This is a genomic window from Streptomyces sp. NPDC053076 (assembly GCF_044546845.1).
Lineage (GTDB): Bacteria > Actinomycetota > Actinomycetes > Streptomycetales > Streptomycetaceae > Streptomyces.
Window position 1 is genome coordinate 333,322 of the sequence record NZ_JBITZL010000005.1, and the last position, 57,050, is coordinate 390,371.

The following is a 57,050-nucleotide window of genomic DNA, read 5'->3' on the forward strand; positions in this document are numbered from 1 at the left end:
AGCGCCGGGCCCGTCAGTTCGAACGGCACGGGTCCGGCGAGGTCCAGCACGACGGTGTCCGCCTGCTCGTGCGCGGCGGCCTCCAGGGCCTGGTGCAGGGGCACGGCGACCGGACGGGCCGCCGGGTCCCAGCGGGCGAGGGAGTCGGTGGAGGTGAAGGCCGGCAGCGCGGTGCGATGGCCGGCCTTCAGGGTGGGTACGGCCATGTCGCTGGTCTTCTCGCGGCGCAGCCCGTTCTCGTCCTCCTCGACCTCGCCGAGCACGGCGACGACGGGGACCAGCAGGCGGGCGCCCTTCAGCGCCTCCAGCACCGGGCCGAGGGCGCCGCGGTCCTCGGCCCAGGCGGCGAGCGCCGCGCTCAGCCGGGGGTCGGCGGAGCCGTCGTCGTCGGAGAAGCCGGAGTCGGGAATGTTCTTGTTCGCCACGGTCCCGACCCTAATCCAGGGTGCGGGCAGCCGGCCGCGGACCCCCGGGAAGGAACCGGAGAGCTGCTTACACCGGACGCCGCGGCCGGCTACGACAAGCTCCTGGACCTTCCTCGGCCCGCTGGTCGTCGAATCGCTGTCGGGTCTGGAGGCAGTGGGGGGAGTTGCCCTCGCACCGCTGCTTCAAGCATCCGCGTGCCTCAGGAGATGGCCACAGGGTCTGTCACTGAGTGCTGGACAACCCTCGTCGCGAGGCCGCGCCCCGTGAACGCTGAAGCTCCTCGGTGAAGTTGAGTACACGAAGGTCAGCGTCCAGCACGCGGATCAGCTCACCGACCCGTCCGCCGCCCCCCGGCGCCGTCGGGAAGCGTCTGAGCACGTCGACGACGACCGGTGTGGCACGACGCACCGTCCGCCCAAGGTGTTCAGCACCGACGCTCCGGTCGTCGCCGGCGAGGAGTTCGGCCGCTCTGGCCGCGTAGGCGCCGGCTCCGAGAATGTGCTTGACCTGGGTGGCCTTGGCCAGCGGATGCAGGTAGGCGGCGCCTGCCGCGGACATCGCCGCCCACGCTGCCTCGCGCGCCGCCGCGGTATCCGCGCTCCTGGCTGCCTTGAGGGCCGCCGACGCTGTGTCGCGCAGCGATTTCCCGCGCTCACCACCCTGGGCGAACTCCCACGCGGCACCGACAGCGTCTCGAGGACGCGAGTCGTCCGGCTGATCGGCCTCGAAGATCTCCAGCACCGGCTCCGCGCACGCCGCGGCGAACGCGGTGACCGCACGAAGGTCCTGCTCGCTCAGAACGACCTCGCTCGCTTCCCCTGTCATGGTCCCATCTTCGATGACCGCGCTGAACAGAAAGGCGGTAGGGCGGTTCCGGGCCGCCCGTGCCGGCTCGCTCCCCAGCGGACCGGATCGCCGAACTGCCGGACCGGACCGGGCGCGTCGTCGCCGTCGGGCCGGGGCAGGCTCTGCCGACTGCCGAAAGCCCGACCTGACGTGTCAGCCCCTGAGATGTCCATCGGCACCTCGCCGGCCCTGCGCACGGAGGGTCCTCACGGGAATCTCAGCTCTCCCTGACCCGGATCTCATGCCGGCCCAAGGCGGCGCACAGTCCGCGTGCCGAGCATCGCGGGCATGGAGTCCTCCAGAGCCCGCCGTCGTCGCCGCGCGCGCCCGTCCCGGTGTCGCGCGCTCCTGCGCACCGCGCTCGCCGTCGTCGCCGTGGGCGGGGTCACGGCCGGCGGCACGGTCTATGTGACGGCGCGGGCGCACTCCGGGGCGGCGGCCGTATCGTCGGCGGCGGCGTCCTCGGCCACCTCCTCGGCCGGGGCGGGCGAGGAGGCATCGGTGGAACCTGTGACGCAGCCCGCGGTGGACCGGGACGCGCTGCTGAGCGCGGCGATGGCGAAGGTCGCGGTGCCCCCGGGCGCGACGGTGTCGGCGGCGGTCCTGGCGGTGGATTCCGGCGAGAGCGCGGTGTACGGCGACGCGGCCTTCGACACGGCGAGCATCGTCAAGGTCGACATCCTGGCCGCCCTGCTGCTCCAGGCGCAGGACGCGGGCCGGCGGCTGACGGCCGACGAGAGGGCGTACGCCGCGAAGATGATCGAGAACAGTGACAACGCGTCCGCGACGGCGCTGTGGCACACGATCGGGCGGGCGGCCGGGCTGGACGCGGCGAACGAGCGCTTCGGGCTGACCGGGACCTTCGGCGGGGACGGCGAGCTGTGGGGGCTGACCCGGACCACCGCGGCGGACCAACTGGTGCTCCTCCAGCAGGTGTTCGGGGCGGACTCGGAGCTGAGCGCGACCTCGCGGACGTATGTGCAGGGGTTGATGAAGGCGGTGGAGCCCGATCAGCGGTGGGGGGTCTCGGTAGCCGCGGTGGGCGACTCCCCGGCATTGAAGAACGGGTGGCTGCCGCGCAGCACGACGGGGCTGTGGGACGTCAACAGCATCGGCCGGGTGACGGTGGACGGCGCCGACTACCTGGTGGCGGTCCTGTCGAACGGCACGGCGAGCCAGGCGAGGGGCATCTCCCTGGTGGAGGCCGCGGCGCAGGCGGCGGTGTCGGCGTTCGGCGACACATGACATCGACCTGGACGGCGCCCGGTACGGACCGGCGAGGCCCCCCTTCTCGACCTCCGGCCGCGCGGGCACCGGTTGCGGGGAGGCCCAGGCACCGGGCACCTGCTGCGGGGGCGCACAGGCACCGGGCATCTGCTGCGGGTGGCGGTGTCACCAGGAGGTCGGGTGTAGCACCGGGTCGCGGAGCCACTCGGCGATCAGGTGCGGCACCGGGCGGCGGGCACACGACGCTCGGGTGTGGCGCCGGGTCGCGGTGTACGGCGGTCAGGCAGCCGCACCGAGCCGCAGGGCCGCACGGCGATCGGGGGCAGCGCCGGATGGCGGGGGGTCAGGACGGTCTTCTGCGGGTCCGCCAGAGGATCACCCCGGCCACCAGGAGGATGCCGCCCGCGCCACCGGCGAGCGGGGCCGCCCAGTCGGCGGCGCCGCTCGTGGCCTTGGCGGTGTCCGGCCCGGCGCCGAAGTACTTCTCGTCGTACGCCGCGGCACGCAGGCGGCCCTGGGGCTCCAGGCGGTCCGCCGCCTTCAGGGCCGCCGCCGGGTCGATCATGCCGAAGCCCCGGGAGTCGTCCCGGCCGCCCACCGGGGCGTCCCGGGCGGTGTCCTCCAGCAGCTTCTTGATCTGGGCCGGGGTGAGGCCGGGGTGGGCCGACCTGATCAGGGCCGCCGCGCCCGAGACGAAGGCGGAGGCCGCGCTCGTGCCCCACCCCGCGTAGTACTTGTGGTCGGGATCGGCGATGACGACGTCGACGCCGGGCGCGCTGACGGCCGCGTACCAGCGGCGGGTGGAGAAGGCGGCGCGGGTGCCGTACTTGTCCACGGCGGTCGCGGCGATGACGCCCGGGTAGGCGGCCGGATACGACACGTGGTCACCCTTGTCGCCGCCGTTGCCCGCGGAGGCGACGACTGCGACGCCCTTGTCCAGGGCGTACTGCACGGCCTCGTCCTCGCTGGGTTCCGGATGGGCCGAGTCCGAGTCGTCGCCGAGGGAGAGGTTGATGACGTCGGCGCCGTGGTCGGCGGCCCAGCGGATGCCGTCGGCGAGGGCGTTGCCGCGGGTGGTGCGGGCCTTGGCGCGGGCGGGGTCGCCGTCCTCCAGGATCACGCGGACGGGCAGGATCTTCGCCTCGGGGGCCACGCCCAGGACTCCGTCGGTGTCGCCGGGGCCGTGACCGTGCCCGGCGATGATGCCCGCCATGGCGGTGCCGTGCCGGGCCCAGGTGCGGTCGCCGGGACCGGCGCCGAAGCCGATCATGTCCTTGGCGGGCAGGACGTTGCCGGTGAGGTCGGGGTGGTCGGCCTCCACGCCGGTGTCCAGGACGGCGACGGTGATGCCCTGGCCCTTGGTGGTCTGCCACGCCTCCTCCAGGTGGAGGGCGGACAGGCCCCACTGCTGGCCGCGCAGGCCGTCGGCGTGGGCGACGGTGGAGGGCAGCAGGGTGAGGGAGCCGGCGAGCAGCAGGCTCACCGCCGCTACGGGGGCGCCCACGCGACGGTGGCCGCGCCTCGATCGCTTCACGAGGACTCCTTCGCGGCCGTGCCGACGGTTTGGCGCAGGCGTCGTTGGATGCGGTCGGCCAGGCCCTTCGCTTCGTTGCCGAGGCCGGCCTGGGCGGGCGCCGTGGTGGCACCCGAGCGGACGGCGTCGGCGGCGGGCACGGGCGAGTCGACGGTACGGCCGTCGGCCCAGCCGGAGACGGCGTAGGCGACGACGGGAGCGTCGGTGAGGACGGAGATGGTCCAGGAGGCCCGTTGCGCGGCGCCGAAACCGCCGGCGGCCGTGCCGGGGGCGGCGTACGGCCGGGGCAGCAGGTCGGCGCGCCGGTCCAGGTGTTCGTCGCGGAAGCGGGCGGCGAGCGCGGACATGGCGGCGGGGTCGGCCTTGGTGAAGAGCAGGCCGACGGTGGTGACGTAGGTCTGGGTGGCGTCGGTGTAGGTGGCGCGCAGCAGCCGCCGGCAGCCGACCGGGGCGAGGGCCGTGCTCAGCAGCGGGTCGAAGGCGTGGACGCAGCCGCTGTCCGGGGCCACCGCGATCCGGGTCCAGCTGCGGTCGGCGCCACCCGGGCCGGCGCCCGTACCCTCGACGGTGGGCGGGAACAGCTCGTCCACGGGCACGCTGTGCCAGAGCGTTCCGGCGGTGCTGAACGCGTTCCCCGCGCCGCCGTCCTCGCCGTCACCGGTGAGCCAACTCCCCGTCAGAGAACCGCCGATGAGGCCGAGGCCGAGCACGAGACAGGCGGCGGCAGCGGCGGTGCGCGACCCCACCCGGGGGCGCGTGCGCTCGCCGGACAGCTCGGGTTCCGCGAACGACACGACGGGCCGGCCGACCGGGGCGGCACTCCAGGAGTGCGCCGGGTCCGGCGCGACCGGGGCCGCCGGGTGGGCGGGCGCCAACGGGGTCCAGGCACGCGCACCGGGCACCGGGTCCGGCGCGACGGGACCCGCCGGACGGGCGGGCGCCAACGGGGTCCAGGCACGCGCACCGGGCGGCGGCTCGGCCCGCCCGGCCGCGGGCCCGGCGGAACCGGCACGGGGCCGTCCGGCGGCGACGGCCGGCGTACCGCCGGCGCCGGGCGCGGGCGCGACACCGGTACGGGGGTCTCCCGTCGCCCCGCCGGACGCAGGCGCGGCGGACGGGATTCGGGGGTCTCTCACCGCCCCGCCGGACGCAGGCGTGGCGGGCGCGGGGGCAGGGTGCCGGGAATCCGGCGCCGAGTTGCGGGAGCGCGGTGAAGCCGACGGTGAGGTGAACGGCGCTGATGACGACGAGGCGGAGCGGATGGGCCGCAGCCGGGCCGTCGTCTCCGCCGGGGTCTCCGCCGGGACGCCTTGCCTCCCGGGCACCCCACCGGGCCGGAGCCCAGCCGCCGTCCCCACGACCGTCTGCGCGGGAGCCGTCTGCGCGGTCGGACGCCCCCCGTTCGGGAAGCCTGCCGAGGCCGCCGCCCCTGCCGGACCTGCCGAGACCGTCGGACCTGCCGGGCCTGTCGAGGCCGCCGCCCCTCCCCGCCCTGCCGAAGCGGCCGGAGCTGCCTGCGCCGCCGGGCTCGTCCCTGGCGTGAATGCCGTCGGGCCTCCCAGGGCGCCCGGACCTGCGGGGGCGCCCAGACCTGCGGGGGCGCCCGAGCCTGTCGGGGTTCCCGGGCCCGCCTGGGTGCCCGAGCCCGCCGGGGTCGCCGGGTGGCCGGAATGCCCGTCGGGGTACGTCGGCCCGGTGCCTCCGTGGTGGGCCGCGGGTCCGGTGCTCGGGGGTGCGTCGGGGAACCGGGCCGAGGCGGGGGGCGGGGGCGGACTCACGGAGTCGGCGACCTCAGGCACGTCCGACTGTCGGAACGGCGGCACGCGCCGCCCCCGGCCGGCACCACTGGCAGGCCCGGAGCGCTCGGCCCGCGCGACGCCCCCCACACCCTGCGACACACCACCGACTCCCCTGCCCTCCGGTACACCACCGGCTCCCACACCCTGCGGCGCACCGACTCCCGTGCCCGCCGGTACACCACCGGCCCCCGCACCCCGCGGCACACCGGCTCCCGCACCGCGCGGCGCCCCACCTGATCCCCCCCTCTGCGACCCACCGGCCCCCACACTCTGCCGCCCACCGGCAACCGCACCCCGCGGCCCACCGGCAACCGCACCGCGCGCCGCACCGTCGGCTCCCGTGGCCGCGGTGCGGTCGGGGGCGTTCGTCGGTGGGCGGGGGCCGCGGGGGGTGAACACCGACGGCTCGTCGTCGGGATCGGCGGCCGGTGTCCGGTCGGTCGGGCGGGTGGGTGCGGAGCGCGTCGGCGGACGCTGGGGCGGGGGCCCGGGGGCCGTGCCCTGCGGTGCCGGCTCGGCGCCGGTGCCGACGGGCTGCCCGGGCGGAACCGACGGGCGGGGCGGAACGGGGGCGTGCCGCGCTTCCGTGCTCATGCACCCCCCGTTTCCTCGTGCCCGGGCCGTTTTCCTCGCACGTGGGCCGTCCTGCTGCTCAACCGTGCCCGGCCGCGGAAGCGTCCCCGGGCACGCATACCCGTACGGCTGGACGGGCATCCCGGTTCACCTGGCGCGCGGGGTGCGTTCCGCCGTACGTGCGCGTCACTCTACGGCTTGTCGGGGGCCGGGACGGAACCGGTCCACGAGCCCGGGGCATCTGCCCGGAACGTCCCCCTACCCTGCGGTAATCCTGTCTGGCAGGCTTCCGCCATGACTGCGCCTGCCGCCGACCGGGCCCGTTACGACCGGGCCACCGCCCATCTCGACGCCCCTCTGGCGATCGTGGACCTCGACGCGTTCGACGCCAACGCGGCCGACCTGGTGCGCCGTGCCGGCGGCAAGCCGGTCAGGGTCGCCAGCAAGTCGGTGCGCTGCCGGGCCCTGCTGGAACGGGTCCTGGCCCGCGACGGCTTCCAGGGCATCATGTCGTTCACCCTGGCCGAGTCGCTGTGGCTCGCTCGGTCCGGCTTCGACGACGTCCTGCTGGCCTACCCCTCGGCCGACCGCGCCGGGTTCGCGGAGCTGGCCGCCGATGCCAAGCTCGCCGGGGCCGTCACCGTGATGGTGGACGACCCGGCCCAGCTCGATCTGATCGACGCCGCCCGTGACGGGGGGCGTGAAGTGGTGCGGGTCTGCCTGGAGTTGGACACCGCGCTGAAGCTGCTGGGTGGCCGGTTCCGGGTGGGCGCCCGCCGCTCTCCCCTGCATGCCCCCGGCCAACTCGCCGAACTGGCCCGGTCGGTGGCCCGGCGACCGGGATTCCGGCTGGTGGGGATCATGGCGTACGAGGGGCACATCGCCGGGGTCGGGGACGCGGTCGCCGGGCGGCCCCTGCGCTCCCGGGCGATCCGGCTGATGCAGGCCGCCGCCCGGCGGGAGCTGGCCGAGCGGCGGGCCGCGGTCGTCCGGGCGGTGCGGGCCGTCGCCCCGGACCTGGAGTTCGTGAACGGTGGCGGCACCGGCAGCGTGCAGCACACCGCCGCCGAGGACGCGGTGACGGAGATCGCCGCCGGCTCGGGACTGTACGTGCCGCGCCTGTTCGACAACTACACCTCCTTCACCGGCCGCCCGGCCGCCCTCTTCGCCCAGCCGGTGGTCCGGCGGCCGGGGGTGGGTGTCGTCACCGTGCTCGGCGGCGGCTACCCGGCCTCCGGCGTCGCGGGACCCGACCGGCTGCCGGTGCCGTATCTGCCGGAGGGGCTGCGCTACGACCCGCAGGAGGGCCCCGGGGAGGTGCAGACCCCGCTGCTCGGCTCCCCCGCCGACGACCTGCTCATCGGCGACCGGGTGTGGTTCCGGCACGCCAAGGCGGGCGAGCTGTGCGAGCGGTTCGACGCGCTGCACCTGATCGAGGGCGACGCGGTGACGGCGACCGTGCCGACCTACCGGGGTGAGGGGCGGACGTTCCTGTGAGCGCCCCCCGGTAGGCCGCTGTCACGGACGGCCGGGCCCGTGCACCTCGCCGCCTACAGGGGCGTGACGTACGCGCCCGAGATCCCGCCGTCCACCAGGAAGTCGGTGGCGTTGACGAAGGAGGAGTCGTCGCTGGCCAGGAAGGCGACGGCGGCGGCGATCTCCTCGGCCTCGGCGAACCGCCCGACCGGGATGTGCACCAGGCGGCGCGCGGCCCGCTCGGGGTCCTTGGCGAACAGCTCCTGCAGGAGGGGGGTGTTCACCGGGCCGGGGCACAGGGCGTTGACCCGGATGCCCTCGCGGGCGAACTGAACTCCCAGTTCGCGGGACATGGCGAGGACCCCGCCCTTGGAGGCCGTGTAGGAGATCTGGGACGTGGCCGCACCCATCCTCGCCACGAAGGACGCGGTGTTGATGATGGAGCCCTTGCCCTGGCGGCGCATGTAGGGGATGGCGGCCTTGCAGCACAGGTAGACCGAGGTGAGGTTGACCTCCTGGACGCGTTTCCATGCCTCCAGGCCGGTCTCCAGGATGGAGTCGTCGTCGGGCGGGGAGATGCCGGCGTTGTTGAAGGCGATGTCGACGCTTCCGTAGGTGTCGTAGGCCGTCTCGAACAGCGCTTCGACCTGCTCGGGGTCGGTGACGTCGACCTTGACGAAGAGGCCGCCGACCTCGTCGGCGGCGGCCTTGCCGCGGGCCTCGTCGACGTCCGCGCAGACGACGTGGGCGCCCTCGGAGGCGAGCCGGCGGGCGGTGGCCAGTCCGATGCCGCTGCCGGCTCCGGTGACGACGGCGGTACGGCCGACCAGGCGGCGGCATACAGTTTCTTCGGTCACTGTGCGGAGCCCTCCGTGCTGATGAAGACGTTCTTGGTCTGGGTGAAGGCGGTCAGGGCGTCGGGGCCGAGTTCGCGGCCGAGGCCGGACTGCTTGAAGCCGCCGAACGGGGTCCAGTAGCGGACGCTGGAGTGGGAGTTGACGGACAGGTTGCCCGCGCGGACGGTCTGCGAGACGCGCAGGGCGCGGCCCACGTCCCGGGTCCAGATGGAACCGGAGAGGCCGTAGGGGGTGCCATCGGCGAGCCGGACGGCGTCCTGTTCGTCGGTGAAGGGGAGCAGGACGGCGACCGGGCCGAAGATCTCCTCGGTGGCCGCCGGGCTGTCCGGCCGCTCCCCGGTCAGGACGGTCGGCGGGAACCAGAAGCCGGGCCCGTCGGGGGCGCTGCCGCGCAGGGCGGGGGCGTCCTCGGGGACGTAGGCCCGTACGCGGTCCAGCTGCTGCCGGGAGATCAGCGGGCCCATCCGGGTCTTCTCGTCGGCGGGGTCGCCCACGACGACGGCGGCCAGCGCGTCGGCGAGGAAGTCCCGGGCCTCTTCGAACACCGTCTCCTGAACCAGGATGCGGGTGCGGGCGCAGCAGTCCTGGCCGGAGTTGTCGAGGAAGGAGAAGGGGTCGAGGGCGGCTTCGAGGTCGGCGTCGGCGAAGACGATGTTGGGGCTCTTGCCGCCGAGTTCGAGGGTGACCGGCTTGACCAGGCGGGCGCAGCGTTCCATGACCTCGCGGCCGGTGCGGGTGGAGCCGGTGAACACGACCTTGGCGACGTCCGGGTGGTCCACCAGGGCGCGCCCGGCGGTGGCGCCGTAGCCGGGCAGCACCTGGAAGAGGTGCTCGGGCAGGCCCGCCTCCAAGGCGAGTTCGGCGAGGCGCAGCGCGGTGAGCGGGGTGGTCTCGGCGGGCTTGAGGACGACGGCGTTGCCCGCGGCGAGCGCCGGGAAGGAGCCCCAGGCGGCGATCGGCATCGGGAAGTTCCAGGGGGCGATCACCGCGACCACACCGAGGGGCTCCTGGAAGGTGACGTTCCAGCCGCCCGGTGCCGGGATCTGCTTGCCCAGCAGGCGTTCGGCGCCGCCGGCCGCGTAGAGGAGCAGATCGCGGGCGTTGCCGGCCTCCCAGCGGGCGTTGCCGACGGTGTGGCCGGCCTCGCGGACCTCCAGCTGGGCGAGTTCCTCGGTGCGGCCGTCGACCACGTCCGCGAATCGGCGCAGCAGCCGGGCCCGGTCGGCGGGGGCGAGGGCGGCCCACTTCCGCTGGGCCCGTGCGGCCCGTACGACGGCGGCGGCGACGTCCTCCTCGCTCGCGGCGGGGACGGTGGCGACGACTTCTTCCGTGGCGGGGTTGAGTACGCGGAGTTCGTGCGGGTCAGTCAAGGGGCGACCTTTCACGGGCGTCTTCCCGGGCGTCTTCACAGGCGTTCGAAGGAGCGGCGCAGCTCCCAGTCGGTGACCGCGGCGTCGAAGGTCTCCAGCTCGACGCGTGCCATGTTGCGGTAGTGCGCGACGACCTCGTCACCGAAGGCGGCCTTCGCGATCGGGCTGTTCTCCCAGAGGTCGGCGGCCTCCCGCAGGGTGGTCGGGACGTGCGCGAATCCGGCGGTGTAGGCGTTGCCCGGGCAGGGGTCGGGCAGTTCGAGCTTCTGCTCGATGCCGTACAGGCCGGCCGCGACCAGGCCGGCGACGGCGAGGTACGGGTTGACGTCTCCGCCGGGGAGGCGGTTCTCGAAACGCAGGGAGCGGCCGTGGCCGACCACGCGCAGGGCGCAGGTGCGGTTGTCGTGGCCCCAGGCGACGGCGGTGGGCGCGAAGGAGCCCGGCTGGAACCGCTTGTAGGAGTTGATGTTGGGGGCGTAGAGGAGGGAGAAGTCGCGCAGGGCGGCGAGCTGTCCGGCGAGGAAGTGGCACATCACCTCGGACATGCCCCCGTCCAGGTCACCCGCCATGGCGTTGGCGCCGTCGGCGTCGGCGAGCGAGAGGTGGATGTGGCAGGAGTTGCCCTCGCGCTCGTTGTACTTGGCCATGAAGGTGAGCGAGACGCCCTCCTGGGCGGCGATCTCCTTGGCGCCGGTCTTGTAGAGGGCGTGCTGGTCGCAGGTGACGAGGGCCTCGTCGTAGCGGAAGGCGATCTCGTGCTGGCCCGGGTTGCACTCGCCCTTGGCGGACTCGACGGTGAGGCCGGCGCCGGCCATGTCGTTGCGCAGCCGGCGCAGCAGGGGTTCGATGCGGCCGGTGCCGAGGATGGAGTAGTCGATGTTGTACTGGTTGGCGGGGGTCAGCCCGCGGTAGTTCGCGTTCCAGGCTTGCTCGTAGCTGTCCTTGAAGACGATGAACTCCAGCTCGGTGCCGACCTGGGCGGTGTAGCCGAGCGCGGCGAGCCGCTCCAGCTGGCGGCGCAGGATCTGACGGGGGGCGGCGACGACCGGGGAGCCGTCGTTCCAGGCCAGGTCGGCGACGAGCAGGGCGGTGCCGGGGTGCCAGGGGACGCGGCGCAGGGTGGCGAGGTCGGGGCGCATGGCGAAGTCGCCGTAGCCGCGGTCCCAGGAGGACATCGCATAGCCGTCGACCGTGTTCATCTCGGTGTCCACGGCGAGGAGGTAGTTGCAGCCCTCGGTGCCGTGGTGCAGGACCTCGTCGAGGAAGAAGCGGGCGGCGAACCGCTTGCCCTGGAGCCGCCCTTGCATGTCGGGGAAGGCCAGGACGACAGTGTCGATCTCACCGCTCGCGACGAGGGCGTGCAGTTCCTCGACGCTGAGCGGGGGTGTGCGGTCTGCCACGGGAGAGCCTCCTTGGGCGCCATCGCGCTTTTTCGGCCGGGCCGGAAGCCATAAGGTATTGCGGAGAACCATTGCTTGGGAAGGGGGTGCGGCGCATGTCGCAGGACGCGGGTCCGGAAGGGCTCCGCGAGCACCTGGGGACCGACCGGCTCACTCCGGTGCTGCGGCCGGTACGGGCGGGCAACGGTTTCGAGGAGGCGCTGGAGCAGATCCTCCAGGTCGTCCGGCTGGGCCTGGTGCCGGGCGGCGAACGGCTGCCGGCCGAGCGGGAGCTGGCGGAGCGGCTGGGGATCAGCCGGGTGACGCTGCGCGAGGTGCTGAAGGTGTTGCAGGACCAGGGGCTGGTGGAGGCGCGGCGCGGACGGTACGGCGGAACGTTCGTGCTGCCGCGTCCGGACGCGGGCGGCGAGGACGAGTTGCGGCGCCGGATCGCCGAGGTCGACGTCGAGGACGTGCTGCGCTTCCGCGAGGTGCTGGAGGTGGGCGCGGCCGGGCTGTGCGCGGCGCACGGGCTGACCGAGGAGCAGGCGGGGCGGCTGCGGGAGGCGCTGGACCGCACGCACGAGGCCCCGCTGGCGGATTACCGGCGGGCCGACACGCTGTTGCACCTGACGCTGGCCGAGCTGTGCGGCTCGCCGTCGCTGACCGCGCAGTACGCGGCGGTCCGGGCGACGGTCAACGACCTGCTGGACTGCATCCCGCTGCTGGTCCGCAACCTGGAGCACTCCCAGCGGCAGCACACCGCGCTGGTGGAGGCGGTGCTGGACGGGGACGCGGACGGGGCGCGGGAGATGATGCGCGAGCACTGCGCGGGGACGGCGGCCCTGTTGCGGGGCTTCCTGACCTGAGCCGGATCTGCAAAGGTTTGACGGCGAACCTTTACTGGGCCATCGTGAAGCAGGCCCCTGGAGGCCGCCGGGGCACCTTGAAACGGGCCCCTGGAGGCCACCGGGCCACCTTGAAACGGGCCCTTGGAGGCCACCGGGCCATCTTGAAGCAGGCCGTTGGAGGCGCGCACCGTGAAGCGAGCACCTTTGGATGCCAGGGAGGGCAGCATGACCGTACGGCCGCTGATCGGCGTGAGCACATATCTGGAGTCCGGCGCGCGCTGGGGTGTGTGGGAGCTGGAGGCGGTGCTGCTGCCGGCCGGTTATCCACGGCTGGTGCAGCGGGCCGGCGGACTGGCGTTCCTGCTGCCGCCGGACGCCCCGGAGCGGGCCGCCGAAGCGGTGGCCCGGCTCGACGGGCTGGTCATCGCCGGGGGCCCGGACGTCGACCCCGCCCGGTACGGCGCCGAGCGCTCGCCGCGCACGGGGCCGCCCGCGCCGGAGCGGGACGCCTGGGAACTGGCGCTGATCGAGGCGGCGCTGGCGGCGGGTGTGCCCCTGCTCGGCATCTGCCGGGGCATGCAGCTGCTGAACGTCGCCCTCGGCGGCACGCTCGTCCAGCACCTGGACGGACACGCGGAGGTGGTCGGCGTGTTCGGCGGCCACCCGGTGAAGCCGGTGCCGGGGACGCTCTACGGCGACATCGTCCCGGAGGAGCTGACGGTGCCGACCTATCACCATCAGGCGGTGGAGCGGCTCGGTGCGGGGCTCGTCCCGTCGGCCTACGCGGCGGACGGGACCGTGGAGGCCGTGGAGCTGCCGTCGGAGCGCGGCTGGGCCCTGGGCGTGCAGTGGCACCCGGAGATGGCCGAGGATCTACGACTCATGCGGGCCCTGATCACAGCCGCCTCCTGAGCCGGGCCCATGAGAATCCGCGGGCCACGCGGGCCCCTGGTCACAGCCGCCACCCGAGCCGGGCCCACGGGGTCACAGCCGCTTCTTTAACCGGGCCCGGGAAAATCCGCGAGCCACGCGGGCCCCGGTCCCAACCGCCTCCTGAGCCAGGCCAGGGCGGCGTCGCCCTGCGCGCGCTGGAAGGGGCGCAGGGTGGGCAGACCCGGCGGCGCGGGATTCAGTGAGCTGCGCAAGAAGTAACCGGTGAGGGCGGCGAGCGTCGCGGTCACGGCGTCCGGGTCCGCGGCCCGGCCCAGCGGGTGCGCGGTGAACACCTCCTCGGGATCGGGGCCGCCCTGGGCCCGTACGCACGGCAGCAGCACCAGCAGGTCGAACCAGGGCGCGGCGCGCAGGACGTGCGGCCAGTCCACGAAGACGACGCCTCCGTCGGCGGTGAGCAGGACGTTGTCCGCGCGCAGGTCGCCGTGGGCCAGGGTGTCCCCGGACGCGCCCTCCGCCCAGCCGGCCTCCAGCGCGGCGAGTTCGGGCAGGTGGACGGCGGTCCACTCGCCGAGTCGGCCCCGCACGTCACCGGCCTCGCCGTCGTGCAGCCGGCGCCAGCCGGAGAAGGCGTCGGCCAGGTCCTCGGCGACGGGTGGGGCGTCGACCGGGGACGGGGTGCCGGTACGGGCGAGCACGGTGACGGCGTCGAGCACCCGGCGCAGTTCCGCCGGCCGCCAGGGCACGTGCGGCTGGCGTCCGGCCACCTCCTCGAAGACCAGGGCCACCCAGGTGCCGTCGTCGTACGAGCCGAGCAGCCGGGGCGCGGGTACGGCGGCCGGCAGCGCGGCGGTGTTCCGCGCCTCCTTGCGGTGCAGGCCGGGGCTGTGCGGGTTGGCCTCGGCGCTCACCGCCTTGACGAAGCCGGCGCGGCCGGTGGCCGTGCGCACGCGGACGGCCACGCCGGGCGAGAAGCCGCCGTTCTGGGTCACCGCCCGCACGACCGGCGCCCCGAGCACCTCCGCGACGGCGTCGCGGACGACGGCCGGGAGGTCTTCCCAGGGGGCTCGGACGCCGGTGGCGGGCGGAGCGGTGACAGTCATGGAGAGCATGGTGCGGGCTGGTGAGCCGCGGGTCCAAGGCTTTTCGCCCCGGCCGGCCCGGCCACCCGGCGGATCGACCGCGGTTGCCACCCCGACCCGCTCCCGGGCCCGGGCCGTGGTCGGCCGGTCGCGCGGATCCCCACGCGCCTGAGGAGCCGACCTGGGCATGGGGTGGATCGGCCACCGTCGCAGCCACAGACTCACCGCTCCCGGGCGCGGACCTGTGGTCGGCCGGTCGCGCAGTTCCCCGCGCCCCCAGGAAACCGGACCGGCCGCCGACAGGTCAGCACCCCGAGAACAGCGAACCACTGCTGGCCCGGGCCGTGGCCGGCCGGTCGGGCGGAGCTCCGCACCCCGCCCTCAGGGAGTCGGAACGGTCGTCATCCGCGTGTGAGCGACAGCAGCTCTCGTGCGGGGCCCGTCGGGCGGTGGCCGGTGGGCCATACCGCTCGCAGGTCTCGGCGCAGCGAGACGCCGTCGACCGGGATGCTGACCAGGCGCCGCATCGCCAGTTCCTCGCCCACCGCCAGTTCGCTGAGGACAGAGGGGCCCGCGCCACTGACCGCGGACGCCTTCACCGCCGTCGTCGAGGACAGCTCGATCAGCGGCCGGGCCAGGCCACCGAGCGCCGTGTCCAGGACCTGGCGGGTTCCGGAGCCGCGTTCGCGCAGGATGAGCGGGGTCGCCGCGAGTTCCGCCGCCGTCAGGGGGCGCCGGCGGCGGGCCCATGGATGGCCGGGCGCGGTGACGACGATCAGCCGGTCGCGGGCGATCACCGTGGAGTCCAGGCCCGTGGGCACGGTCAGGCCCTCCACGAACCCGAGGTCCGCCTCTCCGGCCAGCAGCAGTTCCGCGACCTTCGCCGAGTTGCCCGCGAGCAGCGAGACGGCCGTGTCGGGGCGCTCGGCGTGCAGCGCGAGCAGCCAGCCGGGCAGCAGGTACTCGGCGATGGTCATGCTCGCCGCGACCCTGAGCCGCGAGTCCCGCCGGTCCCGCAGCGCCCGCGCCCCCGCGTCGAAGGCCGCCGCCGCCTCCACCACCCGCCGGGCCCAGTCCGTGACCAGGGCGCCGGCGTCGGTGAGCCGGGAGCCGCGCGGCGAGCGGTCGACGAGCGCCACGCCCAGCTGCCGCTCCATGGAGCGGAGCCGGCTGCTCGCGGCCGGCTGGGTGATGCCGACCTCGCGTGCCGCCGCGCCGAGACTGCCCAGTCGCGCCACCGCCAGCAGCAGCTCCAGCGCGGCGAGATCCGGCACCCGGTGCGCCAGCGATTCCCTGCTCTCCCGCTGCGCCGCCGCGCCCTGCCGCTGTCCCTCCGCCTCGCTCATAAGACCAGCTTATGTCCCCATAGGCGGGAACCTCCTGGTCAGGAGCGACCGGCGGCGCGACCGTGGAGGCATGGTCACCGCAGCCCAGCCCCTACCCCTGCCTCTGCATCCCTCCGCCCGGCTCCGCCACCTCGGACCGAACTGGTACGCCGCCGTCATGGGCACCGCCATCGTCGCCTCGGCCGGCGTCGCGCTGCCGGGATCGGCGCACGGCCCACGCGGTGTCCTCGCGGCCGTCTGGGCGCTGTCCCTGCTCCTGCTGCTGGTCCTGCTGACCGCGCGGGCCGTGCACTGGGTCCGCCACCGCGACCAGGCCCGCGCCCATGTCCTGGACCCGGCCGTGGCTCCGTTCTACGGCTGCCTCGCGATGGCCCTGCTGGCGGTGGGCGGCGGCGCCCTGACGGCCGGCCTGGATCTGATCGGCACACGTACGGCGGTCGCCCTGGACACCGTCCTGTTCTCCGCCGGTACGGCGATCGGGCTCGGTGCCGCCGTCGCCGTGCCGTACCTGATGGCGGTACGGCATCGTGTCGAGCCCGCCCAGGCCACCCCGGTCTGGCTGCTGCCGCTGGTCGCGCCCATGGTGTCGGCCGCCCTCGGCCCGCTGCTGGTGCCGCATCTGCCGCCGGGCCAGCCCCGGGAGACCCTGCTGCTGGCCTGCTTCGCGATGTTCGGGCTGAGTCTGCTGGCCACGCTGCTGATGCTGCCGCTGATCTTCGCCCGGCTGATCACCGCCGGGCCGCTGCCGCTCGCGCTCACCCCGACCCTGTTCCTGGTCCTCGGTCCGCTCGGGCAGTCCGTCACCGCCGTCGGCAAGATCGCGGACGTCGCGCCCGGGGTCGTACCGGCCCCCTACGACCGTGGCCTCGCCGTCTTCGCCGTGCTGTACGGCGTGCCCGTCATGGGGTTCGCACTGCTCTGGCTGACGCTCGCCGTCGCGCACGTCGTACGGGCCCGGCGGCAGGGCATGGGTTTCTCGCTGACCTGGTGGGCGTTCACCTTCCCGGTGGGCACCTGCGTCACCGGCGCGGCGTCCCTCGCCCGGCACACCGGTCTCGCCGTGTACGACGCGCTCGCCGTCGGTCTGTACGGCGTCCTCGTGGTGGCCTGGCTCGCCGCGGCCCGCGGCACCGTGCGCGGTCTGCTCAGCGGTGAGCTGCTCGCAGGGCCCCGGCCAGCACCCGTGGCGCCTGCGTCAGGGACGGGCCGTACCAGGTCAGGTGCCGTCCGCTGACCAGGGCGCAGGACAGGCCCGGGAAGGCGTCCGGGCCGTCGTCCGCGGTGAAGCGGTAGGGCTCGTCGGGAAGGACGACCAAATCCGGCGCCGCCGCGCGCAGTTCCTCCAACGGGACGCGGGGGTAGCGCTCGGGGTGGCCGGCGTAGAGGTGGTCCACACCGAGGCGGGCCAGGACGTCACCCGCGAAGGTGTCCCGGCCGAGGACCATCCAGGGGCGGCGCCAGACGGGTACGACGGCCGTCGCACGCTCCGCCGGCTCCGGCAGGGACGCCCAGGCCGCCTCCGCCTCGGCCAGCCAGGCGGGCCGTCCCGGCGCGCCGCAGGCGGTGAGCACCCGGTCCAGCTCGGCGAAGGCCCGCGGCACGCTCCGCACCTCGGTGACCAGCACGCGCAGACCTGCCGCACGCAGGGCGTCGAGATCGGCAGCCCGGTTCTCCTCCTCGTTGGCGATGACCAGGTCGGGGGCGAGGGAGACGATCCGCTCCCACCGCGGGTTCTTCGTGCCTCCGATCCGGGTGACGTCCAGGTCCGCCGGATGGGAGCACCAGTCGGTGGCGCCGACGAGAACCCCGGGAAGCGTCACCACGACAGCCTCGGTGAGGGAAGGCACCAGGGAGACGACCCGCACTACGCGACCCCGCCGAACTCAACACCCCGAAGCGACACGAGGACCTGCGCGCCCAGCCCCGACGAACCCGCACACCACCGCCGACCCCACCAGCGAAGCGAAACATCACACCCCCGAAGCATCACACCACCGACCGCCACAGCGCCCCGAAGGGGCGCGGGGAACTGCGCGACCAGCCCCGACGAACCCGCACACCACCGCCAACCCCACCAGGGAAGCGACACAGCCCCCGAAGGGGCGCGGGGAACTGCGCGACCAGCCCGGACGCATCCGCAGGCGACCGTCGGCCCTCCCCCGGGGCTTCTTCGGCCCCTCCCCCCGAGCACCGCCGGCCCCTCCCCCCGGGACATTCAGCGGGACCTGTCGTGGACGGCCTCGATGTGCTCGGCGACCGCCACCACGATGACCCGGGTGTCGGGCACCGTGGCCCGCCAGCGGTGCCGGACCCCGCCGGTCAGATAGAGGGTGTCGCCGCGGCCGAGGCGGTAGGCACGCCCCTCGGCCTCTATCTCCACCGCGCCGTCCGCGACATACATCAGCTCGTCGTTGCGGTGCTGGAACTCCCGGCCGGCGTCGTGGTCGCCGGTGAACTCCGAGGCGTGCAACTGGTGGTGGCCGCGCACCAGGGAGCGGGTACGCGGATCGAAGTCGCCCTCGGCCACGGATTCGGCGCGGACGACGTCCACGCTGGCGGCCGGGTCGGCGGCGGCGAGGAGTTCGACGGCCGTGGTGCGCAGGGCATCGGCCAGCTTCTCCAGGGAGGTACGGCTCGGGCGGGCCCGGTCGTTCTCGACCTGGCTGAGGAAGGGCACGGACAGACCGCTGCGCTCGGCCACGACGGCGAGGGTCAGTTCCAGCGCACGGCGGCGCCGCCGGACGGCCGCGCCCACCCGCACGGGCTGCTGCTCTTTGTGGTCGCCCATCGCTCCGGCTCCCTCCCTCGCTCGTCGTGCCGCTGTCCGGGTGCCCGTCCTGGGGCATCCCTCTTCCGATGACTTCTCTGCACCCTACGCATGTTCGGCAAACCGTTTCACGTGCCTGTCACATCTCCGACATCCCCTTGATCCCTCACCCTCACTGTTCTCGCCAGTGTCCCGGGGCCGGGGACCGGTCCGGGACGGGCTCCCCCGGCAGGATGAATATGCCGACCAGCTGGGCCTGGAGCTTCCACGCCGACCCTCGTCCGTGACTCAGGGTGATTGGCCTGATCTGTTCCGTAGGCGGAAACGCCGCGAGGGGCGGGCAGCGCCGGACGCACGTCGGCGTCCGGCGGCGCCCGCCCCCCGGGAGGCGGTCCGGGCCGGTCAAGTCACCCGGCCGCCTGGCTCCGGGCGTCGTCCTCGGCGACGGGGGCCCACTTGTCGACCAGTCCCGGATGCTGTCGCAGCCAGGTGCGGACGGCGTCCCCCTCCTCGCCCTTGCCGGACTTCTGGATCTGCGCCTCCAGGCTCGTCAGCTGCTCCTCGGTCATCGAGAAGTCCTTCAGCCACCGGGCGACCTGCGGGTTGTCGGCGGCGAAGCCCTTGCGGGCGAGGGTGTGCACGCCGTCGCCCTTGCCCCAGGCACCCTTGGGGTCCTTGAGCTTCTTCAGGCCGTAGTCGCTGTACGCCCAGTGCGGCGACCACAGGGTGACGACGACCGGCTGCTTGCGGCCGTAGGCGCGCTTGAGCTCGGCGAGCATGGCCGGCGTGGAGCCGTCGACCACGTCGTACGTGCCCTCCAGGCCGTACCGCTTGAGCACCTTGTCCTTCAGCAGGCCCATCATGCCGGCGCTCGGCTCGATGCCGATGATCTTCCCGCGGAACTCGGAGGCGTGGTCCTTGAGGTCCTCCAGGGAGTTCACGTCCTTCACGTAGGACGGCACGGTCAGCTCCAGGGAGGTGGGGCCGTACCACGTGCCGAGGTCGTCCAGCTGCTTGCCGAACTTCGCCCAGTACTCCGCGTGCGTGGTGGGCAGCCAGGAGTCGGTCTCGAAGTCGAGCTGGCCGGTGGCGAGGCCGGTGTAGAGGGGACCGGCCGCGTACTGGGTCGTGGTCACCTCGAACCCGCGTTCCTGAAGGAGCTCCTTCCACAGGAACGTGGAGGCGATGCCCTCGTCCCAGGGGATGTAGCCGAGCCTGATCTGCTTGCCCTTGCCGACGTTCGTGCCGGATGCCTCGGAGGTACCGGCGGAGGGGCCGAAGACCCCGATGCCGCCCGCGACGAGCGCGAGGACGACGACACCGGCCAGGGCGACGGCCGGGCGCGGGCGGTACGACCACGCGCGCGTGCGGTCCTGCGCGGCGGCTCTGCGCCCCTGCGGGGAGAGGTGGGTGCCGAGGGCGCCGGTGACGCGGTCCAGGTAGATGGCGAGGACGACGATGCCGACGCCCGCCTCGAAGCCGTAGCCGATGTCGACCTGGCCGATGGCCTGGTTCACGGCGCCGCCCAGGCCGCCGGTGCCGACCATGCCGGCGATGACGACCATGGACAGGCCCAGCATGATCACCTGGTTGACGCCGGCCATGATGGTCGGCAGGGCGAGCGGCAGCTGGACGCGCCACAGGATGTTGCGCGGGGTGGTGCCGAACGCCTCGGCGGCCTCGACCAGTTCCGCGTCGACCTGGCGGATGCCCAGTTCGGTCATGCGGACGCCGGGGGCCAGCGCGAAGATCAGGGTGGCGACGACACCGGGGGCTGTGCCGAGTCCGAAGAACAGCATGGCCGGGATCAGCAGGACCATCGACGGCATGGTCTGGAGCAGGTCCAGGACGGGTCGTACGGCCGCGCTGACCGCCTGGGAGCGGGCTGCCCAGATGCCCAGCGGAATCCCGATCACCAGGGCGATCACGGTCGCCACGAGGACCAGGGCGAGCGTGGACATGGCCTGGTCCCACAGGTCGAGCGAGTCCACGAGGGCGAACCCGGCGAAGGCGAGGACGCCGGCGGGCAGGCCGCGCAGCCACCAGGCGACGACGGCGAGAATGCCCGCCATCAGCAGCGGCTCGGGGGCGGCGAGCACCGAGTCGATGCCGTTGTACATGCCCTCCATGACCGCCTTGATGGCGTCGAAGAGCCAGGACAGGTGGCAGACCAGCCAGTCGACGCCGGAGTCGACCCAGTCGCCGAGATGGATCCTAGGCACGGCCGATCACCTTCTTTCCGCCGCTGCCGTCACATGCCGTCGGCTCGCCCCGCTCGTCACCGAGGAAGGCGACCAGGCGCTGCCGGGGCACGACACCGACGAGGGCGCGGCCCTCGTCGAGGACGGCGACCGGATGGGACAGCCGGGCGCTGATCGCGCACAGCTCGGTGAACGGCGTCCCGGGCGCCGCGGTCTCGCAGCCGCAGTCGGCCTCGTCGCCGCGCAGGTCGGTGTCCATCACGGCGGCTGCGCTCAGCACACGGGAGCGGTCGACGTCCTGGACGAAGGAGGCCACGTAGTCGCCCGCCGGACGCAGCAGGATGTCCTCGGCGGTGCCGGTCTGGACGATGCGTCCGTCGCGCATGACGGCGATGCGGTCGCCGAGGCGCATGGCCTCGTTCAGGTCGTGGGTGATGAAGACGATGGTCTTCTTCAGCGTCTTCTGGAGTTCCAGCAGCTGGTCCTGCATGTCCCGGCGGATCAGCGGGTCCAGGGCACTGAAGGACTCGTCCATGAGCAGCAGGTCCGCGTCGGTGGCGAGCGCGCGGGCGAGGCCGACGCGCTGCTGCATGCCGCCGGACAGCTCGTCGGGCCAGGACTTCTCCCAGCCGGCCAGGCCGCACAGGGCGAGCGCCTCGTCGGCGCGGCGTTCACGCTCGGCGCGGGGCACGCCCTGCACTTCCAGGCCGTAGGCGGCGTTGTCGCGGACACTGCGGTGCGGGAACAGCGCGAAGTGCTGGAAGACCATGCTGATCTTCTTCGAGCGCAGCTCGCGCAGTGCCCGGTCGGTGAGGGTGGTCAGATCCTGGCCGTCGAAGCGCACGCGGCCCGCGGTCGGCTCCAGCAGCCCGTTGAGCATGCGCAGCAGGGTGGACTTGCCGGAGCCCGACAGCCCCATGACGACGAAGATCTCGCCCTCCTCGACGCGGAAGGAGGCGTCGATCACGGCGGCGGTCGTGCCGTCGGCGCGCAGCTCCGCCCGGTCGGTACCCGTCCGCAGCCGTTCCACTGCCTCGTCCGGTCGTCTTCCGAACACCTTGTACAGATGCTCTGCCTCAAGCCTGGGTGCCACGCGTACCTCTCGTCGTCCGGGGACAGGACAGAGGCGGCGCCTCCCCAGGTCGTGCCGGGGCAAACCCGCGAGTGGCGGGACTCACCGCGATGCGCAGCACGCAACGCGTTCCGGGGCGAAAGGCCACTGTCGGTGCCGTACGGCATGATGCGTGCGTGACCGGACGACTCATGCTCCTCGACACCGCCTCGCTGTACTTCCGCGCCTACTTCGGCGTCCCGGACTCCGTGAGGGCGCCGGACGGCACGCCCGTCAACGCGGTTCGCGGGCTGCTGGACTTCATCGACCGGCTGGTGAAGGACCACCGCCCGGACAAGCTGGTGGCCTGCATGGACGCCGACTGGCGCCCGCAGTGGCGGGTGGACCTCATCCCCACCTACAAGGCGCACCGGGTCGCCGAGGAGCACGAGGGCGCGCCGGACGAGGAGGAGGTGCCGGACACCCTCGCGCCGCAGGTGCCGGTCATCGAGGACGTGCTGGACGCCATCGGGATCGCCCGCGTCGGCGTCGCGGGGTACGAGGCGGACGACGTGATCGGCACGTTCACCGCACGGGCCGCCGGACCGGTCGACATCGTCACCGGCGACCGCGACCTGTATCAGCTGGTGGACGACGAGCGCGAGGTCCGTGTGCTGTATCCGCTGAAGGGTGTCGGCACGCTCCAGCTGACCGACGAGGCGGTGCTGCGCGAGAAGTATGGCGTCGACGGGCGGGGGTACGCGGAACTGGCGCTGCTGCGCGGCGACCCGAGCGACGGCCTGCCGGGCGTGGCCGGCATCGGCGAGAAGACGGCCGCGAAGCTGCTCGCCGAGTTCGGTGACCTGGCCGGCATCATGGCGGCGGTCGACGACCCGCGCGCGAAGCTCACACCGTCGCAGCGCAAGCGGCTCACCGAGGCCCGGCCGTATGTGGCGGTCGCGCCGAAGGTGGTGCGGGTGGCCGGCGATGTGCCGCTGCCGGACGTCGAGACCGTCCTGCCGCGCGCCCCGCGCGACCCGGCGGCACTGGAGGAGCTGGCCCGCCGCTGGGGGCTGGGCGGCTCGCTGGAGCGGCTGCTGACCACGTTGACGCGCTGACCCTGGGGGCACCGGCGGAACACCCCGGAAAAGTGCCCTCAGCAAGGTCTCAGGAAAGGGGTGTTGAATCGGAGCGAGGTGCTAACTTAGGTAAACCTAACCAATTGCAGGAGGCCGTGATGGCAGAGCGCCCGGGACGAAAGCCGCGCAAGCCCCATACCGCCCAGGTAGTACGCACCGAACGGCTGACTCCGCATATGCAGCGCGTGGTGCTGGGTGGTGAGGGTCTCGCCGGGTTCGCCGCGGACACCTGCACCGACCACTATGTGAAGCTGCTGTTCGGCGCCACCGGTGTCACCTACCCGGAGCCCTTCGACCTGGAGCGGATCCGCGCCGAGTTCCCGCGCGAACAGTGGCCGGTGACCCGTACGTACACCGTGCGCGGCTGGGACCCCGAGCAGCGCGAGCTCACCCTGGACTTCGTGATCCACGGCGACGAGGGCCTGGCCGGCCCCTGGGCCGTCAGGGCACAACCCGGCGACACCGTCCGCTTCATGGGCCCCGGCGGCGCGTACGCGCCCGACCCGGCGGCCGACTGGCACCTGCTCGCCGGTGACGAGAGCGCGCTGCCCGCCATCGCCCGCGCACTGGAGACGCTGCCCGCCGGCGCCCGCGCGCACGCCTTCGTCGAGGTGTCCGGCCCCGAGGAGGAGCAGAAGATCGACACCGCGGTGCAGGTCGTCTGGCTGCACCGCGGGGACCGGCCGGTCGGCGAGGCGCTGGTGGAGGCCGTGCGCGAGCTTGAGTTCCCGGCGGGCCGGATGCACGCGTTCGTGCACGGCGAGGCGGGCTTCGTCAAGGAGCTGCGCCGGTTGCTGCGGGTGGAGCTCCAGGTCCCGCGCGAGGACCTGTCGATCTCCGGCTACTGGCGTCTCGGCCACAACGAGGACGGCTGGCAGGCGTCCAAGCGGGACTGGAACGCCCGGATCGAGGCCGAGCAGGAGGGCGACCCGGCGGCAGCGGCCGCCTGAGCGCTCCGGAACGGCGACACCCCTCGAAGTGCCGCCCCCCGGCCCCCGCGTTCGGCCGCCCCCCATCGGCCCCTCCGCCGGTGGACCCGTCACGCCGACGAGGATCACCCGCACCCGCGCGTGCGGGTGCATGCCGAGCCGGCCGTCCGGGTGGAGGAGGGCGGCGCTGCGCTCGGTGCCCTCCAGGGCGAAGCCGACCCTGTCCGCGACCCGGCAGGACGCCTCGTCGGCGATGGCGTGCGTGAGCTCCAGCCGGTGGAAGCCCACCTCCCCGAAGGCCCAGCGGACCAGGGCCCTGGTCGCGCGCACGGCGACTTCCCGGCCGCGCGCCCGGGCCACCGCCCAGTGACCGCGCCGCCGTACCCTTGACCCCGATGAGACGCCGCACGCCGCCCCCGCCCGCCCCGCTCCCGCAACGCGACGGGGTGGACCCCGTACGGGTGAGACTGCCCGTGGGCGGGGCGTGGGCGACCGTGCGCGAGCATCTCGTGGAGCGGCTCACGGGGGCCGGTCCCGGGACGATCGAGTCGATGTTCGCCGACGGCCTGGTGGTCGGGGCCGACGGGCTGGCCGTGGCACCGGACGCACCGTACCGGGCGGGGATGTTCGTCTGGTTCCACCGCGAACTGCCGGCCGAGGTGCCGGTGCCGTTCCCGGTGGAGGTGGTGTACCGGGACGAGCACATCGTGGTGGCCGACAAGCCGCACTTCCTGGCCACCACCCCGCGCGGCACGCACGTCGCCCAGACGGCGCTGGCCCGGCTCCGCAGCGAGCTGGGCGTGCCGACGCTGACGGCGGCCCACCGCCTGGACCGGCTCACCGCCGGGCTGGTGCTGTTCACGGTGCGGCCCGAGGAGCGCGGCGCGTACCAGACGCTGTTCCGGGACCGGCGGGTGCGCAAGGAGTACGAGGCGGTCGCGCCGTACGACCCCACGCTCGCCCTGCCCCGGACCCTGCGCAGCAGGATCGTGAAGGAGCGTGGGGTGCCGGCCGCCCGGGAGGTCGCGGGCGAGCCGAACGCCGAGACCCGGGTGGAACTGGCCGAGCACCGGGCCGGTCTGGGCCGGTACCGGCTCGTGCCGACGACCGGGCAGACCCACCAGCTGCGGGTGCACCTGGCCTCGCTGGGCGTGCCCGTCCTCGGCGACCCGCTGTACCCCGAGGTGACCGCCCCGATACCGGCCGGTGACTTCCGGCGCCCGCTGCAACTGCTCGCACGCCGACTGGAGTTCACCGACCCGGTCACCGGCACGGACCACACGTTCCTCAGCGAACGCCGGCTCCGGGCCTGGACGTCGTACACCGACTGGGCCGACCCCGACCGGCCGCACCGGGACTAGTGCTGTGACCGGACCAGCCGGCCTCGCCGGGAGGGGAGGGCCCGGTGCCGATCAGTCGCCCCGCCACCAGCGCAGCAGGCGCCGCCAGAGGCCGCGGGGGCGGGTCGGGACCGCGGCCTCCGGCGGGGCGGTGTCCGCGGCGGAGGCCAGGGGGAAGGCGGCCGGCTGCGGTTCCGCGGCCGGGGCCGGGTCACTGCTCAGCGTGCCGACCTGCCAGGTGGAGCGCTGCGGCGGGACGGGCATGGCCCGCGGCGGCAGCTCGACGTCCTGCTGCGGCTTCGGTTCGAAGCGCACCGGCAGGGCCACCAGGTGCCGGGACGCGATGGACGACCGCCACCTCAGATCCTCCTCGGCGCAGTCCAGTTGGATGTCGGACAGCCGTGTCAGCAGCGCGTCGACGCCGACGTCGGCGATGGCGCGGCCGATGTCCTGGCCGGGGCACTCGTGCGCCCCGCCGCCGAAGGCCAGATGGGAGCGGTTGCCCTGCATGTTCGCGGACAGATCGGGCCGCACCCGTGGGTCCAGGTTGCCCGGGGCGGGCGCGAAGAGCAGTCCGTCGCCCTTGCGGATGCGCCGGCCGCCCAGCTCGGTGTCCTGCTTGGCGAAGTAGCCGAAGACCGTGCTGAACGGCGGCTCGTCCCACAGGGACTGCTCGATCGCCTCCGGCACGGTCATCTGGCCGCCGTTGAGCTGGGCACGGAAGCCCGGCTCGGTGAGGACCATGCGCAACGCGTTGGCGAGGAGGTTCGCGGTGGCCTCGTAGGCCGCGAAGAGGACGAGCCGCAGGTGTTCGCGGACCTCGTCGTCGCTCAGACCCGCCGGGTGGGTGATGAGGTGGCTGGTGAAGTCGTCCTCGGGACGGGCACGGCGGCGAGTGGTGAGCCGGCTCAGCGCGTCCATCACGTAGGTGTGGCTCTGGATGGCGGTCTCGGTGCCCTTGAGGGCGTCCCGCGCGGCCTGCACCATCCGGTCGTTGTACTCCTCGGGCATGCCGAGGATCTCGCACATCACGGCCATCGGGAGGTGCTCGGCGAAGTGGGAGACCAGATCGGCCCGGCCCCGCTCGCAGAAGCCGTTGACCAGGCCCTGGGTGTAGCGGCCGATGTGACGGCGGACGCTGCGGTGGTTGATGGTGGCCATGGCCGCGGTGACCGCCGCGCGCAGCCGCTGATGTTCGTCGCCCTCGGCGTGGGAGCAGATGGGCTGCCAGGCGATGTGCGGCATGAGGGGGTGGTCGGGCTTGACCTGGCCCTCCTTCAGCGGGGTCCAGATCCGGCTGTCCCGGGTGTACTGCGAGGGACTGCGCACCAGCTGGAGGTTCTCGGCGTGCCCGAGCACCACCCACATCGGCACGTCGTCGTGCAGCAGTACGGGGGCCACGGTGCCGTGCTGTTCGCGCAGGCGGTCGTAGAGGCCGCCGAGGTCCTCGGTGTCGGGGCCGTACAGCCGGTGCACCGCCCCGGGGCCGAGGCCGTGCGCGGGGCAGCCCGGCGGCGGGCCGGACGTGGGGTCTGTGCCGGTCAGTGATGAGGATTCAGACGTCACGGTGTCGCTCCGGAACGGGTGGTGTGGGGGTCGGTCGACGGCAGGTCAGGTGAGGGCGCCGGACATGGCGAGCGAGTGCAGGAAGCGCATCAGGGTCATCAGCACGTCCTTGCTGGAGGCCCGGCGGCGCACGTCGCACTCGACGATCGGGATCTCCGGGGCCAGGTCCAGCGCGGTGCGCAGCTCCTCGGTCGGGTAACGAGGCCCGTCCGGGAAGGAGTTGACGGCCACGACGAAAGGCACGCCACGCTCCTCCAGCCGGCCCATGACGTCGAAGCTGACTTCGAGGCGCCGGGTGTCGACCAGGACGACCGCGCCGAGCGCGCCTTCGAACAGGCCGTTCCACAGGAACCAGAAGCGCTCCTGGCCGGGGGTGCCGAAGAGGTAGAGCACCAGTTTGTCGGTGATGCTGATGCGGCCGAAGTCCATGGCCACGGTGGTGGCGGTCTTGGAGTCGGAGCCGTAGTTGTCGTCCACGCCGATGCCGGCCTGGGTCATGGTCTCCTCGGTGGTCAGCGGCCTGATCTCGCTGACGGAGCCGACCATGGTGGTCTTGCCGACACCGAAGCCGCCCACGATCACGATCTTCACCGCGGCCTGGGCCGTGTGCGGCAGATGGTCCTCGGTACGCGGGCCGGGGATCGTGTCAGAGCTTTTGAAGTCCATGCATCACCGCTTCGAGGAGTGAACGGTCGAAAGCCGCCTGGCGGACGATCGGGGCGCGCGCCTGCACCGATTCCGCCGTGATCAGCTTGGTGATCAGCACGGTCATCGCACCGAACGGCAGCTGGAGATAGGCGGAGAGCTCGGCCACGGACAGAGGGGCGACGCAGAGTCTCAGCACCGCCGCCTCCTCCGGTGATGCGGAGGGCGATGCCGCGGAGCGCGCCACGATTAAGGTCACGAGGTCGAGTTCGGCGCGGGCGCCGTCGGCGGATCCCGCGATGGTGTACAGCCGTTCGGGGTTCCCGGGCTTCTCCTGCCCCGGTGCCGGTCCTAGGGTCGGCGGGGGCGGTGGTGCCACCGGCTGCGGCCGGTGCCGTCTGCGTCGTGGAGGTGTCATACGGTCTGCCCGTTGTGCCGGGGCGGACTGGTGAGGTGGGCGCCGATCCGGACGACGAGGTCACGCATCATGCCGCTCATCCGGCCCGGTTCGCAGGTCACGTCGGCGAGTACGGCGAGGTAGGCGTTGGCACCGGCGTTCATGAGGTAGAAGTAGCCGCCCTCGATCTCGATGACGACGACCTTCATCTCGCCGGCACCGGGGATCTCCTGGATGATGGCACCGGCCAGGCTCTGCATGCCCGCGCAGGCGGCGGCCACCCGGTCGGCGGCGTCGGGGTCGCCACCGTAGCGGGCGATGCGCAGGCCGTCGGCGGACAGGACCACGATCATCTCGATGCCCGGCACGCCGTCGTTCAGCTGCTTGAGCATCCAGTCCAGGTTCGCTCGCTGCTGGATCACTTGAGGTCCCCCTCGTCGTCGGCCTCGGTGGCACCCCCGGCGGGGCCGGCCGGATCCTCGATCAGATGCAGGTACTTGGTCGGGTGGAGCGTGAAGTCGGTCAGTTCGGCCGCGGTGGCGTCCTCGGGCATGCCCTTCCTCAGGCCGTCCCAGAAGGCTTCCATCCACATGCCCGGCGGTCTGTCCATGAGCTTCTTGCGCTCGGGGTCGATCTCGGGCTCGGGTTCCGGCTCGGCCCGGGTCTGGGACCAGATGGTGGGCCTGCCCTCGCGCTCGGCGCGTTCGATGGCGGCCTGTTCCGCGATCCGCTGGCTGAGCGGTGTCTTCACCCGGCTGCGGCGCTGCGGCAGACCGCCCGCGGTCCACTCGGTGACCTCCGGGACGTCGTCCTCCATGGAGATCCCGGCGGGAATCTTGGGGCTGGTGGGGCGGCGTTTCTTGGGCGGGCGCTTGGGGCCCTCGACGGCGCCGAGTTCGGGCTTCGGGATGCCCGTGGCACCGATGCCGTGCGCGGCGCCGACGCCGGGCTCGGTGGTCGTCATGACACGCGGCACGATGAGGATCGCGCGGACGCCGCCGTAGGCGGAGGCGCGCAGCGAGACCTCCATGTCGAACTGCTTGCAGAGCCGGCCGACGACGGCGAGGCCGAGGCGCGGGTTCTCCCCGAGGTTCTGCGCGTCGTCACCGTTCTTGGCGTCCTCGATCATCTGCTCGATACGGGCGCGGGACTCCTCGCTGAGGCTGACTCCGGCGTCCTCGATCTCGATGGCGATGCCCGCCTGCACCTCCGCCGCGGTGACGTGCACCTGTGTCGAGGGCGGCGAGTAGCGGGTGGCGTTGTCGAGGAGTTCGGCGGCCGCGTGGATGACCGGTTCGACCGCGGTGCCCTTGATGTTGATGTTGACGATGGAGCTGAGGTCGATGCGGCGGTACTCCAGGATGCGGGACATGGCGCCGCGCAGCACGCTGTAGAGGGAGACCGGCAGGGGCCACTGGCGGCCGGGTCGGCCGCCGCCGAGGACGGAGATGGTGTCGGCGAGGCGGCCGATCAGCGAGGTGCCGTGGTCGATGCGCAGCAGGTCGTCGAAGACCTCCGGGTTGCGCCCGTGGTCCTCCTCCATCTCACGGAGTTCCTTGGCCTGCTGATGGACGATGGCCTGGACGCGGCGGGCGATGCTCACGAAGGAGCGCTCGGAGGCGTCCCGCATGGAGATCTCATGGTCGGCGCCGCGCAGGGCGATGCGCACCAGCTCGCGATAGCCCTCGGGCAGGCCGCGCAGTTCGGGGTCCTCGTCGAAGACGTTGCGCACGGTGTCCCGGAGCGCCTCGCCGCGGCGCAGCCGGAGGAAGCCGATGGGCAGGACGTCGTTGGCGAAGCGCTCCATCAGCTCGTTGTGCGCGGCGATCCGCTGTTCCAGATACGCGGCGTGACGGGCGTGGTCGGTCTGGGCCTCGCGGAGCCGACGGCCGCGCCGGACGGCCTCCCCGGCGGTACCGAGGACCAGCAGCACGGCCAGTGCTCCGCACACGCCGACGGCGAGCCGGGCCGAGGGCGGCACCAGGGCGACGGCGGCCCAGGCCGCGCCGGCCATCACTATGACCGGCGGCAACAGCACTCGCGCATAGGGACGTTCACGGCCGCCGGGAGGCTTCTGAACACTCACCATGGATGCCTTCTGGGATGAATCGGCTGGGTGTCGGGAGAGCTTGCGGGGGAAGGGTTCATAAACTGTCGGGATCTACTTCATATGTGGGAACAGGCGCACGAATTACCTCAACTCGGTGCGCCGCGGGCGAGCTTAGTCCGACCGGATCATCGCCGTGTCATATTCGGCAAGCACCTGAAATCGCCCTCGCGACAGGAGTACTCTCAACTCCTTTTGCACGCTGCGCTCTTGTTCGCACACATGTAGTAACGGCGCACGGGCATACGAAAGTCACTCACCGTGAAGAGTGAAAATGAATCGGCAGCCGCACCTCAGCGGCCGCGGCCGCCGTTCCCCGGGCGGCAGTGCGCCCCGGGCCGCCTGACAAAGACGGTCCGGGGCCGTGCGACGCGGCCGACGGCAGCCCTCACCAGGCGCCGGGAGCTGTGCCAAGGGCCACGACGCACCCGCGCTCCGCGACGAACGCCGTCAGCCCACCGACGAGTAGGCGACCACACCCCGCAGCAACTGGTCGACCGCCTTGCGCGCGGCCTTGACCACCGTCGAGCCCTCCATGGGAGCCGCCGCGGAGATCTGCCCGAGCACGTCGATGACCTGCTTGCACCACCGCACGAAGTCACCGGCCGGCATCTCCGCCTCGCGCAGCACCTCGTCCAGGCCCGTGCCGGAGGCCCACATGTAGGCGGCCCAGGCGAAGCCGAGGTCGGGCTCACGCTGGCCGACGCCCTCGGTCTGGTTGATCCGGAAGTCCTCCTCCAGAGCGTCGAGCCGGCCCCAGATCCGGACCATCTCACCGAGCGCGGCCTTGGCCTTGCCGGTCGGCAGCTTCGGCGCCATCGCATCGTCGCCGACCCGTGCCTCGTACACCAGCGCCGAGACACAGGCGGCGAGTTCGGCGGGGTCGAGCCCCTCCCAGACACGTTCGCGCAGACACTCGCTGGCCAGCAGGTCCAGTTCGCCGTACAGCCGCGCGAGCCGCTTGCCGTGCTCGGTGACCTCGTCGCCGCGCAGGTAGTCCAGCTCGGTCAGCAGGGCCACGATCCGGTCGAAGGTGCGCGCGATGGTGTTCGTGCGGCCTTCGATGCGCCGCTCCAGCTGCGAGGTGTCCCGCAGCAGCCGGTGGTAGCGCTCGGCCCACCGGGCGTGGTCCTCACGGTCGTTGCAGCCATGGCAGGGGTGGGCCCGGATGGCCGTCCGCAGCCGGGCGATCTCGCGGTCGTCGGCGGCCTGCGACCGCTTCTTGCGGGCCCGCTCCGACGGGATGTGCCCGGCCTTCGTGCGCAGCGCCGAGGCGAGGTCCCGGCGGGACTGCGGCGAACGCGGGTTGAAGGACTTCGGGATCCGCATCCGGTCCAGCGCCTCGACCGGGACGGGGAAGTCGATGGACGCCAGCCGCTTGACCTGCCGTTCAGCGGTCAGCACCAGGGGGCGCGGACCGTCGTGGTGGTCGTAGCCGCGATGCCCGTCGGAGCGGCCGGCGGGCAGTCCCGGATCCAGCACCAGGGCCAGACCGGCGTACTTGCCCGTGGGCACGTGGATGACGTCGCCCGGCTTGAGCTTCTCCAGGGCGACGGCGGCCTCGGCGCGACGCTGGTTCGCGCCCTGCCGGGCCAGCTCGGTCTCCCGGTCCGTCAGCTCGCGGCGCAGCCGCGCGTACTCCTCGAAGTCGCCGAGGTGGCAGGTCATGGATGCCTTGTAACCCTCCAGGCCCTCCTCGTTGCGCTGCACCTGGCGGGAGATCCCGACGACCGACTTGTCGGCCTGGAACTGTGCGAAGGAGGTCTCCAGCAGCTCGCGCGAGCGGTGCCGGCCGAACTGCTCGACCAGGTTGACCGCCATGTTGTACGACGGCTTGAAGCTGGAGCGCAGCGGGTACGTGCGGGTGCCCGCGAGACCGGCCAGGTGCTCGGGGCTCATGCCGCGCTGCCACAGCACCACGGCGTGACCCTCGACGTCGATGCCCCGGCGGCCCGCGCGGCCGGTCAGCTGGGTGTACTCGCCGGGCGTGATGTCGGCGTGCTGCTCGCCGTTCCACTTGACGAGCTTCTCCAGCACCACCGAGCGGGCGGGCATGTTGATGCCCAGCGCGAGGGTCTCGGTGGCGAACACGGCCTTCACCAGGCCGCGGACGAACAGTTCCTCGACGACCTCCTTGAAGGTCGGCAGCATGCCCGCGTGGTGGGCGGCGATGCCGCGCTCCAGGCCCTCCAGCCATTCGTAGTAGCCGAGGACGTGCAGGTCCTCGTGCGGGATGGAGGCGGTGCGCTCCTCGACCAGGGCGCGCACCTTTTCCCGCGCCTCCTCGTCGTTGAGCCTCAGGCCCGCGTACAGGCACTGCTGGACGGCGGCCTCGCAGGCGGCGCGGCTGAAGATGAACGTGATGGCGGGCAGCAGGCCCTCGGAGTCCAGGCGCTCGATGACCTCGGGGCGGCCCGGAGTCCACACGCGCGAGCGCTGCCTGCGCTCGCGCTCCCGGTCGGCCTCGCGCATCGCCCGGCCGCGCCTGCGGTCCTGGTACGACGGCCTGGTGGCCTCCATGCGGGCCAGGCGGACCAGGTCGGGGTTGACGGCCTTCTTGTGGCCCTCGCCCTCCTCGAACAGGTCGTACATGCGGCGCCCGGCGAGCACGTGCTGGAACAGCGGCACGGGCCGGTGCTCGGAGACGATCACCTCGGTGTCGCCCCGGACGGTGTCCAGCCAGTCACCGAACTCCTCCGCGTTGGACACGGTGGCGGAGAGCGAGACCAGGGTCACCGACTCGGGCAGGTGGATGATCACCTCTTCCCAGACGGCGCCACGGAAGCGGTCGGAGAGGTAGTGCACCTCGTCCATGACCACATAGCCGAGGCCGAGGAGGGTCTGTGAGCCCGCGTACAGCATGTTCCGCAGCACCTCGGTGGTCATCACGACCACCGGGGCGTCGGAGTTGACGCTGTTGTCGCCGGTCAGCAGGCCGACCTTCGCCGTGCCGTAGCGACGGCACAGGTCGGCGTACTTCTGGTTCGACAGCGCCTTGATGGGTGTCGTGTAGAAGCACTTCTTGCCCTGCTGGAGGGCGAGGTGGACGGCGAACTCGCCCACGATCGTCTTGCCCGAGCCGGTGGGGGCGGCCACCAGCACACCCTTCCCCGTCTCGAGCGCCTGGCAGGCTTCGATCTGGAAGGGGTCGAGGCCGAAGTCGTACATCTCGCGGAAGGAGGCGAGCGCGGTGGCCTGCTCGGCTGCCCGCCTGCGGGCTGCCGCATACCGCTCGGCCGGTGAGAGGTCCTCTGTCATCGTGCTTTCGAGCGTACCGGGCCCCACTGACAACAGGACGATCATTATCGGGATCGTCGGCCGGCCGGCGCGGGAGCGGTGGAACACGGATGCCCCCGTCCCTGGGGGGCGGGGGCATCGCGCGGCGGACCGGTGACGGTTCAGGTGACGTCGTCGTAGCCGTTGACGCGGTCGGTGCTCGCCTGCTCGGGCAGCGCGCGGCTGACCGATACGGGCTCGATCTCGCCGATGTCCTCGGGCGTGAGGTCCAGCTCGGACGCCTCGTCGTCGGCGGGACCCTGGGACTCGCGGCGGGCCCGGCGCCGGTCGTTGAGCACCGAGATGGCCACGGCGAGGAAGTAGAGCGCCCAGATCGGCGCCGCCAGCGCCAGCATCGTCATCGGGTCGGGGCTGGGCGTGGCCACGGCCGCGAAGACCGTGATACCGATCACCATGCCGCGCCACCAGCCCAGCATGCGCCGCCCGGACAGCACACCGGTGAGGTTGAGCATGACCAGCAGCAACGGCATCTCGAAGGCGAGGCCGAAGACGACGATCATGCGGGTGACGAGGTCCAGCAGGTCGTCCAGCGGCAGCAGGTTCTCAGCACCGTCGGGTGTGAGGTCGATCATCACCTTCGCGGTGGTGGGCAGCACGTGGAAGGCGAGGTAGCCGCCGCCGAGGAAGAGCGGGAAACCGAAGCCGACGAACGCGTAGGCGTACTTCTTCTCGGTGCGGTGCAGGCCCGGCGCGACGAACGCCCACAGCTGGTAGAGCCAGACCGGCGACGCGAGCACGACACCGGTCATCAGGGCGACCTTCAGGGCCAGGGTGAACGGCGCCAGCAGGCCACTGACGGTGATGTGCGCGCAGTGGACGTTCTTGGTGTCGGCCAGCTCCCCGAAGGACTGGTTGCAGCCGATCTCGTCGAGCATCGGCCGGGTGATGACATCGATGATGTCCCGGTAGAAGAAGGCCGCGATGATCGTGACGGCGAGGATCGCCAGGACACCCTTGGCGAGCCGGTTGCGCAGCTCACGCAAGTGATCCGCGAGCGGCATCCGCCCCTCGGGATCCCTCTCCTTTTTGCGGGCAGACTTGAGCAACCCACGTCCTCATCTCGTACAACGGACCGGATGCCCCCGGTCCTCGCGTCAGCGCTGGGTCGTGTCCGTCGGCTCGTTGACCGGGCGCGAGCTGGTCACGTCGCCGGGCGCGGCCTGGATCGTGCGCTGAGCGGGAGCGGGCTCCTCGGCGGACTGGGCGGTGTCGGCGGGCTGCTTGCCGTCTTCCTTCATCGCCTTCGCCTCGCTCTTGAGGATGCGGGCGGACTTGCCGAGCGAGCGCGCCATGTCCGGCAGCTTCTTCGAGCCGAACACGAGGAGGATCACCACAACGAGGATCAGCAGGTGCCACGGCTCAAGTCCGTTGCGGAACATAAATCTTCACCTTCTCACCGAGGCGGGCCATGTCCGACAGGTCGGACACTCGTCCGAACGTCATGCTGGCTGCGATCGTAACGCCTTGGGATGAACGCGGAACAATCCCTGGGCGTACTCCTGCTCCGCGGACCGCGCCTCGTTCTCGGGCCGCGACCAGCAGCGTACCTGGCCGGGTGGGCAAGGTGACAGGGCGAAGTGACCCACGGCGCACGCGCGCCCGGGACGCGGGGGCCTCCGGGGCCACGCTCACAGCGTGTCCACGGCCCGGGCCGCGCTCACGGTCGCCCGCTCCAGATCCTCGGCGGCCCTGTTGATACGACGCGTGGAGTCCGCGACCTGCTGCCCGAGACGGCGCGCCGCCAGGAACACCCGGACGGCGAGCACCCCCAGGACGGCGAGACCCAGGAAACCCACGGCTACCGCGAACATCGGCCAGAACATGACGCCGAGAGTAGTCCGTCCCCCGGCGCGGACCGCAGCCGGCCGTACCATCGCGGACAGCCGGCCGCACCGTGGCGGGCAGCCGGCCCCGCACCGTGGCCGGCAGCCGGCTACACCGTGGAGTGCAGCCGCAGCGTCCTGACCCCGCCGCCGGTGAGCAGTTCCACGATCCGCTCCCCGGCCGGCTTGCGGACCACGGCGCCGCAGTCGGGGCAGGTGAAGGAGTAGAACGTCGTCCGGCTGGACGCGCCGATGGCGAGGCGCAGCGCGCCCGCGGCGAGTTCGAAGCGGCCACGGCAGTCCGGGCAGCCGGCCCGGAACAGTACCGGGACCACTCTGCGCATCCCGGCGAAGGCCGCCGCCACCGTCATCTCACCCGCACCCGGCTCCGGAGACTCGCTCACAGCCCTCGCTCCTCTTCCTCTGGTCGCTTCGGACGTCCGCCGGCACGGCGCCACGGCCTCGGCTCACACAGACCCCTCGTGCCCGACGCCGGGGGCGCCGGGGACCGCGCCCGGACCGTCGTACGCCGCCAGGGCCTCACGGGCCGCCTGACGGGCGCTGTCGGCCAGCTCCGGCGGCGAGATGATCCGGCCGTCGTGGCCGAGCCGCAGCGCCAGCCGGCGCAGGGAGGCCGGTTCGGGGGTGCGCAGAGTGATACGCAGCCCGCCGTCGGGAAGCTCATCGGCACTGTCGTGCGGGTAGTACTCGGCGACCCAGCGACCACCGGGTCCGACCTCGACCACGACCTCCGGGTCCTCGGCGGCCGGCTGCACCAGGGCCTCGGAGAGATCGCGCAGCTCTATCTCGGGCGGCGCCGAGGGCTCGTCGAGGATCCTGATCTCGGCCACCCGGTCCAGGCGGAAGGTGCGCCGCGCCTCGGAGCGCCGGCACCATGCCTCCACATAGGTGTGACCGACGCTGACCAGCCGGATCGGATCGATCTCACGCTCGGTGAGCTCGTCACGGGCCGGGGAGTAGTAGCGGATCCACAGCCGGCGGCGCTCGGAGATCGCCCGGTCGACATCGGCGAAGACGCCGCCCTCGGACTCGAAGGTCACCGACAGCCGGGAACTGGCGCCGGCGGCCTCGCCGGCCGCGGTCTCCACCTTGGCGGTGGCCCGCAGCAGGGCCTGACGGTCACCCTCGCGCAGACCGGGCAGCGTCGCCACCGCCCGGGCGGCGACCAGCAGGGCGGTGGCCTCGTCGGCGGCGAGCCGGAGCGGTTCGGCCGCGTCCTCGCCGAGCGCGGCCGGGTTGTGCCACCAGATGCGCTCACCGTCGGTGTCGATGTCCAGCAGGTCCCCGCCACGGAAGCTGGTGCCGCACATGGGCAGCAGATCGAGGTCGGCGACCAGTTCGTCCTCGCTGATACCGAAAGCGCGCGCCACATCGGCGATCCGGGCGCCGGGACGCTCCCGGAGATACGTCACCAGGGAGAGCATCCGCCGGGTCTGATCGATGGCGTTGACCGTCCTGGCCGGTTTGCCTGCCACAGTCCTGCTCCCCCTCAGCCCTTGGCCACGGCACGCAGCCGGTCCACCACGTCGGCCCGCAGCTCGGCCGGCTCCACCACCACCACGTCCGGCCCGAACTCCACCAGCCAGGCGTCCAGGCCGTGCCCGTACGGAATCTCCAACTCGTCCCAGCCGTCACCGAGTTCCCGGACCTTGGTGGCTTTCGCCCGAAGGGGGTAACCGGCGCCGGACCGCAGCCGGATCAGCGCCGAACGGTCGGCTATCTCGCCGGCCCAGCTCGCCACGGTCTCCCGCACGGTGACGACGTCCGGCACGGGCACGGTGAAGCCCGTACCGCGGGACCTGACCTTGCCGGTGATACGGGAGAGCCGGAAGACGCGCTCGGCGCGCCGGTCACGGTCGAAGCCGGCCAGGTACCAGTGGCCGCGCCAGCACTCCAGCGCCCACGGCTCGACGTGCCGGGGCTCGGGGCGGGCGGCGGACGCCTTGCGGTACTCGAAGAGGACCGGGCGGCGGTCACGGCAGGCCAGCATCAAAGGTTCGAAGGCCGCCTCGTGCACCGGGATGCGCGGCTCCAGCGCGCCGTGCGCCTCGTACGGGTCGACGCCCTCGGGCAGACCTGCCGCGCGCAGTTTCTGCAGGGCTCCGCTGGCGGCACCCGCCAGGCGGGCCTGCTGCCAGACCTTGGCGGCGAGGCCGAGGGCGGCGGCCTCCTCGGCGTCCAGGGTGATGGGGGGCAGCCGGTTGCTGTCGCGGCGGGCGAGATAGCCGACCTCGCCGTCGAGGTTCTCGACGGTCGCGATGACCAGGCCCAGCTCGCGCAGATCGTCCTTGTCCCGCTCGAACATCCGGTTGAAGGAGTCGTCGCTGCCCGCCGCGCCGCTCTCCGGCCTGACGGCCTCGACGTATGCCTCAATGGAATCGCGCAGCTCGCGCTTGCTGAGCGGCCGGCGTGTGCCGAGCAGACACAGCGCGAGGTTCATCAGCCGCTCGGCCTTGGCAATGGCCATCGACGCCCTTCGCCTTCCCTATGGTGCTTACGACCGATGACCGTACCGCTCCGACGTGCGGTGACAAAAGCCGAGGGCCCATGCCCGAGCAGGCATGGGCCCCAGGTGATCAGATCCGGTCGGACCGGGCCGCCGATCAGACGGCGATGAGGTCCACCACGAAGATCAGGGTCTCACCGGGCTTGATCGCCGGGGTCGGGCTCTGGTTGCCGTAGGCGAGGTGGGCGGGGATGGTCAGCTGGCGACGGCCACCGACCTTCATGCCCTGCACGCCAAGGTCCCAGCCCTTGATCACACGGCCGCCACCCAGCGGGAAGCGGAACGGAGTGCCGCGGTTCCAGCTGGCGTCGAACTCCTCACCGGTGCTGAAGGCGACGCCCACGTAGTGCACGGTGACCATCTGGCCCGCCTCCGCGACCGGCCCGTCGCCCTCCCAGATGTCCTTGATCTCAAGGTCCGCCGGGGGGTTGCCCTCAGGGAAGTCGATCTCGGGCTTCTCGTTGCTCACGTCAAAAGCTCCTGCTTGTGTACGACACGAAACGCGGACAGTCTTTCATCCCCACGGCCCCCACGCCCGCCTCGGGCGCGCCGGGCTACATCGCCGCCAGGATGTCCACCGTGAACACGAGGGTCGAGCCCTTCTTGACGACCCCGCCGCTCGGCGGGTTGTCCCCGTACCCCAGCTCCGGCGGAACGACGATCAGGACCCTGCTGCCCACCTTCTTGCCGGTCAGGCCCTGGGCGAGGCCCTTGACCGCCTGCTGCATCTGCTCCAGCGAGAACTGACTGAGCCGGCCCGATCCGTACGTCCGCTGGAACGTCTTGCCGCCGTCCCAGACCAGGCCCTGGAACTGGCACAGGACCGTCTGGTCGGCCGCCAGCTCGGGGCCGTCGCCCTCCAGGACGTACTGCGACACCAGCTTCTTCGGCGGGTCCGTCTTGGGGATCGTGACCTTCGGTACCTGGCCGTCGGTGTTGGTGCCCACCTTCGGCAGGGCGGCGTCCGTCTGCGGCACCGACGTGCCCTTGGCCGAACTCTTGGAGTTGAACGACTCCAGCAGGTCGATGACGAACACCAGGGTGTCGGTGCCCTTGATGCCCGCGTTCGAGTTGCCCCCCTTGCCGTAGCCCAGGGCGGGCGGCACGGCGATCTCGACCCGGCTGCCCGTCTTCTTTCCCTGGAGGGCGTACCGCCAGCCGTCGATGATGCTGCCCTGGGCGAGCTGCATGACCAGCGGACGCTTGCGGTCGTAGGAGTTGTCGAAGACCTTTCCGGAACTCCAGATCTGGCCGAGATAGTCGGCCCGGATGAAGTCGTTCTCCGCGATCGACCGGCCACCGCCCGCGATCACCGTCTTGACGGCGAGATCCTTCGACGGCTCGCCCGACCCCTTGGCGACGGTCGGCTTCTCACCGAACTTCGTGCCCGCCGTGATCGCCGGCAGCGGCCCCTCCACGATCTTGGGCGGCGGCGCGGAGGACACCGAGGGCGACGGCGACGCGCTCGTCTTGGCGGAGTCGGACTTGTCGTCACCGCACCCGGCGAGCGTGACCAGTCCAGCGGGAACGGCGGCGAGGAGAAGTGAGCGTCGGCGCACGGAAGAGCCTCGTTATCGGTCGATCTTGCGGATGGCGTGCGCGCAACTCTACGACCTGAGAAGGGCGCCGTACGGGAAACGTACGGCGCCCGTGTGGCGTTCCGGCATGCCGATGCCCGAACGCTTGACTCAACCGGTTCTCGCTACATTCCGGCGATCAGCTTCTCCACCCGGTCGTCCACCGAACGGAACGGGTCCTTGCACAGCACGGTGCGCTGCGCCTGGTCGTTGAGCTTGAGGTGCACCCAGTCGACCGTGAAGTCCCTGCGCTGCTCCTGTGCCCGCCGGATGAAGTCGCCGCGCAGCCGCGCCCGAGTGGTCTGCGGCGGAACCGACTTGCCCTCGAAGATCTTCAAGTCGTTGCAGATCCGGGCGGCTTGGCCCTTCTTCTCCAGCAGGTAGTACAGGCCACGACGGCGGTGGATGTCATGGTAGGCGAGGTCTATCTGGGCGACCCGCGGATGCGACATCGTCATGTTGTGCTTGGCCCGGTACCGCTCGATGAGCTTGTACTTCATGACCCAGTCGATCTCGGTCTCGATGCGCTCCAGTTCCTCGTTCTCGATCGCCTCGAGCGTGCGGCCCCACAGGTCCAGGACCTGCGCGACCACACCGGTGCGGATGCCCCGGCGGTCGCAGAAGTCCAGGGCCTTGTCGAAGTACTCGCGCTGCACCTCCAGCGCGGACGCCTCCCGGCCGCTGGCCAGACGCACCTTGCGCCGGCCGGTGATGTCGTGGCTGACCTCCCGGATCGCCCGGATCGGGTTCTCCAGGGTGAGGTCGCGCATCACGGTGCCGGCCTCGATCATGCGCAGCACCAGGTCGGTCGCGCCGACCTTGAGCAGCATCGTCGTCTCGGACATGTTCGAGTCGCCGACGATGACGTGCAGCCGGCGGTAACGCTCCGCGTCCGCGTGCGGTTCGTCGCGGGTGTTGATGATGGGCCGGGAGCGGGTCGTCGCCGAGGAGACGCCCTCCCAGATGTGCTCCGCGCGCTGGCTGACGCAGTAGACGGCGCCCCGCGGCGTCTGCAGCACCTTGCCGGCGCCGCACAGCAGCTGCCGGGTGACCAGGAAGGGAATGAGGATGTCCGCGAGCCGGGAGAACTCCCCGTGCCGCGCCACCAGGTAGTTCTCGTGGCAACCGTAGGAGTTGCCCGCCGAGTCCGTGTTGTTCTTGAAGAGGTAGACGTCGCCTGCGATTCCCTCCTCGTGCAGGCGTCGTTCCGCGTCCACCAGGAGTCCTTCGAGAATGCGCTCGCCGGCCTTGTCGTGGGTGACCAGTTCGGTCACGTTGTCACATTCGGGTGTCGCGTATTCCGGATGTGAGCCCACGTCGAGATAGAGCCGGGCGCCGTTTCGCAGAAAGACATTGCTGCTGCGGCCCCATGACACGACACGGCGGAAGAGGTACCGCGCCACCTCGTCAGGAGACAGGCGGCGCTGTCCCCTGAACGTGCACGTGACGCCGTACTCGTTCTCCAGCCCGAAAATGCGGCGGTCCATGAGGGAACATTACGCCCGATCCCCCGAGCTGAAACGGGGTTCGACAGCACGATTTGGATCATTTTCCGATGAAGCCGCAACGACCCCGCCCTGCACGGGAGCTGCGAGGACCCGCCCGGTGCCCAGCAGGACCAGCAACGACACGGCCCCCGCCACGCTCGGCAGGGCGAAGCCCCACACCGTGCCACCGGCCTGGACCACCGGCCCCGCCAGGCCCGTTCCCACCGAGGCACCGACGGTGAACGTCGTCACGAGCCAGGAGAACGCCTCGGTGACCGTGCCGCTCGGCGCGTGCCGGTCCACGATGATGAACGCACAGGCGATACAGGGCGCCAGGAACACCCCGGAGACCACGCTGAGCAGCACCATGGAGGCCGGTCCCGGCGTCAGCATCAGCGGCAGGTAACACACCGCCAGAAGCGCCACCAGCACCCGCAGTCGCCGCTCGGGCGCGCCCGCCCACCTGCGGGCCCCGTAGACGGTGCCGCCGGCCAGGGCCCCGAGACCCAGTCCGGCCATCAGCCAGCCGTACACCGCGTCGCCGCCGTGCCCGTCGGCGTACGACACCGCGGCGACCGTGATGGAGCCCAGCGCCATACCGATGAACAGGAACGCGGCGAGCAGGGCGAGCAGCCCGGGCGAACGCAGGGCGCCCAGCCAGTGTGCCTCACGCGGGGCCGAGCGCCACGCGCGCGAAGGCGGCGAGACGACCACGGAGAGCGCGCCGAGCACACCGAGGACGTTCAGCACGAGCAGCGCGGCGCGCTCGTCCCACAGGGACACGCACAGGGTGACCAGCAGTGGCCCGGCGGTGAACATGATCTCCTGCGCGATCGCGTCCATGGCGTACGCCGTGTGCACCTGCTCCTCACGGCGCAGCACGGACGGCCACAGGGCGCGCAGGCCGCCCTCCAGGGGCGGGGTGAACAGACCCGCCGCCGCCACGGCCGCGTAGGCGAGCGGCAGCGGATCGGTGCCGGAGAGCGCGAACAGCGTCATGGCGAGGGCCGCGAGCACGGCGGCGGGCAGCTGCACGCGCGGCTGGCCGTACAGGTCCACGAGCCGGCCCAGCACCGGCTGGCCGACCGCGTTGGCGACGCCGTACACGGCCGCGAGAGCGCCGGCGAGGCTGTAGGTGCCGCCCTCGGCCCGCACGAAGAGCACCAGGGCGATGGCGGCGGTGGCGTTGGGCAGCCGGCCCACCAGGGTCCCGGTGAGCAGCCGGAGCGCGTGCCTCGCCCTCAGGATCTCCAGGTATCCCGTGGCCATGCCCGCCTCCAAGTGTTACGTATAACTAACACGTCCATACGTACCATGTGCGCTGTTCACCCGTCCAGACGACCACGACCCGCCACAGGGCCCGAACGCCCACGAACCATCGACCCGACCACAAGGAGCAGGCCCACCGTGGCACGCAGCAACACGCGCCCGACCAGCCGCGACGTCGCCCAGGCCGCCGGGGTCTCCCAGGCAGCCGTCTCCCTCGTGCTGGGCGACAAGTGGCGCGGCCGCGTGTCACAGGCCACCGCCGAACGCGTCCGCCAGGCCGCCCGCGACCTCGGCTACCGCCCCAACCTCGCCGCCCGCAACCTCCGCCTCGGCCGCACCCGCACCGTCCTGCTCGTCGTACCCGCCCTCACGACGGAATTCTTCGCCGGCGTCTACACCGGCGCCGCCCGCGTCGCCGCCGAACACGGCTTCGGCGTCGTCCTCTACCCCTCCCCCGAAGGCATCGGCCCCGCCCGGGACCCCTTCGCCTCCGCCCAGGCCGCCCTGGACGGCGTCCTCGCCTCCTCCATGGCGGCCGACGCCCTCACCGCCATCCGCGGCGACCAGCTGCCCCTCGTCATGCTCGACAGCGACCCCGCGGGCAGCCTCGGCGCCGCGACCGTGAACCTCGACATCGCCGACGGCGTCCGCCAGGTCGCCGCCCACCTGCTCGGCCTCGGCCACCGCACAGTCCTGCACCTCGCCGCCGACGTACCCTCCTGGACCTTCGAGGTCCGCGCCAGGGAACTCGCGGCACAGCTGGCCGCCCTCCCCGGCACCCACATCCGCACCGCTCGCGCCCCCATCTCCATCGAGGGAGCGCGGACCGCCACCGAGGCCGCACTCACCACCCCCGGCCCCCGCCCGACAGCCATCGTCTGCGACGACGACAAACTCGCCGCCGGCGCCTACAAGGCGCTGCGCCGCCTCGGTCTGCGCATCCCCGACGACATCTCCGTCACCGGCCTGGACGACCTCGCCCTGGCCACCGCCATCGACCCCGAACTCACGACGGTACGACTGGACGCCGAACTCTTCGGCGAACGCGGCATGCGGGCCCTCCTGGCGGTCCTGGAAGGCCGCGAACCAGAAGACGGGGACATCCCCGTCGAACTCGTCGTCCGCGGCTCCACAGCCCCGCCGCCCACCCCCCGATAAGCCCGGTGCCCCGGCCGGAGAACCGGCCGGGGCACCGCTGGGCAGCAGCGGATCACTCCTCCTCGGAGGTCTCCGCTTCCGTGCGCGCACCCTCGGCCTCCAGCAGACGGGAGAGCTGACGGCCGACGATGCGCTTGAACTTGCGCTTCTGCGGACGCGTACGGTCCAGCACCGCCACCTCCAGGCGCTCCGCGGGAATCTCCCGCTCACTGCCGTTGGTGTCCCGGGACAGTGCCTGCACGGCCAGCTTGAGCGCCTCCGCCAGGCTCATGCCGTCACGGTGACGCTGATCCAGGAAACTGCTGATCTGCTCGGCGTTGCCACCCACCGCGACCGAACCGTGCTCGTCCACGATCGAGCCGTCATGCGGCAGCCGGTAGATCTGGTCACCCTCGGGGGTCTCCCCCACCTCGGCCACCACCAGCTCCACCTCATACGGCTTCTCGGCCGCGGAGGAGAAGATCGTGCCCAACGTCTGGGCGTAGACATTGGCCAGGCCACGGGCCGTGACGTCGTCCCGGTCATAGGTGTAACCGCGCAGATCGGCGTAGCGGACACCGCCGATCCGCAGATTCTCGTACTCGTTGTACTTACCGGCCGCCGCGAAGCCGATGCGGTCGTAGATCTCGCTGAACTTGTGCAGCGCACGGGACGGGTTCTCACCGACGAACACGATGCCGTCGGCGTACTGCAGCACGACCAGGCTGCGACCGCGGGCGATGCCCTTGCGGGCGTACTCCGCCCGGTCGGCCATGGCCTGCTGGGGTGAGACATAGAACGGCGTCGACACCGGTTATCCGTCCCTTTCTGTCATGGTCACTGGATCACCTCGATAAGAACCGGGGCCGCGCTCAGAGCAGAGCGGCCTTGGGACCGTCCGGCTCCTCCAGACGCTTCTGGAGCACCGCGTGGGAGAGGCCGGACGCCTCCTCCTCGGTGAGCCGGCGGAAACCGTCCTCGGTGATCACGGTGATGATCGGGTAGATCCGGCGGGCGACATCGGGACCACCGGTCGCCGAGTCGTCGTCAGCCGCGTCATAGAGGGCCTGCACCACCAGTGTGGTCGCCTGCTCCTCGGTCAGGTCGTTACGGAACAGCTTCTTCATCGCACCCCGCGCGAAGATCGAGCCGGAACCCGTCGCCGCGAAGTTGTGCTCCTCGGAACGGCCGCCCGTGACGTCGTAGGAGAAGATCCGACCCTTCTCACGATCCACGTCGTACCCCGCGAACAGGGGCACCACCGCCAGGCCCTGCATGGCCATGCCGAGGTTCGAGCGGATCATGGTCGACAGCCGGTTCGCCTTGCCCTCCAGGGACAGCTGCGCACCCTCGACCTTCTCGAAGTGCTCCAGCTCCAGCTGGAAGAGCTTGACCATCTCGACGGCCAGACCGGCGGTGCCGGCGATGCCGACCGCCGAGTACTCGTCGGCCGGGAAGACCTTCTCGATGTCCCGCTGGGCGATGACATTGCCCATCGTGGCCCGGCGGTCACCCGCGAGCACCACACCGCCGGGGAACGTCACGGCCACGATGGTCGTCCCGTGCGGCGCCTCGACCACGCCCTGCGTGGGCGGCAGCTGCCGGTTGCCGGGCAGCATCTCCGGCTGGTGCTCGGAGAGGAAGTCCATGAAGGAGGAGGATCCTGGCGTCAGGAAGGCAGCTGGTAGACGCCCGGTGCTACGAGTGTTGGCTTCCACAGGTTTCCTTCCAGATAAGCGACAGCACGACGACCAACATCGGGATCGTCCCGCGATTTCCCGATGGCCGAATCGCAGTTGGAGCACAGTACGCCACGGACCCTACCCGTCTTGTGGCAGTGATCCACATGTTCGGACGGGGCGTCCGGACAGATGGCAGTGACCCTCGGGCGCGACCACCCTGGGGCGGCCGCGCGCATCTTGGCGCTGCCGGCAGTACGCCGCCGAACATTCCCGGCAGTACGCCTGGAGTCCGTCACGCATCGCCTTGTCACTCGCGAAGGCCGCCCACGGCTTGCCCTGCTGGCACCGCGGGCAGCGCTTCACGCCATCACTTTCGACCAATACCCACCCCCGCGCTACAACCTTCGAATCGAAGGGGGGATCACTCCCCACCCTTCTGAACGAAGGAGCGCACGAAGTCCTCGGCGTTTTCTTCGAGCACATCATCGATTTCGTCCAGAACGGAGTCCACGTCGTCGCTCAGCTTCTCGTGGCGCTCCTTCAGGTCCTCCGAAGCCTGCGCGTCCTGGGTCTGCTCCTCGGCCTGTTCGGTCGAGTGCGTCGCCTTCTGCTGGCCGCCGCCGGTGTCCTTGGTTGCCATAACCCTCACCCCGCTCAGTTCGCCTGCCGATCGGTGATGATCAGACCCTATAGGCCGGGTCCGACATCGGCCCCGCAGTTTCCACAACGTGCGGGGGCCACCTCGATGATTCCCGGGCGGTGGGGTTTCCACCCTGTCCGCCCGGAGCGGTTCGAGTACCCGCTGATCCGGCCGCTGATCGCGCTCAGCCGCCCGACAGGACCCTGACCAGGTCTTCCGCCGTGCGACAGCGGTCCAGCAGCTCCTTGACGTGATTTCGCGTTCCGCGTAGGGGTTCCAGGGTTGGAACGCGCTGGAGGGAGTCCCGGCCGGGGAGGTCGAAGATGACCGAGTCCCAGCTGGCCGCGGCGACGTCGTCGGCGTACTGCTCCAGGCAGCGGCCGCGGAAGTAGGCGCGGGTGTCCTCCGGTGGCTTCCTGCGGGCCCTGTCGACCTCGGACTCGTCCAGGAGCCGCTTGATGCGTCCGCGGGCCGCCAGGCGGTTGTACAGGCCCTTCTCGGCACGTACGTCGGCGTACTGGAGGTCGACCAGGTGGAGCCGGGCGGCGTCCCAGTCGAGGTCGTCGCGGCGGCGGTAGCCCTCCATCAGCTCCCGCTTGGCGACCCAGTCGAGCTCGCCGGCGAGGCTCATGGGGTCGTTCTCCAGCCGGCCGAGGGTGTCCTCCCAGCGGCTGAGGACGTCCTTGGTCTGGTCGTCGGCGTCGGCGCCGTAGCGTTCCTCGACGTACTTGCGGGCCAGTTCGAAGTACTCCATCTGGAGCTGGACCGCGGTGAGGGTGCGCCCGCTGCGCAGGGTGACCAGGCGCTTGAGGGACGGGTCGTGGGAGACCTGGTGGAGGGTGCGGACGGGCTGGTCGACGGCGAGGTCCACGGCGATGAAGCCGTCCTCGATCATGGACAGGACCAGGGCGGTGGTGCCGAGCTTGAGGTAGGTCGAGATCTCGGAGAGGTTGGCGTCGCCGATGATCACGTGGAGGCGGCGGTACTTCTCCGCGTCGGCGTGCGGTTCGTCGCGGGTGTTGATGATGGGGCGTTTGAGGGTGGTCTCCAGGCCGACCTCGACCTCGAAGTAGTCCGCGCGCTGGCTGAGCTGGAAGCCGTGTTCGTGTCCGTCCTGGCCGATGCCCACGCGGCCCGCTCCGGCGAAGACCTGGCGGGAGACGAAGAAGGGCGTGAGGTGGCGCACGATGTCCGAGAACGGGGTCTCCCGCTTCATCAGGTAGTTCTCGTGCGTGCCGTAGGAGGCGCCCTTGTTGTCGGTGTTGTTCTTGTAGAGGTGGATGGGCTGTGCTCCGGGCAGCTGGGCGGCCCGTTCGGCGGCCTCGGCCATGATCCGTTCGCCGGCCTTGTCCCAGAGGACGGCGTCGCGGGGGTTGGTGACCTCGGGGGCGCTGTATTCGGGGTGGGCGTGGTCGACGTAGAGCCGTGCACCGTTGGTGAGGATGACGTTGGCGAGGCCGATGTCCTCGTCGGTGAGCTGGCTGGAGTCGGCGGCCTCCCGGGCGAGGTCGAAGCCTCGCGCGTCCCGCAGCGGGTTCTCCTCCTCGAAGTCCCAGCGGGCCCGGCGGGCCCGGTGCATCGCCGCCGCGTAGGCGTTGACGATCTGGGACGAGGTGAGCATGGCATTGGCGTTGGGGTGACCGGGGACGGAGATCCCGTACTCCGTCTCGATGCCCATTACTCGCCGTACGGTCATGCGGCCCTCCTTGCCCGGCGGCACCCTCGGTCGTGGGCGCCGCTCAAGTACCGCTGGCGCTCCGGTGCGTGTGCGGTGCCCGTCCCCGCACTGCGCGACTCGGCGGTAGGAAAGAGCCTAGAACGCCTTTGCGCTGGTGGGGAGATCATTTGCGTCATTGGCTGCTCCGGTCGTGGCCGGAAAAACAGTCGGCTGCGGGTACCCGGTGAGGGCACCCGCAGCCGCCCTGCTTTTACAGGTACTGACCGGTGTTCGCCACCGTGTCGATGGAGCGTCCGGTGTCCGCGCCCTGCTTTCCGGTGATGAGCGTACGGATGTAGACGATCCGCTCGCCCTTCTTTCCGGAGATCCGGGCCCAGTCGTCCGGGTTGGTGGTGTTGGGCAGGTCCTCGTTCTCCTTGAACTCGTCCACGCATGCCTGGAGCAGGTGGGAGACGCGGAGGCCCTTCTGGGTCTTTTCCAGGAAGTCCTTGATCGCCATCTTTTTGGCGCGTCCGACGATGTTCTCGATCATGGCGCCGGAGTTGAAGTCCTTGAAGTAGAGGACTTCCTTGTCGCCGTTGGCGTAGGTGACTTCCAGGAAGCGGTTCTCCTCGGATTCCGCGTACATCTGCTCCACGGCCGTCTGGATCATGCTCTGGACGGTCGTGGTGCGGTCGCCGCCGTGCTCGCCGAGGTCGTCGGTGTGCAGCGGGAGGCGTTCGGTGAGGTACTTGCCGAAGATGTCCTTGGCGGCCTCGGCGTCGGGACGCTCGATCTTGATCTTCACGTCGAGCCGGCCGGGGCGCAGGATGGCGGGGTCGATCATGTCCTCGCGGTTGGAGGCGCCGATCACGACCACGTTCTGCAGGCCCTCCACACCATCGATCTCGGCGAGCAGCTGGGGGACGATGGTGTTCTCCACGTCCGAGCTGACGCCGGAGCCGCGGGTGCGGAAGAGGGACTCCATCTCGTCGAAGAAGACGATGACGGGGGTGCCCTCGCTGGCTTTCTCACGTGCACGCTGGAAGACGAGGCGGATCTGTCGCTCGGTCTCGCCGACGTACTTGTTGAGCAGCTCGGGGCCCTTGATGTTCAGGAAGAAGCTCTTGCCGGAAGCCTGGCCGGTGACCTCGGCGACCTTCTTGGCGAGCGAGTTCGCGACGGCTTTGGCGATGAGTGTCTTGCCGCAGCCGGGCGGGCCGTAGAGCAGGACGCCCTTGGGCGGGCGCAGCTCGTGCTCCTTGAACAGGTCCGGGTAGAGGTAGGGCAGCTCGACCGCGTCGCGGATGGCCTCGATCTGGTTGCCGAGGCCGCCGATCTGCTCGTAGCCGATGTCGGGGACTTCTTCGAGGACGAGTTCCTCGACCTCGCTCTTGGGCACGACCTCGTAGACGTAGCCGGAGCGGGGTTCGAGCAGGAGGGCGTCGCCGGGGCGGATGGTGACGTCCAGCAGCGGCTCGGCGAGCCGCACCACCCGTTCCTCGTCGGTGTGCCCCAGTACGAGGGCTCGCTCGCCGTCCTCGAGGATCTCCTTGAGGGTGACGATGTCGCCGACGCGCTCGTACTCCATGGCTTCGACCACGTTGAGCGCTTCGTTGAGCATGACTTCCTGGCCGCGCCGCAGGTCGTCGAGTTCGACGCCGGGGCTGACGTTCACCCGGAGTTTGCGGCCGCCGGTGAAGATGTCTGCGGTGCCGTCCTCGTTGGCTTGCAGGAAGACACCGAAGCCGGCCGGCGGCTGGGCGAGCCGGTCGACCTCTTCCTTGAGGGCCACGATCTGGTCGCGGGCCTCGCGGAGGGTGTTGGCCAGTCGCTCGTTCTGGGCGGATACGCCGGCCAGGTTTGTCTGCAGCTCGACGATCCGCTCTTCGAGAATCCTCGTGTGGCGCGGAGAGTCGGCGAGCTTGCGGCGCAGGACGGCGATCTCCTGCTCAAGGTAGGCGATCTGCCCGGCCGGGTCGTCGGACCCGCGTCCCGGGCGGATGCCGCGGTTCATGTCGTCGTCGTGGGCTGCCACGGTCCTCACCTCCTCCAAGGGGAGCTGGACGCTTCCAGACCCTACCTGGGTGGGTGTCGATTGAAACCCCTAGATCACAAAGACTGTCAAGGTGTGTCGTCGGTCACCCGGTGCGCACTCCCTCGCACGGAGGGGATACCCACTGAACGTGATGGGAAAGCAGCTTGTTCCATGTGCGGCGTGGCCAAAACCCTTCACGGCTGGCCGGAGTTGTCCGGTGGGCGGTGTTCGGCCTTGCGTGCGGGCAGCACTCGGCGCGCTCGCACGATCATCACGCAGAGCGACGGTACAGGCGGACGCGGTCACTGCCGTGGTGGCCTGAAGTGATCGACCCGGCCGCCGTGGCATCCCTCTCCCGGTCCGGCGCTGGTACCCGAGGGGGCGGGGCCGGAAACCCCGGGGCCGGTCCCACGTGGCCGTGAACGGGGCGGAGGTAGGGTCGGGGGTGTTCAACAGCCGCTGGAGCGGACCGGGCTGGCCCTCGCGGCACCCGGGCCGGCCGGCGATCCGATGGCAGGAGAGATGACCGTGCAGCAGGAGGCCCCGGGCGGCGAGGCACTGGAGGTCTGGATCGACCAGGATCTGTGTACCGGCGACGGGATCTGTGCCCAGTACGCCCCGGAGGTGTTCGAGCTGGACATCGACGGGCTGGCCTATGTGAAGGGCGCGGACGACGAGCTGCTGCAGGCTCCTGGGGCGACCACGTCGGTGCCGTTGCCGTTGCTGACCGATGTGGTGGACTCGGCGAAGGAGTGTCCCGGCGAGTGCATTCATGTGCGCCGGGTTTCGGACAGGGTAGAGGTGTACGGCCCCGACGCGGAGTGAGTGCGGTTCAGACGGTGTGGGCCCCGGCCGGGGTGGAGCGGAGGAAGGCGTTGCCGTTCCACTGCCATGTGGCCGGGGTCTTCGTGTCGGGGCAGCAACTGGGCACGGCGTCCGTGGAGTAGCCGAGCAGCGTGGCGGAGACGGCACGCGCGTGTACGGCGAAGTCGGTGACCGTGAGGCGTTCCTTGGGTTCGACGAGGGTGGCGACCACGCGGGGCCTGGTGTCGTCGGCGGCGCGGGTGAGGACGTAGACGCCGTCGGGCGGGGTGCCCATGGGGGCGTCGCAGTGCACCACGGCGACGGTTTCCGGCCTGCCGTCGCCGTCCAGGTCTCCGGTGGCCTTTTTGGTGACCACCGCCTTGACGGGTCCGCACTCCAGGGGGAAGTGCACGCCGCTCGTGCTCGGTGGCGCGGCGAGGGCGGCGGCGGGGGCGGACTCGGTCCTGGTGCCGGGGGCGGTCTGGGCGGCCGTGGCCGATCCGGGCTGGATGACGGAGGACAGGGCCACGACGCCGGCGATTGCGGTGGCGGTCGCGAGCCAGTGGATGGGCCGGGTCTGGACGTGGGCGAGCTCCGGAACGGCGGATTGCTGCACGAGGAGTGTCTCCTGTGAGGGCTGTGCCGGTGGGGTGGCCTGCATGGTGCCACACGTCACAGTGCGGGGGAACGGCGGGGTCCGGGATTTCCGCAGGCGGCACGCTCCCGCGTGGGGTCGTACCGGAGGGCGGGGGTGTCGTGGGGTCCTGGTGCCCGGTCAACGAAGGGGCGCCGTGGCCGAGTTCCCGTTGGTCGGGGGAACTCGGCCACGGCGCCCTCGCGTTGTACGCGCGCGTGGCCGGTCAGCGGCCGGCGCCGCCGTCGGCGTTGGGGCCGGCGTAGTCCTCGCCGTAGGCGCCCTTGGCGGGGCGTCGGCGGCGCATGGGCGGCTCGACGCCGTCCGCGAGGCGGCGGGCGGTGAGCAGGAAGCCGGTGTGGCCGATCATGCGGTGGTCGGGGCGGACGGCCAGGCCCTCGATGTGCCAGTTGCGGATCATGGATTCCCAGGCGGTCGGCTCGTTGAAGCAGCCGATCTCGCGGATGGACTCCACGGTCCGGGCGAGCTGCGTGGTGGTGGCCACGTAGCAGCAGAGGATGCCGCCGGGGACGAGTGCCTTGGAGACGGCCTCCAGGCACTCCCAGGGGGCGAGCATGTCGAGGATGACGCGGTCGACGTCGGCGTCGGACAGGTTGTCCTGGAGGTCGCCGACGGTGAGCTGCCAGGCGGGGTGCGGACCGCCGAAGTAGCGCTCCACGTTCTGCTTGGCGATCTCCGCGAAGTCCTCGCGGCGCTCGTAGGAGTGCAGCATGCCCTGGTCGCCGATGGCCCGCAGCAGGAAGCTGCTGAGCGAGCCGGAGCCCACGCCGGCCTCCACGACGCGGGCGCCGGGGAAGATGTCGGCGAAGGCGAGGATCTGCCCCGCGTCCTTCGGGTAGACGACGGCTGCCCCGCGGGGCATGGACAGGACGTAGTCGGGGAGCAGGGGGCGCAGCGCGAGGTAGGCGACGTTGCCGGTGGTGCGGACAACGCTGCCCTCGGGAGCGCCGATCAGTTCGTCGTGCGGGAAGGAACCCTTGTGGGTGTGGAAATTCTTCCCGGCTTCGAGCGTGAACGTGTAGTGGCGACCCTTGGGGTCGGTCAGCTGTACCTGGTCCCCGACCTTGAAGGGCCCGCGCCTGCGGGCGGCACCGGTCGGTTCGGACATGTGAACAGACTACCGGTTCCCCGCGGGCGGCTCGGACCAACCGCTGGGACGGGGTCGACGGTGCGGGCGGACGGTCGGGGCGTCGTGGCTGATCGTGGGGTGGCCGGGGCGCCGGCGTGCGCTCAGGCCGGCCTTGCCATCGCCTTGACGAAGGCGCGCTCGACGTCGGCCGCCGACAGGACGCCGTAGATCTCGCCGGTCTCCTCGACGACCAGGTACTCGGTGGCGGGGGTGGCCCGCAGGATGTCCAGGAGTTCTTCTCCGGCCAGCTCGGCGGAGACCCGCATGCCGTCGGTCAGGTCCTGGGCGAGGCCGCTGACGGCGACCCAGGGGCGGCGGTGCTCGGGTACGCCGACGATGGCGGCCTCGCGGACGAGCGAGAGCGGGTTGCCGTCGGCGTCGACCACGACCAGGGCGCGGGCCCCGGCGGCGTTGGCGCGGCGCAGGGCCTCGGAGAGGGGGGTGTCGTTCTCGACCGGCACGGCCCGCCGGGTGAGGGTGCGGGCGCGCAGGTCGGGGAGGTGTTCGCGCAGCCGGGCCATGCGCAGGCTGTTGCCGGCGCCGGTCCAGATGATCGCGGCGAGGATGGCGGCGAGCAGGGCGTCGGTGACGGTGTTCATGCCGCCCATGTCCTCGCCGCCGCCGCCGAGAGCGCCGGAGGAGTTGAGCAGCGGCAGGCCGATCAGGACGGAGATGGCGAGGGCGCGGCCGACCCAGGCGGCGGCGACGGTGCCGCTCATCGGTTTGCCGGTGAGTTTCCAGACGACGGCGCGGAGCATGCGGCCGCCGTCGAGGGGGAGGCCGGGGAGGAGGTTGAAGATCGCCACGATGAGGTTGGAGACCATCAGGCCGGCCAGCAGGACGCCTGGGACGGTGCCGGGCTCGACGGGTTTCATGGCGAGGTAGAACAGGCCGGCCAGTACGAGGGAGAGCAGGGGGCCGACGAAGGCGAGGACGAACTCGCGGCCGGGGGTTTCGGCCTCCTTCTCGATCTCCGAGACGCCGCCGAAGAACTGCAGCTGGATGCGGCGGACCGGCAGCTTGAAGCGGATCGCGGCGACCGTGTGGGCCAGCTCGTGGATCAGGACGGAGGCGTAGAAGGCGACCGCGAAGAAGAGGGAGACCAGGTAGCGGGCGGCGCCCAGCTCGGGCAGCACGCGGTCGAGCTGTCCGCCGAAGACCCAGGTGATCAGGGCGGCTACGAGGAACCAGCTGGGTGCGACGTAGACGGGTACGCCGAAGGGGCGGCCCATGAGGATGCCGCCACCGGGTTCCTTGGGCCTCGGCTGGGGCGGCCGGCCCTTGGCGATACCGGAGTGCGCGAGGGAACGGTGGTCGGGGTCGGTGCCGGTGCCGGGGGCTCGGTGGGCCGGCGCGGCCGGACCGGGGGCGGCGGGTGGTCCGGTGGTGGCGGCCCCGTCGGGTGTACCGGTGGTGGCGGCCGGGTCCGGCGTCCGGCGTGGTGCCGTCGGGTCCGTTTCCGCTGCCGTGCGCGCGGTGTCGTCCGTAGTCGTGTCCGCGGTGTCGTCCGTGTCCGCGGTGTCGTCCGTGGCCGTGTCCGCGGTGTCGTCCGTGGCCGTGTCCGGCGCCTTGTCCTCGGATCGGTCCGTGGGGGCGGCGGGCTGTTGCCCGGATGCCGTGGATTCGGGCTCGTGGCCGGAGTGGTCGGTGGGTCCGGTCGCCGGGGCCGTAGGGTCCGCGGGGTGCTCGGCCGGCTCGTCGTTGCCGGACCGCGGCTGCCCGCTCCCGCCGCTCACGTCCACGGTGTCCCCTCGTTCGAAGCGTCTTCCGCACCTGCCGGACGGAAGGGTCTCTGGTCGATGGTATGCGGCCGTGGTGGCACGTTTCGCCCCGGCACCCCTTGTGTTTGCCCCGAGGACGCGTGGGTGACGCGGGCGGCGACCGGGGCACTGTCAGTGGTGGGCCGTAAGGTCTGTGGACATGGACAGCAGCATCGACGAGGCGGCGGCCCTGCCGGGCGACGGTGACGGAGCGGCGGCCGACCCGGCGAGCGGCGCCGTCGAGAGCCGTGCCCGGGAAGCGGCCGGCCCCGCCCCGGGCGACAGCCCGGAGACGAGCGACAACCCGGTGACGAGCGACAACCCGGTGACGAGCGACAGCCCGGGGTCGAGCGACAACCCGGTGGCGAGCACTGCCCCCGTAGTGAGCAGTAGCCCGGTCGTGAGCGGGAGTCCGGAGGCGAGCGGCAGCCCAGTCGTGAGCAGCGGTCCGGAGGCGAGCGGCAGCCCAGTCGTGAGCAGCGGTCCGGAGACGAGCGGCAGCCCCGTCGTGAGCAGCGGTCCGGAGGCGAGCGGTGCCACCGTGGCGGGCGGTAGCCCCGTGGTGGGCGGGGGTGTGGAGCGGGTGGCCGGGGCGCGGAGCGCCGTCGCGCCGACCTCGTTGTCGCCCTCCCGGGCCAGTGACTTCATGCAGTGTCCGCTGCTGTACCGGTTCCGGGTGATCGACCGGCTGCCGGAGAAGCCGAGCGAGGCGGCGACGCGGGGCACGCTGGTGCACGCCGTGCTGGAGCGGCTGTTCGACGCGCCCGCCGGGGAGCGGACCGCGCCGCGGGCGAAGGCGCTGATTCCGGGGCAGTGGGACCGGCTGCGGGAGAGCCGTCCGGAGGTGACCGGGCTGTTCGCCGACGACCCGGAGGGCGAGCGGCTGGCCGGATGGCTCGCGGAGGCGGAGCGGCTCGTGGAGCGCTGGTTCACGCTGGAGGACCCGACGCGGCTGGAGCCGGCCGAGCGGGAGCTGTTCGTGGAGGCGGAGCTGGAGTCGGGACTGCGGCTGCGCGGGATCATCGACCGGGTGGACGTGGCGCCCACCGGCGAGGTGCGCATCGTCGACTACAAGACGGGCAAGGCGCCCCGTGCGGAGTACGCCGAGGGTGCGCTGTTCCAGATGAAGTTCTACGCCCTGGTCGTCTGGCGGCTGAAGCGGATCGTGCCGCGCCGGCTCCAGCTGGTCTACCTCGGCAGCGGGGATGTGCTGACGTACGACCCCGTGCTCGCGGATCTGGAGCGGGTGGAGCGCAAACTGCACGCGCTGTGGGAGGCGATCCGGCAGGCCACGGAGACGGGGAACTGGCGGCCCCGGCCGACGAGGCTGTGCGGCTGGTGCGATCACCAGGCGCACTGCCCGGAGTTCGGCGGTACTCCCCCGCCCTATCCGCTTCCGGTGGGGCCGCCCGAGTCCGGGAGGGGGTGAAGCGGGAATCGCGCGCAGGGCAGAATGGGCCCGGACGAGCGAAGGAGTGTCACGTGGCCATCCGCGTCCTACTGGTCGACGACCAGCCCCTGCTGCGTACGGGTTTCCGGATGATCCTGGAGGCCGAGCAGGATCTCGCGGTCGTGGGCGAGGCCGGTGACGGCCTGCAGGCTCTCGACCAGGTGCGCGCACTTCAGCCCGATGTGGTGCTGATGGACATCCGGATGCCCCGGATGGACGGTGTGGAGGCGACCCGGCAGATCACCGGGCCGGGGCGGGACGGTCCGGCCAAGGTGCTGGTGCTGACCACGTTCGACCTGGACGAGTACGTGGTGGAGGCGCTGCGGGCCGGGGCCAGCGGTTTCCTGCTCAAGGACGCGCCCGCCAACGAGCTGGTGCAGGCGATCCGGGTGGTCGCGGCCGGTGAGGCCATGCTCGCGCCGAGCATCACGCGGCGGCTGCTGGACAAGTACGCCACGCATCTGCCGTCCGGTGAGGAGCCGGTGCCGGACACCCTGCACACGCTCACCGACCGTGAGGTGGAGGTGCTGAAGCTGGTGGCGCGCGGGCTGTCCAACGCCGAGATCGCGGCGGATCTGTTCGTCAGCGAGACGACGGTGAAGACGCATGTGGGGCATGTGCTCACCAAGCTCGGCCTCAGGGACCGGGTGCAGGCGGCGGTGTACGCGTACGAGAGCGGTCTGGTGCGCCCCGGCGCGCAGTAGTCCGCAGGGCGGCGCGTGGTCCGTACGACGGCGAAGGGCGCCCTCCCCCAGGGGACGGGCGCCCTTGCCGTAGCCGGTGTCAGCTCTTGCTGAGTTCCCAGAACCGGAACACCGTGGAGGCGTCCAGGCAGTACTCCAGGCCGTAGACGCCGTCACGGACGACCGCGTACTGCTTGGCCTGCCAGACCGGCAGGACGGGCAGTTCGTCGGCGACGATGTCCTGCAGCCTGCCGAAGTCCTTGTCGGTCGCGGAGCGGTCGCTCTGTGCGGCGGTGCCGGGGATGAGGTTCCCGGTGATCGTGCGGTTGCTGTAGTTGTTGTCCAGCACGTTGCCCTTGCCGAAGAAGGGGGCCGTGAAGTTGTCGGCGTCCGGGTAGTCGGGCACCCAGCCCTTCACGTACACGCCGTACTTGCCGGCGGCGATGTCCTTCTCGTACTGGTCGAAGGCGACCGACTTGACGTCGGCGTCGAACAGGCCGCTGGCGTTGAGCTGGCCGGCGATGGCCTTCAGCTCCTCGTCGGTGGCGGGGCCGTAGCGGGACGGCGTGGACCACAGGGTGAGCTTGACCTTGCCGGTGACCCCGTCGGCGCGGAGTGCGGCGGCGGCCTTGGCCTTGGAGGGGCGGGCGCCGTAGGTGTCGAAGAAGGCGGTGTTGTGGCCCGCGATGCCCGCCGGGATGATCGAGTACAGCGGGGTGGCGGTGCCCTGGTACACGTTCTGCATCAGGGCGTCGCGGTCGATGAGGTAGGCGATGGCCTTGCGGACGCCGAGCTTGCCGGCCACCGGGTCCTTCATGTTGAAGACCAGGTGCTGGACCTCGGCGCTGGTGCCCTCGATGACCTCGACGCCCTTGTCGTCGCCCTGCTGGTCGAGCTGGGCGATGTCGGAGGCGGTCAGACCTCGGTAGGCGATGTCGATGCCGCCGTCGAGGAGGGTCTGCTTCAGGGCGGTGCGGTCGCCGTGGAAGAACTTGAGGGTGATGCCGGAGTTCTTGACCTTGGCGGTGCCCTTGTAGTTGCCGTTGACGGAGAAGACGGCCTGGTCCTGGTCGAAGGAGTCCAGCTGGTAGGGGCCCGAGCCGACGGCCTTGTGGTCGGTGCGCAGGCCGTTCGCGTCGTACTGGCGGTGGTCCACGATGGAGCCGGCGCCGGAGGCGATCTTGCTGGGGAAGGTGGCGTCGGGCACCTTCAGGTGGAAGACGGCCGTCTTCGCGTCCGGTGTCTCGATCTTGTCGAGCATCGGGAACATGATCGCGGGACCGGCGGGGTCGGCGATCTTCAGCATGCGGTCGAAGGAGAACTTCACGTCCGCGGAGGTGAGGTCGTCACCGTTGCTGAACTTCAGGCCGTCCTTCAGTTCGCACTTGTAGACCATGGCCCGGGTGTCGGTGAAGCCGCACTGCTTCGCCAGTTCGGGCTGGGGTTCGGTCCCGCCCTTGGGGAAGCTGAGCAGCGACTGGAAGACGTTGTTGAACAACAGCCACGATCCGGGGTCGTAGCCGGATGCCGGGTCCGTGGCGAGGACGTCGTCGGACATCCCCATCACCACGGAGGAGCCGGTCCCCCCGGAGTCACCGGTCTCGGATCCGCAGCCGGTCAACAGGCCGGAGGCCAG

Annotated in this window: 52 protein-coding genes and 1 pseudogene (2 of these 53 only partly in view); 12 read left to right on the forward strand and 41 right to left on the reverse strand. The window is 71.7% G+C overall.

What is annotated here, in order from left to right; translation table 11 throughout:
* Nucleotides 1-425, reverse strand: partial view of an SseB family protein gene (locus tag ACIGYR_RS22850; RefSeq protein WP_399600952.1) — the 5' portion only. 307 nt of this gene lie to the left of the window's left edge; only the first 425 of its 732 coding nucleotides appear in the window; it begins with the start codon at nt 423-425; its stop codon lies off the left edge, out of view.
* A 223-nt stretch (nt 426-648) separates the two neighbouring features.
* Complete coding sequence (locus ACIGYR_RS22855; RefSeq protein ID WP_399600954.1) at nt 649-1,251, reverse strand: putative immunity protein; 603 nt, start codon at nt 1,249-1,251, stop codon at nt 649-651.
* 309 nt (nt 1,252-1,560) lie between these two features.
* On the opposite strand from ACIGYR_RS22855, the gene ACIGYR_RS22860 reads away from it, so the two are divergent.
* Nucleotides 1,561-2,517: a hypothetical protein gene (locus tag ACIGYR_RS22860; protein ID WP_399600957.1), complete on the forward strand. Its 957-nt coding sequence runs from the start codon at nt 1,561-1,563 to the stop codon at nt 2,515-2,517.
* A 325-nt stretch (nt 2,518-2,842) separates the two neighbouring features.
* On the opposite strand, the gene mycP is transcribed toward ACIGYR_RS22860, so the two are convergent.
* Nucleotides 2,843-4,033 carry a type VII secretion-associated serine protease mycosin gene (mycP, locus tag ACIGYR_RS22865; protein ID WP_399600959.1) on the reverse strand — a complete coding sequence of 397 codons (1,191 nt, stop codon included), beginning with the start codon at nt 4,031-4,033 and terminating at the stop codon, nt 2,843-2,845.
* Nucleotides 4,030-5,169 carry a hypothetical protein gene (locus ACIGYR_RS22870; protein ID WP_399600962.1) on the reverse strand — a complete coding sequence of 380 codons (1,140 nt, stop codon included), beginning with the start codon at nt 5,167-5,169 and terminating at the stop codon, nt 4,030-4,032. Before ACIGYR_RS22870 ends, mycP begins: the two co-directional genes overlap by 4 nt.
* A gap of 1,530 nt (nt 5,170-6,699) precedes the next feature.
* Here ACIGYR_RS22870 and ACIGYR_RS22875 point away from each other — a divergent pair.
* Nucleotides 6,700-7,902, forward strand: a complete 1,203-nt coding sequence (locus tag ACIGYR_RS22875; protein WP_391844507.1) for an amino acid deaminase/aldolase — start codon at nt 6,700-6,702, stop codon at nt 7,900-7,902.
* 53 nt (nt 7,903-7,955) lie between these two features.
* Here ACIGYR_RS22875 and ACIGYR_RS22880 read toward each other — a convergent pair whose 3' ends face one another.
* The 3 genes from ACIGYR_RS22880 to ACIGYR_RS22890 are packed head-to-tail and all read right to left on the reverse strand — an operon-like array spanning nt 7,956 to nt 11,508.
* The gene (locus ACIGYR_RS22880; RefSeq protein WP_391844505.1) at nt 7,956-8,738 is read right to left on the reverse strand and encodes a 3-oxoacyl-ACP reductase; all 783 of its coding nucleotides are present in this window, start codon (nt 8,736-8,738) and stop codon (nt 7,956-7,958) included.
* Nucleotides 8,735-10,108 carry an aldehyde dehydrogenase family protein gene (locus ACIGYR_RS22885; RefSeq protein WP_399600964.1) on the reverse strand — a complete coding sequence of 458 codons (1,374 nt, stop codon included), beginning with the start codon at nt 10,106-10,108 and terminating at the stop codon, nt 8,735-8,737. The genes ACIGYR_RS22880 and ACIGYR_RS22885 overlap by 4 nt, the downstream gene beginning before the upstream one ends.
* 35 nt (nt 10,109-10,143) lie before the next feature.
* The gene (locus ACIGYR_RS22890; RefSeq protein WP_391844502.1) at nt 10,144-11,508 is read right to left on the reverse strand and encodes a glutamine synthetase family protein; all 1,365 of its coding nucleotides are present in this window, start codon (nt 11,506-11,508) and stop codon (nt 10,144-10,146) included.
* Nucleotides 11,509-11,603: 95 nt separating this feature from the next.
* Between ACIGYR_RS22890 and ACIGYR_RS22895 the strand changes: the two genes are divergently transcribed.
* Complete coding sequence (locus ACIGYR_RS22895; protein WP_399600968.1) at nt 11,604-12,356, forward strand: FadR/GntR family transcriptional regulator; 753 nt, start codon at nt 11,604-11,606, stop codon at nt 12,354-12,356.
* Between the two features lie 207 nt (nt 12,357-12,563).
* On the forward strand, nt 12,564-13,250 hold the full coding sequence (locus ACIGYR_RS22900; protein WP_399600971.1) for a gamma-glutamyl-gamma-aminobutyrate hydrolase family protein: 687 nt from the start codon (nt 12,564-12,566) through the stop codon (nt 13,248-13,250).
* An 86-nt stretch (nt 13,251-13,336) separates the two neighbouring features.
* On the opposite strand, the gene ACIGYR_RS22905 is transcribed toward ACIGYR_RS22900, so the two are convergent.
* Together ACIGYR_RS22905 and ACIGYR_RS22910 are read right to left on the reverse strand one after the other, a co-directional pair.
* Complete coding sequence (locus ACIGYR_RS22905; protein ID WP_399600974.1) at nt 13,337-14,332, reverse strand: phosphotransferase family protein; 996 nt, start codon at nt 14,330-14,332, stop codon at nt 13,337-13,339.
* Nucleotides 14,333-14,712: 380 nt separating this feature from the next.
* Entirely contained in the window at nt 14,713-15,657 is a 945-nt protein-coding gene (locus ACIGYR_RS22910) for a LysR family transcriptional regulator (RefSeq protein WP_399600977.1), read from the reverse strand.
* Nucleotides 15,658-15,727: 70 nt separating this feature from the next.
* On the opposite strand from ACIGYR_RS22910, the gene ACIGYR_RS22915 reads away from it, so the two are divergent.
* Complete coding sequence (locus ACIGYR_RS22915) at nt 15,728-16,891, forward strand: TDT family transporter (protein WP_399600979.1); 1,164 nt, start codon at nt 15,728-15,730, stop codon at nt 16,889-16,891.
* On the opposite strand, the gene ACIGYR_RS22920 is transcribed toward ACIGYR_RS22915, so the two are convergent.
* From ACIGYR_RS22920 to ACIGYR_RS22935, 4 genes are all read right to left on the reverse strand, one after another.
* Nucleotides 16,803-17,522, reverse strand: a complete 720-nt coding sequence (locus tag ACIGYR_RS22920) for a helical backbone metal receptor (RefSeq protein ID WP_399600982.1) — start codon at nt 17,520-17,522, stop codon at nt 16,803-16,805. The two genes, ACIGYR_RS22915 and ACIGYR_RS22920, sit on opposite strands and share 89 nt — an antisense overlap.
* A gap of 350 nt (nt 17,523-17,872) precedes the next feature.
* Complete coding sequence (locus tag ACIGYR_RS22925) at nt 17,873-18,445, reverse strand: helix-turn-helix domain-containing protein (protein ID WP_391844488.1); 573 nt, start codon at nt 18,443-18,445, stop codon at nt 17,873-17,875.
* A 386-nt stretch (nt 18,446-18,831) separates the two neighbouring features.
* A complete protein-coding gene (locus ACIGYR_RS22930; protein ID WP_399600985.1) occupies nt 18,832-20,646 on the reverse strand; it encodes an ABC transporter permease/substrate binding protein in 1,815 nt (604 codons plus the stop codon).
* Nucleotides 20,639-21,718, reverse strand: a complete 1,080-nt coding sequence (locus tag ACIGYR_RS22935; RefSeq protein WP_399600988.1) for a glycine betaine/L-proline ABC transporter ATP-binding protein — start codon at nt 21,716-21,718, stop codon at nt 20,639-20,641. Before ACIGYR_RS22935 ends, ACIGYR_RS22930 begins: the two co-directional genes overlap by 8 nt.
* A gap of 155 nt (nt 21,719-21,873) precedes the next feature.
* Between ACIGYR_RS22935 and ACIGYR_RS22940 the strand changes: the two genes are divergently transcribed.
* Both ACIGYR_RS22940 and ACIGYR_RS22945 read left to right on the forward strand, forming a co-directional pair.
* Nucleotides 21,874-22,794: a 5'-3' exonuclease H3TH domain-containing protein gene (locus ACIGYR_RS22940; protein WP_399600991.1), complete on the forward strand. Its 921-nt coding sequence runs from the start codon at nt 21,874-21,876 to the stop codon at nt 22,792-22,794.
* A gap of 119 nt (nt 22,795-22,913) precedes the next feature.
* The gene (locus ACIGYR_RS22945; RefSeq protein WP_391844480.1) at nt 22,914-23,765 is read left to right on the forward strand and encodes a siderophore-interacting protein; all 852 of its coding nucleotides are present in this window, start codon (nt 22,914-22,916) and stop codon (nt 23,763-23,765) included.
* Between the two features lie 108 nt (nt 23,766-23,873).
* On the opposite strand, the pseudogene ACIGYR_RS22950 reads toward ACIGYR_RS22945, so the two are convergent.
* Nucleotides 23,874-24,104: pseudogene (locus ACIGYR_RS22950) on the reverse strand (GNAT family N-acetyltransferase); the annotation flags it as partial.
* Between the two features lie 35 nt (nt 24,105-24,139).
* Between ACIGYR_RS22950 and ACIGYR_RS22955 the strand changes: the two are divergent.
* Entirely contained in the window at nt 24,140-25,105 is a 966-nt protein-coding gene (locus tag ACIGYR_RS22955) for a pseudouridine synthase (RefSeq protein WP_399600995.1), read from the forward strand.
* Between the two features lie 51 nt (nt 25,106-25,156).
* Here ACIGYR_RS22955 and ACIGYR_RS22960 read toward each other — a convergent pair whose 3' ends face one another.
* From ACIGYR_RS22960 to ACIGYR_RS23035, 16 genes are all read right to left on the reverse strand, one after another.
* Entirely contained in the window at nt 25,157-26,650 is a 1,494-nt protein-coding gene (locus ACIGYR_RS22960) for a cytochrome P450 (RefSeq protein ID WP_399600998.1), read from the reverse strand.
* A gap of 45 nt (nt 26,651-26,695) precedes the next feature.
* A complete protein-coding gene (locus tag ACIGYR_RS22965; RefSeq protein ID WP_391844474.1) occupies nt 26,696-27,316 on the reverse strand; it encodes an ATP/GTP-binding protein in 621 nt (206 codons plus the stop codon).
* Complete coding sequence (locus ACIGYR_RS22970; RefSeq protein WP_399601001.1) at nt 27,297-27,713, reverse strand: DUF742 domain-containing protein; 417 nt, start codon at nt 27,711-27,713, stop codon at nt 27,297-27,299. Before ACIGYR_RS22970 ends, ACIGYR_RS22965 begins: the two co-directional genes overlap by 20 nt.
* Complete coding sequence (locus ACIGYR_RS22975) at nt 27,710-28,114, reverse strand: roadblock/LC7 domain-containing protein (protein ID WP_391844470.1); 405 nt, start codon at nt 28,112-28,114, stop codon at nt 27,710-27,712. The genes ACIGYR_RS22970 and ACIGYR_RS22975 overlap by 4 nt, the downstream gene beginning before the upstream one ends.
* Nucleotides 28,111-29,781 (reverse strand): sensor histidine kinase, encoded by a 1,671-nt coding sequence (locus ACIGYR_RS22980; RefSeq protein ID WP_399601003.1) that lies wholly within the window; start codon nt 29,779-29,781, stop codon nt 28,111-28,113. Before ACIGYR_RS22980 ends, ACIGYR_RS22975 begins: the two co-directional genes overlap by 4 nt.
* Nucleotides 29,782-30,249: 468 nt before the next feature.
* Entirely contained in the window at nt 30,250-33,102 is a 2,853-nt protein-coding gene (locus ACIGYR_RS22985; RefSeq protein ID WP_391844466.1) for a DEAD/DEAH box helicase, read from the reverse strand.
* Nucleotides 33,103-33,197: 95 nt separating this feature from the next.
* Nucleotides 33,198-34,142, reverse strand: coding sequence for a twin-arginine translocase subunit TatC (gene tatC, locus ACIGYR_RS22990; RefSeq protein WP_399601006.1), 945 nt, complete (start codon nt 34,140-34,142; stop codon nt 33,198-33,200).
* Between the two features lie 48 nt (nt 34,143-34,190).
* A complete protein-coding gene (tatA, locus tag ACIGYR_RS22995; RefSeq protein ID WP_391844462.1) occupies nt 34,191-34,475 on the reverse strand; it encodes a Sec-independent protein translocase subunit TatA in 285 nt (94 codons plus the stop codon).
* Nucleotides 34,476-34,724: 249 nt separating this feature from the next.
* Nucleotides 34,725-34,919, reverse strand: a complete 195-nt coding sequence (locus tag ACIGYR_RS23000; protein WP_391844460.1) for a hypothetical protein — start codon at nt 34,917-34,919, stop codon at nt 34,725-34,727.
* 110 nt (nt 34,920-35,029) lie between these two features.
* Nucleotides 35,030-35,290 carry a hypothetical protein gene (locus tag ACIGYR_RS23005; protein ID WP_399601356.1) on the reverse strand — a complete coding sequence of 87 codons (261 nt, stop codon included), beginning with the start codon at nt 35,288-35,290 and terminating at the stop codon, nt 35,030-35,032.
* Nucleotides 35,291-35,386: 96 nt separating this feature from the next.
* Nucleotides 35,387-36,415, reverse strand: coding sequence for a helix-turn-helix transcriptional regulator (locus ACIGYR_RS23010; protein ID WP_391844458.1), 1,029 nt, complete (start codon nt 36,413-36,415; stop codon nt 35,387-35,389).
* A 14-nt stretch (nt 36,416-36,429) separates the two neighbouring features.
* Entirely contained in the window at nt 36,430-37,407 is a 978-nt protein-coding gene (locus tag ACIGYR_RS23015) for a helix-turn-helix transcriptional regulator (protein ID WP_391844456.1), read from the reverse strand.
* A gap of 136 nt (nt 37,408-37,543) precedes the next feature.
* On the reverse strand, nt 37,544-37,915 hold the full coding sequence (locus ACIGYR_RS23020) for an FKBP-type peptidyl-prolyl cis-trans isomerase (RefSeq protein ID WP_399601009.1): 372 nt from the start codon (nt 37,913-37,915) through the stop codon (nt 37,544-37,546).
* An 85-nt stretch (nt 37,916-38,000) separates the two neighbouring features.
* Entirely contained in the window at nt 38,001-39,005 is a 1,005-nt protein-coding gene (locus ACIGYR_RS23025) for an FKBP-type peptidyl-prolyl cis-trans isomerase (RefSeq protein ID WP_399601011.1), read from the reverse strand.
* 143 nt (nt 39,006-39,148) lie between these two features.
* Entirely contained in the window at nt 39,149-40,510 is a 1,362-nt protein-coding gene (gene pafA / locus ACIGYR_RS23030; RefSeq protein WP_391844450.1) for a Pup--protein ligase, read from the reverse strand.
* Between the two features lie 9 nt (nt 40,511-40,519).
* A complete protein-coding gene (locus ACIGYR_RS23035; RefSeq protein ID WP_399601014.1) occupies nt 40,520-41,779 on the reverse strand; it encodes an MFS transporter in 1,260 nt (419 codons plus the stop codon).
* A 138-nt stretch (nt 41,780-41,917) separates the two neighbouring features.
* Here ACIGYR_RS23035 and ACIGYR_RS23040 point away from each other — a divergent pair, with 138 nt between their 5' ends.
* Nucleotides 41,918-42,937, forward strand: a complete 1,020-nt coding sequence (locus ACIGYR_RS23040) for a LacI family DNA-binding transcriptional regulator (protein WP_399601016.1) — start codon at nt 41,918-41,920, stop codon at nt 42,935-42,937.
* Nucleotides 42,938-42,989: 52 nt separating this feature from the next.
* On the opposite strand, the gene prcA is transcribed toward ACIGYR_RS23040, so the two are convergent.
* The 6 genes from prcA to arc form a co-directional block, all read right to left on the reverse strand.
* A complete protein-coding gene (gene prcA, locus ACIGYR_RS23045) occupies nt 42,990-43,727 on the reverse strand; it encodes a proteasome subunit alpha (protein WP_391844444.1) in 738 nt (245 codons plus the stop codon).
* 61 nt (nt 43,728-43,788) lie between these two features.
* Entirely contained in the window at nt 43,789-44,634 is an 846-nt protein-coding gene (prcB, locus tag ACIGYR_RS23050) for a proteasome subunit beta (protein ID WP_399601020.1), read from the reverse strand.
* Nucleotides 44,586-44,834: an endonuclease domain-containing protein gene (locus ACIGYR_RS23055; protein WP_399601359.1), complete on the reverse strand. Its 249-nt coding sequence runs from the start codon at nt 44,832-44,834 to the stop codon at nt 44,586-44,588. The genes prcB and ACIGYR_RS23055 overlap by 49 nt, the downstream gene beginning before the upstream one ends.
* Before the next feature lie 185 nt (nt 44,835-45,019).
* Nucleotides 45,020-45,238, reverse strand: a complete 219-nt coding sequence (locus ACIGYR_RS23060) for a ubiquitin-like protein Pup (protein ID WP_161336727.1) — start codon at nt 45,236-45,238, stop codon at nt 45,020-45,022.
* A gap of 184 nt (nt 45,239-45,422) precedes the next feature.
* Nucleotides 45,423-46,934 carry a depupylase/deamidase Dop gene (dop, locus tag ACIGYR_RS23065; protein WP_391844439.1) on the reverse strand — a complete coding sequence of 504 codons (1,512 nt, stop codon included), beginning with the start codon at nt 46,932-46,934 and terminating at the stop codon, nt 45,423-45,425.
* Nucleotides 46,935-47,166: 232 nt separating this feature from the next.
* A complete protein-coding gene (gene arc, locus ACIGYR_RS23070) occupies nt 47,167-48,933 on the reverse strand; it encodes a proteasome ATPase (RefSeq protein WP_391844437.1) in 1,767 nt (588 codons plus the stop codon).
* Nucleotides 48,934-49,455: 522 nt separating this feature from the next.
* On the opposite strand from arc, the gene ACIGYR_RS23075 reads away from it, so the two are divergent.
* Nucleotides 49,456-49,758, forward strand: a complete 303-nt coding sequence (locus ACIGYR_RS23075; RefSeq protein ID WP_391844435.1) for a ferredoxin — start codon at nt 49,456-49,458, stop codon at nt 49,756-49,758.
* Nucleotides 49,759-49,765: 7 nt separating this feature from the next.
* Here the strand turns inward: ACIGYR_RS23075 and ACIGYR_RS23080 are convergent, their stop codons facing one another.
* The 4 genes from ACIGYR_RS23080 to ACIGYR_RS23095 form a co-directional block, all read right to left on the reverse strand.
* On the reverse strand, nt 49,766-50,353 hold the full coding sequence (locus ACIGYR_RS23080) for a hypothetical protein (protein ID WP_399601025.1): 588 nt from the start codon (nt 50,351-50,353) through the stop codon (nt 49,766-49,768).
* Between the two features lie 244 nt (nt 50,354-50,597).
* On the reverse strand, nt 50,598-51,500 hold the full coding sequence (locus ACIGYR_RS23085) for a tRNA (adenine-N1)-methyltransferase (protein WP_399601028.1): 903 nt from the start codon (nt 51,498-51,500) through the stop codon (nt 50,598-50,600).
* Between the two features lie 122 nt (nt 51,501-51,622).
* Nucleotides 51,623-53,263, reverse strand: a complete 1,641-nt coding sequence (locus tag ACIGYR_RS23090) for a site-2 protease family protein (RefSeq protein ID WP_399601031.1) — start codon at nt 53,261-53,263, stop codon at nt 51,623-51,625.
* A 150-nt stretch (nt 53,264-53,413) separates the two neighbouring features.
* Nucleotides 53,414-53,929, reverse strand: coding sequence for a hypothetical protein (locus ACIGYR_RS23095; RefSeq protein WP_399601378.1), 516 nt, complete (start codon nt 53,927-53,929; stop codon nt 53,414-53,416).
* Here ACIGYR_RS23095 and ACIGYR_RS23100 point away from each other — a divergent pair.
* Together ACIGYR_RS23100 and ACIGYR_RS23105 are read left to right on the forward strand one after the other, a co-directional pair.
* Nucleotides 53,841-54,710 carry a RecB family exonuclease gene (locus tag ACIGYR_RS23100; RefSeq protein ID WP_399601362.1) on the forward strand — a complete coding sequence of 290 codons (870 nt, stop codon included), beginning with the start codon at nt 53,841-53,843 and terminating at the stop codon, nt 54,708-54,710. The two genes, ACIGYR_RS23095 and ACIGYR_RS23100, sit on opposite strands and share 89 nt — an antisense overlap.
* A gap of 53 nt (nt 54,711-54,763) precedes the next feature.
* The gene (locus ACIGYR_RS23105; RefSeq protein WP_010045368.1) at nt 54,764-55,435 is read left to right on the forward strand and encodes a response regulator transcription factor; all 672 of its coding nucleotides are present in this window, start codon (nt 54,764-54,766) and stop codon (nt 55,433-55,435) included.
* Nucleotides 55,436-55,514: 79 nt separating this feature from the next.
* On the opposite strand, the gene ACIGYR_RS23110 is transcribed toward ACIGYR_RS23105, so the two are convergent.
* Nucleotides 55,515-57,050 carry the 3' portion of an ABC transporter substrate-binding protein gene (locus ACIGYR_RS23110; protein ID WP_399601034.1) on the reverse strand. 45 nt of this gene lie beyond the right edge of the window, so the window shows 1,536 of its 1,581 coding nt (coding positions 46-1,581); its start codon lies off the right edge, out of view; the stop codon is at nt 55,515-55,517.

Coding starts and splice junctions, on each gene's coding strand:
- ACIGYR_RS22855 (WP_399600954.1), bottom strand. CDS start 1,251: ATGACAGGGGAAGCGAGCGAGGTCGTTCTGAGCGAGCAGGACCTTCGT.
- ACIGYR_RS22860 (WP_399600957.1), top strand. CDS start 1,561: ATGGAGTCCTCCAGAGCCCGCCGTCGTCGCCGCGCGCGCCCGTCCCGG.
- ACIGYR_RS22875 (WP_391844507.1), top strand. CDS start 6,700: ATGACTGCGCCTGCCGCCGACCGGGCCCGTTACGACCGGGCCACCGCC.
- ACIGYR_RS22895 (WP_399600968.1), top strand. CDS start 11,604: ATGTCGCAGGACGCGGGTCCGGAAGGGCTCCGCGAGCACCTGGGGACC.
- ACIGYR_RS22900 (WP_399600971.1), top strand. CDS start 12,564: ATGACCGTACGGCCGCTGATCGGCGTGAGCACATATCTGGAGTCCGGC.
- ACIGYR_RS22905 (WP_399600974.1), bottom strand. CDS start 14,332: ATGACTGTCACCGCTCCGCCCGCCACCGGCGTCCGAGCCCCCTGGGAA.
- ACIGYR_RS22910 (WP_399600977.1), bottom strand. CDS start 15,657: ATGAGCGAGGCGGAGGGACAGCGGCAGGGCGCGGCGGCGCAGCGGGAG.
- ACIGYR_RS22915 (WP_399600979.1), top strand. CDS start 15,728: ATGGTCACCGCAGCCCAGCCCCTACCCCTGCCTCTGCATCCCTCCGCC.
- ACIGYR_RS22925 (WP_391844488.1), bottom strand. CDS start 18,445: ATGGGCGACCACAAAGAGCAGCAGCCCGTGCGGGTGGGCGCGGCCGTC.
- ACIGYR_RS22945 (WP_391844480.1), top strand. CDS start 22,914: ATGGCAGAGCGCCCGGGACGAAAGCCGCGCAAGCCCCATACCGCCCAG.
- ACIGYR_RS22955 (WP_399600995.1), top strand. CDS start 24,140: ATGAGACGCCGCACGCCGCCCCCGCCCGCCCCGCTCCCGCAACGCGAC.
- ACIGYR_RS22965 (WP_391844474.1), bottom strand. CDS start 27,316: ATGGACTTCAAAAGCTCTGACACGATCCCCGGCCCGCGTACCGAGGAC.
- ACIGYR_RS22970 (WP_399601001.1), bottom strand. CDS start 27,713: ATGACACCTCCACGACGCAGACGGCACCGGCCGCAGCCGGTGGCACCA.
- ACIGYR_RS22980 (WP_399601003.1), bottom strand. CDS start 29,781: ATGGTGAGTGTTCAGAAGCCTCCCGGCGGCCGTGAACGTCCCTATGCG.
- ACIGYR_RS22985 (WP_391844466.1), bottom strand. CDS start 33,102: ATGATCGTCCTGTTGTCAGTGGGGCCCGGTACGCTCGAAAGCACGATG.
- tatA (WP_391844462.1), bottom strand. CDS start 34,475: ATGTTCCGCAACGGACTTGAGCCGTGGCACCTGCTGATCCTCGTTGTG.
- ACIGYR_RS23000 (WP_391844460.1), bottom strand. CDS start 34,919: ATGTTCTGGCCGATGTTCGCGGTAGCCGTGGGTTTCCTGGGTCTCGCC.
- ACIGYR_RS23005 (WP_399601356.1), bottom strand. CDS start 35,290: ATGACGGTGGCGGCGGCCTTCGCCGGGATGCGCAGAGTGGTCCCGGTA.
- ACIGYR_RS23015 (WP_391844456.1), bottom strand. CDS start 37,407: ATGGCCATTGCCAAGGCCGAGCGGCTGATGAACCTCGCGCTGTGTCTG.
- pafA (WP_391844450.1), bottom strand. CDS start 40,510: ATGGACCGCCGCATTTTCGGGCTGGAGAACGAGTACGGCGTCACGTGC.
- ACIGYR_RS23035 (WP_399601014.1), bottom strand. CDS start 41,779: ATGGCCACGGGATACCTGGAGATCCTGAGGGCGAGGCACGCGCTCCGG.
- ACIGYR_RS23055 (WP_399601359.1), bottom strand. CDS start 44,834: ATGCGCGCGGCCGCCCCAGGGTGGTCGCGCCCGAGGGTCACTGCCATC.
- ACIGYR_RS23060 (WP_161336727.1), bottom strand. CDS start 45,238: ATGGCAACCAAGGACACCGGCGGCGGCCAGCAGAAGGCGACGCACTCG.
- dop (WP_391844439.1), bottom strand. CDS start 46,934: ATGACCGTACGGCGAGTAATGGGCATCGAGACGGAGTACGGGATCTCC.
- ACIGYR_RS23075 (WP_391844435.1), top strand. CDS start 49,456: ATGACCGTGCAGCAGGAGGCCCCGGGCGGCGAGGCACTGGAGGTCTGG.
- ACIGYR_RS23085 (WP_399601028.1), bottom strand. CDS start 51,500: ATGTCCGAACCGACCGGTGCCGCCCGCAGGCGCGGGCCCTTCAAGGTC.
- ACIGYR_RS23095 (WP_399601378.1), bottom strand. CDS start 53,929: ATGAAGTCACTGGCCCGGGAGGGCGACAACGAGGTCGGCGCGACGGCG.